40 protein-coding genes and 1 pseudogene (2 of these 41 cut by a window edge) are annotated in these 57671 nt (G+C 40.4%); 28 read left to right on the forward strand and 13 right to left on the reverse strand.

What is annotated here, in order from left to right:
• Window positions 1-488, forward strand: partial view of a bifunctional glycosyl transferase/transpeptidase gene (gene mrcB, locus M998_RS15570; protein ID WP_068909704.1) — the end only. Its footprint begins 2050 nt before the window's first position; 488 of the gene's 2538 nt are visible here — the last part of the coding sequence; its start codon lies beyond the left edge, outside the window; it ends in the stop codon at window positions 486-488.
• Window positions 489-812: 324 nt separating this feature from the next.
• On the opposite strand, the gene hemL is transcribed toward mrcB, so the two are convergent.
• Entirely contained in the window at window positions 813-2102 is a 1290-nt protein-coding gene (gene hemL / locus M998_RS15575) for a glutamate-1-semialdehyde 2,1-aminomutase (protein ID WP_068909706.1), read from the reverse strand.
• Between the two features lie 213 nt (window positions 2103-2315).
• Between hemL and erpA the strand changes: the two genes are divergently transcribed.
• Window positions 2316-2660, forward strand: a complete 345-nt coding sequence (gene erpA / locus M998_RS15580; protein ID WP_068446205.1) for an iron-sulfur cluster insertion protein ErpA — start codon at window positions 2316-2318, stop codon at window positions 2658-2660.
• A gap of 414 nt (window positions 2661-3074) precedes the next feature.
• Here erpA and btuF read toward each other — a convergent pair whose 3' ends face one another.
• Together btuF and mtnN are read right to left on the reverse strand one after the other, a co-directional pair.
• A complete protein-coding gene (btuF, locus tag M998_RS15585) occupies window positions 3075-3905 on the reverse strand; it encodes a vitamin B12 ABC transporter substrate-binding protein BtuF (protein WP_068909707.1) in 831 nt (276 codons plus the stop codon).
• Between the two features lie 151 nt (window positions 3906-4056).
• On the reverse strand, window positions 4057-4749 hold the full coding sequence (mtnN, locus tag M998_RS15590) for a 5'-methylthioadenosine/S-adenosylhomocysteine nucleosidase (protein ID WP_068909709.1): 693 nt from the start codon (window positions 4747-4749) through the stop codon (window positions 4057-4059).
• Between the two features lie 234 nt (window positions 4750-4983).
• Between mtnN and dgt the strand changes: the two genes are divergently transcribed.
• The 9 genes and pseudogenes from dgt (at window position 4984) to M998_RS15630 (ending at window position 23327) form a co-directional block, all read left to right on the forward strand.
• Entirely contained in the window at window positions 4984-6507 is a 1524-nt protein-coding gene (gene dgt, locus M998_RS15595) for a dGTPase (protein WP_068446199.1), read from the forward strand.
• A gap of 148 nt (window positions 6508-6655) precedes the next feature.
• Window positions 6656-7987: a 23S rRNA (uracil(1939)-C(5))-methyltransferase RlmD gene (gene rlmD / locus M998_RS15600; protein WP_068909711.1), complete on the forward strand. Its 1332-nt coding sequence runs from the start codon at window positions 6656-6658 to the stop codon at window positions 7985-7987.
• 16 nt (window positions 7988-8003) lie between these two features.
• On the forward strand, window positions 8004-10235 hold the full coding sequence (gene relA, locus M998_RS15605; protein WP_068446195.1) for a GTP diphosphokinase: 2232 nt from the start codon (window positions 8004-8006) through the stop codon (window positions 10233-10235).
• 348 nt (window positions 10236-10583) lie between these two features.
• Window positions 10584-11378 (forward strand): nucleoside triphosphate pyrophosphohydrolase, encoded by a 795-nt coding sequence (gene mazG, locus M998_RS15610; protein ID WP_068446192.1) that lies wholly within the window; start codon window positions 10584-10586, stop codon window positions 11376-11378.
• A 606-nt stretch (window positions 11379-11984) separates the two neighbouring features.
• Complete coding sequence (gene pyrG / locus M998_RS15615; protein ID WP_068446191.1) at window positions 11985-13622, forward strand: glutamine hydrolyzing CTP synthase; 1638 nt, start codon at window positions 11985-11987, stop codon at window positions 13620-13622.
• A 64-nt stretch (window positions 13623-13686) separates the two neighbouring features.
• Entirely contained in the window at window positions 13687-14988 is a 1302-nt protein-coding gene (gene eno, locus M998_RS15620) for a phosphopyruvate hydratase (RefSeq protein ID WP_068446189.1), read from the forward strand.
• A gap of 64 nt (window positions 14989-15052) precedes the next feature.
• Window positions 15053-15187: pseudogene (locus M998_RS19350) on the forward strand (transposase); the annotation flags it as partial.
• A 255-nt stretch (window positions 15188-15442) separates the two neighbouring features.
• Entirely contained in the window at window positions 15443-16828 is a 1386-nt protein-coding gene (locus M998_RS15625) for an SLC13 family permease (protein ID WP_068446187.1), read from the forward strand.
• A gap of 253 nt (window positions 16829-17081) precedes the next feature.
• Entirely contained in the window at window positions 17082-23327 is a 6246-nt protein-coding gene (locus M998_RS15630; RefSeq protein ID WP_232007537.1) for a TcdA/TcdB pore-forming domain-containing protein, read from the forward strand.
• A gap of 146 nt (window positions 23328-23473) precedes the next feature.
• Here M998_RS15630 and M998_RS15635 read toward each other — a convergent pair whose 3' ends face one another.
• From M998_RS15635 to M998_RS15645, 3 genes are all read right to left on the reverse strand, one after another.
• Window positions 23474-24433, reverse strand: coding sequence for a two-partner secretion domain-containing protein (locus M998_RS15635; RefSeq protein WP_082787573.1), 960 nt, complete (start codon window positions 24431-24433; stop codon window positions 23474-23476).
• A gap of 177 nt (window positions 24434-24610) precedes the next feature.
• Window positions 24611-27769 carry an efflux RND transporter permease subunit gene (locus tag M998_RS15640; protein ID WP_068446185.1) on the reverse strand — a complete coding sequence of 1053 codons (3159 nt, stop codon included), beginning with the start codon at window positions 27767-27769 and terminating at the stop codon, window positions 24611-24613.
• A 15-nt stretch (window positions 27770-27784) separates the two neighbouring features.
• On the reverse strand, window positions 27785-28972 hold the full coding sequence (locus tag M998_RS15645) for an efflux RND transporter periplasmic adaptor subunit (protein WP_068446183.1): 1188 nt from the start codon (window positions 28970-28972) through the stop codon (window positions 27785-27787).
• Between the two features lie 134 nt (window positions 28973-29106).
• Here M998_RS15645 and acrR point away from each other — a divergent pair, with 134 nt between their 5' ends.
• The 3 genes from acrR to mscK all read left to right on the forward strand — a co-directional run bounded on the left by acrR (window position 29107) and on the right by mscK (window position 33622).
• Complete coding sequence (gene acrR / locus M998_RS15650; protein WP_068909713.1) at window positions 29107-29739, forward strand: multidrug efflux transporter transcriptional repressor AcrR; 633 nt, start codon at window positions 29107-29109, stop codon at window positions 29737-29739.
• Window positions 29740-29770: 31 nt separating this feature from the next.
• Window positions 29771-30124 carry a DsrE/DsrF/TusD sulfur relay family protein gene (locus M998_RS15655; protein WP_068446179.1) on the forward strand — a complete coding sequence of 118 codons (354 nt, stop codon included), beginning with the start codon at window positions 29771-29773 and terminating at the stop codon, window positions 30122-30124.
• A 117-nt stretch (window positions 30125-30241) separates the two neighbouring features.
• Entirely contained in the window at window positions 30242-33622 is a 3381-nt protein-coding gene (gene mscK / locus M998_RS15660; protein WP_068909715.1) for a mechanosensitive channel MscK, read from the forward strand.
• Between the two features lie 23 nt (window positions 33623-33645).
• Here mscK and M998_RS19355 read toward each other — a convergent pair whose 3' ends face one another.
• Window positions 33646-33807, reverse strand: coding sequence for a YbaM family protein (locus M998_RS19355; protein WP_073890292.1), 162 nt, complete (start codon window positions 33805-33807; stop codon window positions 33646-33648).
• Window positions 33808-33839: 32 nt separating this feature from the next.
• The gene (gene priC / locus M998_RS15665; protein WP_068446175.1) at window positions 33840-34388 is read right to left on the reverse strand and encodes a primosomal replication protein PriC; all 549 of its coding nucleotides are present in this window, start codon (window positions 34386-34388) and stop codon (window positions 33840-33842) included.
• 142 nt (window positions 34389-34530) lie between these two features.
• Here priC and apt point away from each other — a divergent pair, with 142 nt between their 5' ends.
• The 9 genes from apt to M998_RS15710 all read left to right on the forward strand — a co-directional run bounded on the left by apt (window position 34531) and on the right by M998_RS15710 (window position 44918).
• Complete coding sequence (gene apt / locus M998_RS15670; RefSeq protein WP_068446173.1) at window positions 34531-35082, forward strand: adenine phosphoribosyltransferase; 552 nt, start codon at window positions 34531-34533, stop codon at window positions 35080-35082.
• 118 nt (window positions 35083-35200) lie between these two features.
• Complete coding sequence (dnaX, locus tag M998_RS15675; RefSeq protein WP_068909716.1) at window positions 35201-37144, forward strand: DNA polymerase III subunit gamma/tau; 1944 nt, start codon at window positions 35201-35203, stop codon at window positions 37142-37144.
• A 49-nt stretch (window positions 37145-37193) separates the two neighbouring features.
• Window positions 37194-37523 (forward strand): YbaB/EbfC family nucleoid-associated protein, encoded by a 330-nt coding sequence (locus M998_RS15680; protein ID WP_068446168.1) that lies wholly within the window; start codon window positions 37194-37196, stop codon window positions 37521-37523.
• Window positions 37523-38122 carry a recombination mediator RecR gene (recR, locus tag M998_RS15685; protein ID WP_068909718.1) on the forward strand — a complete coding sequence of 200 codons (600 nt, stop codon included), beginning with the start codon at window positions 37523-37525 and terminating at the stop codon, window positions 38120-38122. Before M998_RS15680 ends, recR begins: the two co-directional genes overlap by 1 nt.
• A 328-nt stretch (window positions 38123-38450) precedes the next feature.
• Entirely contained in the window at window positions 38451-40325 is a 1875-nt protein-coding gene (htpG, locus tag M998_RS15690; RefSeq protein WP_074379446.1) for a molecular chaperone HtpG, read from the forward strand.
• Window positions 40326-40517: 192 nt separating this feature from the next.
• On the forward strand, window positions 40518-41162 hold the full coding sequence (gene adk, locus M998_RS15695) for an adenylate kinase (RefSeq protein ID WP_068909722.1): 645 nt from the start codon (window positions 40518-40520) through the stop codon (window positions 41160-41162).
• Window positions 41163-41288: 126 nt separating this feature from the next.
• Window positions 41289-42272 carry a ferrochelatase gene (gene hemH, locus M998_RS15700; protein WP_068446159.1) on the forward strand — a complete coding sequence of 328 codons (984 nt, stop codon included), beginning with the start codon at window positions 41289-41291 and terminating at the stop codon, window positions 42270-42272.
• Between the two features lie 103 nt (window positions 42273-42375).
• On the forward strand, window positions 42376-43506 hold the full coding sequence (wzz(fepE), locus tag M998_RS15705) for an LPS O-antigen length regulator Wzz(fepE) (protein ID WP_068909724.1): 1131 nt from the start codon (window positions 42376-42378) through the stop codon (window positions 43504-43506).
• Window positions 43507-43604: 98 nt separating this feature from the next.
• On the forward strand, window positions 43605-44918 hold the full coding sequence (locus tag M998_RS15710) for an inosine/guanosine kinase (protein ID WP_068446155.1): 1314 nt from the start codon (window positions 43605-43607) through the stop codon (window positions 44916-44918).
• Window positions 44919-45225: 307 nt separating this feature from the next.
• Here M998_RS15710 and eutH read toward each other — a convergent pair whose 3' ends face one another.
• Window positions 45226-46476, reverse strand: a complete 1251-nt coding sequence (gene eutH / locus M998_RS15715; protein WP_068909725.1) for an ethanolamine utilization protein EutH — start codon at window positions 46474-46476, stop codon at window positions 45226-45228.
• 35 nt (window positions 46477-46511) lie between these two features.
• A complete protein-coding gene (locus tag M998_RS15720) occupies window positions 46512-47951 on the reverse strand; it encodes an FGGY family carbohydrate kinase (RefSeq protein WP_068446151.1) in 1440 nt (479 codons plus the stop codon).
• Between the two features lie 242 nt (window positions 47952-48193).
• Between M998_RS15720 and M998_RS15725 the strand changes: the two genes are divergently transcribed.
• From M998_RS15725 to M998_RS15740, 4 genes are all read left to right on the forward strand, one after another.
• Window positions 48194-49594, forward strand: coding sequence for an NAD(P)/FAD-dependent oxidoreductase (locus M998_RS15725; RefSeq protein ID WP_068909727.1), 1401 nt, complete (start codon window positions 48194-48196; stop codon window positions 49592-49594).
• A complete protein-coding gene (locus M998_RS15730; RefSeq protein WP_068909729.1) occupies window positions 49591-50820 on the forward strand; it encodes an NAD(P)/FAD-dependent oxidoreductase in 1230 nt (409 codons plus the stop codon). The genes M998_RS15725 and M998_RS15730 overlap by 4 nt, the downstream gene beginning before the upstream one ends.
• Window positions 50821-50855: 35 nt before the next feature.
• A complete protein-coding gene (locus tag M998_RS15735; RefSeq protein WP_068909731.1) occupies window positions 50856-51632 on the forward strand; it encodes a DeoR/GlpR family DNA-binding transcription regulator in 777 nt (258 codons plus the stop codon).
• 105 nt (window positions 51633-51737) lie between these two features.
• Window positions 51738-52082, forward strand: a complete 345-nt coding sequence (locus tag M998_RS15740) for a DUF1937 family protein (protein ID WP_068446143.1) — start codon at window positions 51738-51740, stop codon at window positions 52080-52082.
• Between the two features lie 170 nt (window positions 52083-52252).
• Here M998_RS15740 and M998_RS15745 read toward each other — a convergent pair whose 3' ends face one another.
• The 3 genes from M998_RS15745 to M998_RS15755 form a co-directional block, all read right to left on the reverse strand.
• On the reverse strand, window positions 52253-53149 hold the full coding sequence (locus tag M998_RS15745) for an EamA family transporter (RefSeq protein ID WP_145980640.1): 897 nt from the start codon (window positions 53147-53149) through the stop codon (window positions 52253-52255).
• Window positions 53150-53260: 111 nt separating this feature from the next.
• Window positions 53261-55012, reverse strand: a complete 1752-nt coding sequence (gene ybaL, locus M998_RS15750) for a YbaL family putative K(+) efflux transporter (protein ID WP_068909734.1) — start codon at window positions 55010-55012, stop codon at window positions 53261-53263.
• Window positions 55013-55307: 295 nt separating this feature from the next.
• A complete protein-coding gene (locus M998_RS15755; protein ID WP_068909736.1) occupies window positions 55308-56531 on the reverse strand; it encodes an MFS transporter in 1224 nt (407 codons plus the stop codon).
• A 279-nt stretch (window positions 56532-56810) separates the two neighbouring features.
• Between M998_RS15755 and ushA the strand changes: the two genes are divergently transcribed.
• Window positions 56811-57671, forward strand: the 5' portion of a protein-coding gene (gene ushA / locus M998_RS15760; protein WP_068446135.1) for a bifunctional UDP-sugar hydrolase/5'-nucleotidase UshA. It continues 810 nt past the right edge of the window; only the first 861 of its 1671 coding nucleotides appear in the window; the start codon lies at window positions 56811-56813; its stop codon lies off the right edge, out of view.

Genomic DNA, 57671 nt, shown 5'->3' on the forward strand with positions numbered 1-57671 from the left:
GTATGCAGCAAGTAGTTCAGCAAGGAACTGGCCGAGTTTTATTATCCAAATACAGTAAATACAATTTGGCGGGTAAAACCGGAACCACCAACGATTTACGTGATAGCTGGTATGCGGGTATCGACGGAAAGGAAGTGGCGATTGTTTGGGTTGGTCGAGATAATAATGGCCCAACCCAATTAACCGGGGCGACAGGCGCATTAAAACTGTATCAACGTTATCTTGATAACCAAGCCCCATTAGCACTGATAAATCGTCCACCAGAAGGCATTGTGGGCATGAGAGTGATGATGGATGGTCAGTTTAGTTGCTCGAACTTAGGCGGTGGTAGAATGTTACCGGTCTGGACTGATAATCCAGAAAGCCTATGCCAAAGTTCTGAAGAACAAGCGCCAGTGTGGAATTTGAATGGCTCGAATGAGAATTCACAAGACAGTGATGCGCCGGATTGGGTGAAGGATATGTTTGGCGATACGCCTAGCCAGTAGTCCTCGTCATACTTCAAGCTGTCGCGTTGTTGGCTTCATTTGGCTACTCGGGTCACATACTTGTGTATGTTGCCCGAGATATCCGCATTCGCTGCCTAGCCGAATCCTCGTCATACTTCAAGCTGTCGCGTTGTTGGCTTCATTTGGCTACTCGGGTCACATACTTGTGTATGTTCCTCGAGATATCCTCATTTGCCGCCTAGCGACAGTTTGAATTATTTAGAGGATTGTTTGGTGTTCTAAAGAACACAGAACACAGAACACAGAACAAAAAAGAGGCGCTACCATTGATTTGATAGCGCCTCTTTTGTCTCTAAAGAAAAATTATTTCTCGTTCATTTTTCTGAAGGCGTTTTCTGCCGCTTTAACCGTTTTCTCAATGTCAGCATCACTATGGGCGATGGACATAAAGCCTGCTTCAAATGCAGAAGGGGCGAGATAGATGCCTTGTTCTAACATCAGGTGGAAGAACTTTTTGAAGCGCTCAACATCGCAATCCATCACGTCTTGGTAGCAAGTCACCGTTTTTGCATCCGTGAAGAAAAGACCAAACATTCCACCGACATGATTGATAACCATTGGAATACCTTGCTCTTGTGAGACACGTTTTAGTCCACGAGCCAGGTTTTCTGTTAATTCATTGAGACGTGAATGAACACCAGTTTGCGAAACTTCTTTTAAACATGCAAGACCCGCAGCCATCGCGACAGGGTTGCCGGATAATGTTCCTGCTTGATAAACAGGGCCAATAGGAGCGAGTTTTTCCATCACCTTAATGCTTCCACCAAAAGCACCGACAGGCATGCCGCCACCGATAATTTTACCTAAGCAGGTTAGGTCGGGGCTAACATCATAATAATCTTGTGCGCCACCTAATGCGACACGAAAACCGGTCATCACTTCATCAATGATTAGTAGTGCATTGAATTCATCACACAAGGCACGTAAACCGGGTAAAAACTCTGCAGTTGGCGGAACACAGTTCATGTTGCCTGCAACGGGTTCAACAATCACACAGGCTACTTCTTCTGGATATTTTTCAAAAACTTTGCGTACTGATGTAAGGTCGTTATAGGTACAGGTTAACGTGTGTTTAACAAAGTCCTCAGGCACACCCGGAGAATTTGGCTCACCCATGGTCAGTGCACCTGAACCTGCTTTAACTAATAAACAGTCAGCATGTCCATGGTAACAACCTTCAAATTTAATGATTTTATCGCGACCTGTGTAACCACGAGCAAGACGAATGGCGCTCATTGTGGCTTCAGTGCCTGAGTTGACCATGCGAACCATATCTATTGAAGGAACAAGTTCGCAGACTAATTTTGCCATATCCACTTCAGCCGCGGTGGGTGCGCCAAAGCTTAAACCTTTGTGAACGGCTTTAATCACTGCATCGCGTATAGCGGGGTGATTGTGTCCCAGAACCATCGGGCCCCAAGAGCCAACATAATCAACGTAGGCTTTACCGTCTACATCATAAATATACGCGCCGTCAGCACGATCGATAAATATCGGGGTGCCGCCAACTCCATTAAAAGCACGCACGGGGGAGTTAACACCGCCGGGGATTGACCGCTGTGCTTCTTCGTATAATTCTATTGATTGGCGCATAACAAGGCTCCTAAAAGAGGCTAAACAAAAAAGTTTCCTGTATTCTAAAGCACTGTACCAATTAAACCAAATGTTGAACCCGAGTTATGTAGAATGTGCGAATTAGATAACAACACTTGAACGATTTAATCAGGTGACGGATAATTAGCATAATTGATCTGAGTAAGTTTCGGCTTACACATGAATTTACCGGTCACCGGTCTGGAGTTAAATATGAATAATGATGCAGCTTTGCCACTACAGTTTACTGATGCGGCAGCAATTAAAGTTAAAGACTTAGTTTCTGATGAAGACAACCCAAACCTGCGTCTACGTGTTTATATCACCGGTGGCGGTTGTAGTGGTTTCCAATATGGTTTTACCTTTGACGACCAAATCAACGACGGTGACATGACCATCGAAAAACAAGGTGTAGCGCTGGTAGTCGACCCAATGAGCCTGCAATATCTCGTGGGTGGAAGTGTTGACTATACTGAAGGTTTAGAAGGGTCGCGTTTTATTGTGACGAATCCAAATGCTAAGTCTACGTGTGGTTGTGGGTCTTCATTTAGCGTCTAATTCGTCATATTTCGATTTTTCGTCATATTTCGCGCTGTGGCGTTGTTGGCTTCATTCGGCTATTCGGGTCACATACTTATGTATGCTCCCCGAGATATCCTCACTTGCCGCCTAGCCACAACATGAACTATTTAGAAAAATAAATCTTCGTTATATACTCAAAATATTACATTCTCTGGCGTTGTTGGCTTCATTCGGCTACTCGGGTCACATACTTACGTATGCTCCTATTTTTCGTCATATTTCAAGTTGTGACTGCATTGGCTTCATTCGTCAATCCTAGTCACATACTTGTGTATGCTCCCAGGGTTTTCCTCATTTTGCCGCCTTGCCACAACTCGAACTATTTAGAAAAATACAATCTATAATTCTTAATTCTTAATTCTTAATTCTTAATTCTTAATTCTTAATTTTTCAATTCGGCAGAGCGTTTAGCTGTTCGCACAGTTGCTCGGTAGCGTTGATGATGCGTGGGCCAGCGCGGTGAAACCAGTCTTCATTTAAGCGAATGATCGGAACATCCAATTGACCGTACCAAAAAGATTTTACTGCCTTTTCTTGGGCTTCATTTCCGGTGATTAAAATAACTTCTGGTTTACGGGTAAGCACTTGCTCTCGGCTGACCTGTGGCCATTGAACAGCGCTATTTTCAAAAATATTTTCTCCCCCACAAAGCTTAACTACATCATTTTGAATGGTGTGATTTCCCGCGCTAAATAAAGGCTGCGTACCAAGTTGAATAAATACCCGCTTGCGAGGATTAGCGATGGAGTATTGTTGCTTTTGCTTTGCCAAAATTGCTTGCATAGCGGCAACATTTTGATGAGCAACATCAGGATGTTCACTGTATTGCGCCAGTTCGCCAATGGCAGCAATCACTTCATCAATATTTTGTGGATCAAAATAGATGATAGGGATACCTAATGAAGCAAGCTGATCCAGTGGACGCTGTGGATTACCACCACGCCAAGCAAGGATCAAATCGGGTTTAAGCGCAATAATACGTTCGACATTTAAGCCTTGCCAGTCTGAAACTTGTTCGAGCTTTTTGGCTTGTTCTGGGTAATCGGAGTAAGCACTCACGGCGATTAAGTGGCTACCTAAGCCAGCTTCATAAGCTAGCTCGGTATTGGCTGGAGACAAACTAATAATGCGTTGTTTAGGCTCGGCAAATACAGAAGAAGAAAAAATAGATATCAAAAATAGAGCCGTAATTAGGCGTAACCGGGCGTGAATATTTTTCATCGTCATTATTTTAATATTAAAAGTTATTTAATAAAAAGGCATAACAGAATATGCGTTATACCAATAAGTTTGACGTATATACTCATCATTCTTCAAGTTGCTTGAGCGTTACATTAACTCAAGCAACTTAAACTATTTTGGGTATAACGATTTAAGCGAGTTCGGCGAGGATCGCGTTAATCATTAACGATGACTGACGAGCCGCAACAGGAAGAAACTCATCAAAACTGGTGTGAGATTCTTTATCTGCCACATCCGAAATTGCACGTACCACAACAAAAGGCACCCCAAATTGATGGCAAACTTGGCCGATAGCAGTGGCTTCCATTTCAACGGCAGCAACCTGTGGGAACATCGATTTAATCCGCGCTAAAGGCTCTGCGCCATTAATAAAAGCATCCCCACTACAAATTAAACCGCGAACGGCATTCATATCCAGTAGGGAAATACATTTCTCAGCAGCTTCAATTAATTTTTGGTCAGCAACAAAAGCTGGTGGGCACTGCGCCATTTGACCAGGCTCATAACCAAATGCGGTCACATCAGCATCGTGATAGCGTACTTCTGTGGAAACAACAATATCCCCAACATTTAAACGAGGATCTAATCCGCCGGCAGAACCGGTATTGATAACCACATCGGGCTGAAAATGTTCTAAAAGTAGTGTTGTACCGATAGCGGCGGCAACTTTACCAATGCCTGATTTAAGCAGGGCGACATCAATACCATTTAGCTTACCGGTATAAATTTCACAACCTGCACGGTTGAGCGTTTTGCAATTTTCAATTTGGGCACGGAGGATGGCGATCTCTTGTTCCATTGCACCTATGATACCGATTTTCATTGTGTAATACTCTCTATTGGGTATGCCCGTCATTCTTGGTGCGGTAGAGTTGTTGGCTAACTACAATACACCTTATTTAAGGTATATTGATTGAGCCGAAAATTGCGCTAAAAAATCGTGAGCAGGATATTAAAAAAAGATGGGTAAAGTGTAGCATTGAAATACAATTTGCAGGGAGTTTTTCTGTGTTTGGAGCCTGTGAATAAACGTTAAGTAAAAGGGCAAGGAGTGAGCGTGGGTGAGATTAACTTTTTTAAAAAACTGAGTTTTCAACGCAATTATAAAAGTTCGATCAGTCAAAAAGTCTCTGCAGATGATGAAGATGCGGTTAATCGCTTATTTGAAAGTGACCGTGGGCGTATTATTAATTCTGCCGCTATTCGCCGGTTACAACAAAAAACACAAGTTTTTCCATTAGAGCAAAATTCCGCAGTTCGCAGCCGATTAACACATTCCCTTGAAGTACAACAAGTTGGACGCTATATCAGTAAAACCGTCTTGGGCGATTTAAAAAAGAAAAAATTGCTTGAAAAATACGGGTTAGAACACAGAACAGATGCCTTTGAAAGCCTAGTCGAAATGGCTTGTTTAATGCATGATATTGGCAACCCGCCTTTTGGTCACTTTGGTGAAGCGGCTATTCAACGCTGGTTTAATAAGTTGTTAGCACCGGATTATATTTTTACTCCTGAGTTCACAGACCCATGCCAAATTAAAGCATTACAGCTTACCGGTAATGAAAAACAAGATTTATTCCGTCGACAATTAAAACAAGACCTTTGCGCATTTGAAGGAAATGCTCAAGGCCTACGCATGGCGCATCGTTTGCTAAAATTAAACCTAACCTATGCTCAGATTGGCGCTATTTTAAAATATACTCGTGGCGCATACGATCTCGCCCCGATCCCCGATGAGTTCGATTATTTAATGAAAAAACCGGGCTATTATTGGTCCGAAGCTGACTTTGTCAGTGAATTAACTAAAAAATTGGACATGGAAAAATATTGCCGTTTTCCGCTGTCATATATTATGGAAGCGGCTGATGATATTTCATATTGCATTGCTGATTTGGATGACGCCGCAGAAAAAGGCATCTTCACCGTAGAGCAATTGATTGAGTATTTGAAAGTAGAGTGGGGGGAAGTTAAGCAAGGTGATTTGTTCGATCAGACCATCATGCGGGCTTATAATAATATCAGTGACAACCATACTAGACGTATTCAACAAGACCAATTTTTTATGTATTTGCGGGTTAATATTACCGGAAAACTAGCCTATTACAGTGCACAACAATTTATACAAAATCTCCCCGAAATTTATCATGGGCGCTTCAATAGTGCACTATTAGAGGATAAAAGCCCGGAGCATCGGTTATTAAAAGTCTTAAAAACGATCGCATTTAAGTACGTATTTAACCACCCTGAAGTGGAACAATTGGAATTACAAGGTTACCGTATTATTAGCGGGTTGCTTGATGTCTATAGCCCATTATTAATGATGAATAGATCTGATTTTGCTTCTTTGGTCGACAATAATTTTCATAAACATTTTTTTATTGAGACTCGGTTATTTCATAAACTCTCAAATAAACACCGTTTATCTTACTCGGAAGCATTAGAAAAAATTTCTGCGACCAATGAAGCCGATAAATCGATTCTTGAATTTTATTACCGAGCTCGATTAATTCAAGATTATATCAGTGGCATGACAGACCACTATGCCTATGAAGAGTATCGTAAATTTATGGTGACTAACTAACCTCAATCAAAAATTAGTAAGGGGTTAGTTAATAAAACGCAAAAGGGGTAAATAATATTGCTTAAAAAACTGATATTATATGCCTTATGATCCGTATAGCAGCATGAATATGCTACAACTTAACATCGATACCCCTTAGTGACTACTTATGGCCCAATTTTACTCGCCGAATCGCCGCACCACCCAACGCCGTCAAATTACGGTTATTGCTGATAGCCTTGATGCAGCAGGGCAAGGCGTCGCCCGCATTGAGGGTAAAGCTATCTTTGTTGCTGGTTTATTGCCGGGGGAAGAAGCTCAAATTGAACTCACCGAAGAAAAACGGCATTTTGCGAAAGCAAAAGTGATTAAACGTTTTAATGATAGTCCTCAAAGGGTTAAACCGCGCTGTCGTTATTTCAATCAATGTGGTGGCTGCCAGCAGCAGCATGTTGATATCGCATTACAGCGAGCAAGCAAAGCACAAGTCTTACAGCATTTAATGGCGAGAGAAACGGGTGTTAATCAAACAGCGGCACCTGTTATCAGTGGTGAAGCTTATGGTTACCGACGTAGAGCGCGCCTTGGATTGCAATATCAATCAAAAACTAAGCACCTTGCGATGGGGTTTCGTCAAACACAATCGAATACATTGGTTGATATAAAATCTTGTCCTGTTTTGCATCCTGACCTTGATACATTGATTAAGCCACTTTCTGCATGTCTCAATCAACTTAGCATAGCGCCTAAATTAGGGCATGTGGAGTTGATTAAAGCTGATAATAGCATCATTGTTCTTATTCGATATCTGACACCTTTTAATAATTCAGATAGAAAGAAACTACTCGATTTTGAACAACATCATCAGCTTGCTGTATGGTTAGCGGGTAATGAAGGGGTTTTACAACCGCTGAACGCATTAGCGCCAATACCGGAGTACCAAGTCGCTGGTGAACGGTTACAGTTCAATCCACTTAATTTTATTCAGGTTAACGCCGAGATAAACCAACATATGGTGGCGCAAGCGTTAGCGTGGTTAGATATAAACAGTGACGATAGAATATTAGATCTTTTTTGTGGAATGGGTAACTTTACACTGCCTATGGCAAGAGTTGCTAAATATGTTGTGGGTGTGGAAGGTGTCGAAAATTTAGTCGAACAAGCCAGAAATAACGCTGAGCTCAATTCTATTTCTAATGTGGCATTCTATAATGAGAACTTGGAAGAACAGATCCACACGCAGCCTTGGGCAGTTGAAGGGTTTAATAAAGTTTTATTAGATCCTGCTAGAGCAGGGGCTGCTGGCGTAATGGAACATTTAATTAAACTGATGCCAGAAAAAATTGTCTATGTTTCTTGTAATCCGACAACATTAGCAAGAGACAGTAAAGTTTTGCTTGAGTCTGGCTATCAATTACGACATTTGCGGATGTTAGATATGTTTCCGCACACCAGTCATCTGGAATCAATGGCGCTATTTACTTGTAGTCCAGAGGGTTAACAGGTAGGGAGAAATTATGGTTGCAGTAAGAAGTGCACATCTTACCCCAGCAGGTGAGTTTGCCCCTGAAAAATGGGTTAATGGTCTTGGGCTGAATAATAAACAATCAGAAGAAAAGCTCATCCATACCTGGCAATATTGTCATGATAAGTTATCAGGACAAGACATAGGCCCTCTGCTGCTATGGCGCGGCATTGAAATGACTGAAATTTTATCCACACTGAGTATGGATATTGGCAGTCTTCAAGCCGCTTTGTTGTTCCCTTTAGTGGAAGAAGGGAAACTGGATGAGCAAGCGGTTATTGATGAGTTTGGCCAGTCTATTCACGAATTAGTGAAAGGCGTGCTTGAAATGGACGCAATTCGTCAACTAAAAGCCACGCAATCCAGTGAAACTAGCTCGGTACAAGTTGATAACATCCGTCGCATGTTATTGTCGATGGTTGAAGACTTCCGCTGCGTTGTCATCAAACTTGCCGAACGAATTGCTCACCTACGTGAAGTCAAAGATGCCAGCGAGGAAGAACGCGTACTGGCGGCAAAAGAGTGTTCTAATATTTATGCGCCTCTGGCAAACCGTTTAGGCATTGGACAGTTAAAATGGGAATTAGAAGACTTCTGTTTCCGTTATTTACACCCAGACGAATACAAAAAAATTGCTAAATTACTTCATGAGCGCCGTCTTGATCGTGAAGATTATATCGATAACTTTGTCGGTACTTTACGTAAATACATGCTTAAAGAACAAATTCATGCAGATATCTACGGTCGCCCTAAGCATATTTATAGCATCTGGCGCAAAATGCAGAAAAAATCATTAGCCTTTGATGAGCTATTTGATGTGCGAGCAGTGCGTATTGTGGTTGAACGCTTGCAAGATTGCTATGCGGCTTTAGGTATTGTTCATACCCATTTTCGCCATCTTCCTGATGAATTTGATGATTACGTGGCAAACCCAAAACCGAATGGTTATCAGTCTATTCACACTGTGGTGCTTGGGCCTAGTGGTAAAACCCTCGAAATACAAATTCGAACTCGGCAGATGCACGAAGATGCTGAACTTGGCGTTGCCGCGCACTGGAAATATAAAGAAGGTGCTACCGGGCTTGGCAAGGGCAGTAGCTATGAAAACCGTATTGCATGGTTACGTAAGCTGATTGCATGGCAAGAAGAGATGTCAGACTCTGGCGAGATGCTCGATGAAGTTCGTAGCCAGGTTTTTGATGATAGAGTCTACGTGTTTACCCCTAAAGGCGATGTGGTTGATTTGCCCGCAGGGTCGACACCACTTGATTTTGCCTATCATATCCACAGTGATGTTGGACACCGTTGTATTGGTGCAAAAATAGGCGGCCGGATCGTCCCATTTAGCTACCAATTGCAAATGGGCGATCAAATAGAAATTATCACGCAGAAACACCCGAATCCAAGTCGTGACTGGCTTAACCCGAATCTGGGATATGTCACTACCAGTCGTGGTCGAGCTAAAATCCAAAACTGGTTCCGTAAGCAAGACAAAGATAAAAATATTCTGGCAGGGCGACAAATACTCGATACCGAATTAGCCACACTCGAACTTAGCATCAAGGATGTTGAGAAACTCCTTATTGGCCGCTATAACGTTCATTCATTGGATGAAGTATTAGCCGGTATTGGTGGTGGTGACATTCGCATCAACCAATTGGTTAATTTCCTGCAAGGTAAATTTAATAAAACAACTGCAGAAGAAGCTGACCGTGCAGCAATGAAAACGCTGGAAAGCAAATCTGTCGTACCAAGAGCGCCATCCCATGATAGTGGGCGCGTAGTTGTCGAAGGTGTTGGCAATTTAATGCACCATATTGCTCGTTGCTGCCAACCAATACCTGGCGATGAAATTGCAGGCTTTATTACAAAGGGCCGTGGAATTTCAATTCACAGTATCGATTGTGAACAGCTGGCAGAATTGCAAAGTCATGCGCCAGAACGCGTTATAGATGCCGTTTGGGGCGAGAACTACTCAAGTGGTTACTCGTTAGTGGTTAGAGTCGTTGCCAATGACAGAAGTGGACTACTGCGTGATATCACCACCGTGTTAGCCAATGAAAAAGTCAACGTATTGGGAGTCAGCAGCCGCAGTGATGTCAAACAGCAGCTAGCCACAATTGATATGACGATTGAGCTCCATAATTTGCAAGTGCTAGCTCGGGTTCTTACTAAGCTCAATCAGTTGGCAGATGTTATTGAGGCGAAGCGTCACTCCCAATAAATATCCTGCATATTTCAAGTCGCAGCGTTGTTAGCTGCGCGCTCTCGCCCTAGTCACGTAGTTATCTACGTTCCCAGGGTCTCGCTTGCTTGCTGCCTAGCTGCAACTCGAACTATTTTGGATATTGCTATTCGTTATATTTCGAGCTGTGGCGTTGTTGGCTTCATTCGGTTACTCAGGTTATATACAAAAGTATGTAACCTGAGTAACCTCCTATCGCCGCCTAACCACAACTTGTTCGTTAATTTACGGGGTTTTATCATTCTTAAAAATCGCATTTGTTGATGATTTTACTGGTTTGCGATACAAAGTAAGCTTATTTCTTAAAGTAAATCCTAAAGGTTAAAAATGAATCAGGGCAAACAACACATCGAACGCTTGTTATCCATCATGGCACAATTGCGTGATCCGCAAACAGGTTGTCCGTGGGATAAAGTGCAAACCTTCAAAACTATCGCCCCTTATACCCTTGAAGAAACTTATGAAGTGCTTGATGCAATAGAGCGTGAAGATTTTGCTGACCTAAAAGGTGAACTAGGTGACTTATTGTTTCAGGTGGTGTTTTATGCACAAATGGCAAAAGAGCAATCTTTGTTTGATTTTGATGATATTTGCCAAGCGGTGAGCGACAAACTAGAGCGTCGCCATCCGCATATTTTTGATGCGAATAATCAACTCAGTAGTGATGAAGTGATTGAAGGTTGGGAACAGCGTAAATCTCAAGAGCGAGCTGAAAAAGCACAATTTTCCGTGCTTGATGATATCCCTAATTCGCTTCCAGCTTTGATGAAAGCCTATAAAATTCAAAAACGTTGCGCATCAGTTGGGTTTGATTGGGATACGCTAGGCCCCGTTGTTGGCAAAGTGCATGAAGAACTTGAAGAAGTCATGGAAGAAGCAACACAGGTTGTTGTTGATGAGCGGCATCTAGAAGAAGAAATCGGTGATTTACTATTCGCAACCGTAAATTTATCACGCCATTTAGGGTATAAGCCCGAAATGGCACTGCAAAAAGCCTGTCAAAAATTTGAGACACGTTTTCGAAAAATCGAGAAAAGTTTAGCAGAAAGTGGAAAAACGACGGAAAGTGCTACACTTGATGAGATGGAAGCTTTGTGGGTTGCGATTAAGCGTCAAGAATAAGCGCTCGTTATATTTCGCGCTGTAGCGTTGTTGGCTGCTCTTGCTAACCTGAGTCACATACTGATGTATGCTCCCCGAGATTAGCGTCGTTTGCATTGTTAAGGCTCGTCATATTTCGTGCCGTAGCGTTGTTGGCTGCTCTTGCTAACCTGAGTCACATACTGATGTATGCTCCCCAGGATTAGCGTCGCTTGCCGCCTAGCTACAACGCGAACTATTTAGAGCGAATGACGATGTATATTTTTAAGGCTCGTCATATTTTGTGCATAGAATATCATTATAAATTTTAAGCAGTTGTGGATAAAGTTGTCATCAAATAGTTATTCAAGATCAAGGTTAGTTCAAAATCGCGTTTTTAAGCTATATAACGAGCTGAAAGGATTTAGCTTTTGCTTTTGAACTGTGTTAATCTATGAAAATAGAGTCAGATGTATATTTATCAAACGATAAAATATTTTCGTTTTTAACTTGCTGATATTATTAAGGTATTGATGAAACTTGGCCTTATTATGCTTAGAACATTTGTAGCGAATTTAAGGTTCGGGTATACTGTTTTCCCGTCCTGTTATATCCATCATCTTTTAAACCTAAACTTTCAGGTTCAGCATGAAAACTAACTATATTTTTGTGACCGGCGGGGTCGTATCCTCTCTGGGTAAAGGCATTGCCGCAGCCTCATTGGCGGCTATACTCGAAGCCCGTGGACTTAATGTAACAATGATGAAACTGGATCCCTACATCAACGTAGATCCAGGAACAATGAGTCCAACCCAACACGGGGAAGTATTCGTAACAGAAGACGGCGCTGAAACTGACTTAGATTTAGGTCATTATGAGCGTTTTATTCGTACCAAAATGACGCGTCGTAATAACTTTACGACTGGGCGCGTCTACTCAGAAGTCTTGCGCAAAGAGCGTCGTGGTGATTACCTCGGTGCGACGATTCAAGTTATCCCTCATATCACTAATGAAATCAAAGACCGCATCATTCGTGGTGGCGAAGGTCATGATGTTGTACTAGTCGAAATCGGCGGTACAGTCGGTGATATTGAATCACTACCATTCCTTGAAGCTATTCGTCAAATGGCGGCTGAAGTTGGCCGTGAGCGTACCTTATATATACACTTAACACTCGTGCCATATCTTGCGGCAGCGGGCGAAGTGAAAACTAAACCAACACAACACTCAGTAAAAGAGCTGTTGTCAATTGGTATCCAACCTGACGTTCTAATCTGTCGCTCAGACCGTGTGATCCCTGCTAATGAACGTGCAAAAATTGCGCTATTCTGTAATGTGCCAGAAAAAGCAGTTATCTCACTTAAAGACGTTGATTCCATTTATAAAATTCCAGTATTGTTGAAATCACAAGGTCTGGATGAATATATCTGTAGCCGTTTTCGTCTTGAGTGTCCAGAAGCAAATCTGTCTGAGTGGGAACAAGTCATTTACGAAGAAGCAAATCCAGCCGGTGAAGTGACTATTGGCATGGTCGGTAAATATACTGAGTTACCTGATGCTTATAAATCAGTGATTGAAGCGCTAAAACATGGTGGCTTAAAAAACCGTTTAACGGTAAATATTAAACTGATTGATTCACAAGATATCGAAAATCGTGGTGTCGAATTGCTTAAAGGACTAGATGCAATTTTAGTCCCAGGTGGGTTCGGCGAACGTGGTGTGGAAGGTAAAATTCTTACGGCACAGTATGCACGTGAGAATAAAATTCCTTATTTAGGTATTTGTTTAGGGATGCAGGTTGCGCTAATTGAATTTGCTCGAAATGTTGCCAATATGGCAGATGCAAACTCAACAGAATTTAAGCCAGACTGTAAATTCCCTGTTGTTGCGCTGATTACAGAATGGCGTGATGAGGACGGTAACGTCGAAGTGCGTTCTGAAGAGAGCGATCTTGGTGGAACAATGCGTGTTGGTGGTCAAGCATGTCATTTAGTGAACGGCAGTTTAGTTCGTGATATGTATGGTGAAAATACCATTATTGAGCGTCATCGCCACCGTTATGAAGTGAACAACATGTTACTTAAGCGTATTGAAGATGCGGGTCTTAAGGTAGCTGGACGTTCTGTGGATAATAAACTGGTTGAGATTATTGAAAATCCAAACCACCCATGGTTTGTGGCTTGCCAGTTCCACCCTGAGTTCACTTCAACCCCAAGAGATGGTCATCCGTTGTTTGCAGGTTTTGTTAAAGCCGCTGGTAAGTACCAGAAAGGTGAGTTGAAATAAAATATGGGGAAGTCGGTCATTGAGGCCAACTTCCCGAAATTTAACTTGTACTGAGGAAAACCTAATGTCTAAAATTGTTAAAGTGATCGGTCGTGAAATCATTGACTCTCGTGGCAACCCAACTGTAGAAGCTGAAGTTCATTTAGAAGGTGGTTTCGTTGGTTTAGCTGCTGCGCCATCAGGTGCATCTACTGGTTCTCGTGAAGCACTAGAACTGCGTGATGGTGATAAAGCGCGTTACTTAGGCAAAGGCGTTTTAAAAGCAGTTGGCGCAGTAAATGGTCCAATCGCACAAGCGCTTCTCGGTCAAAATGCAAAAGATCAAGCAAACATCGATAAAATCATGATTGATCTTGATGGCACTGAAAATAAAGCTAAATTTGGTGCAAACGCAATTTTGGCGGTTTCGTTAGCGAACGCAAAAGCAGCAGCTGCGGCAAAAGGTATGCCTCTGTATGAGCATATTTCTGACCTCAATGGTACTCACGGTCAATACTCAATGCCTCTGCCAATGATGAATATCATCAACGGTGGCGAGCACGCAGATAACAACGTTGATATTCAAGAATTCATGATCCAGCCTGTTGGCGCGCCAACGCTGAAAGAAGCCATTCGCATGGGTTCTGAAATTTTCCATCATTTAGCGAAAGTTCTGAAATCGAAAGGTATGGGAACCGCCGTTGGTGATGAAGGTGGTTATGCACCAAACTTAGAATCAAACGCTGCGGCATTAGCTGCGATTAAAGAAGCGGTTGAACAAGCGGGCTATGTTCTAGGTAAAGATGTTACTTTGGCGATGGACTGTGCAGCTTCTGAGTTCTACAACAAAGAAACAGGTAACTATGAGCTGAAAGGCGAAGGTAAAACTTTCACTTCACAAGAGTTTACTCATTACTTAGAAGAGCTAACTAAACAATACCCAATCGTTTCAATCGAAGATGGTTTGAATGAATCTGACTGGGATGGTTTCGCATACCAGACTAAAGTTCTTGGCGATAAAATCCAATTGGTTGGTGACGATCTATTCGTAACGAATACTAAGATCCTGAAAGAAGGTATCGATAAAGGCATTGCTAACTCAATCCTGATCAAATTCAATCAAATCGGTACACTGACTGAAACTTTAGCTGCGATTAAAATGGCGAAAGATGCTGGCTACACTGCCGTTATCTCTCACCGTTCAGGCGAAACTGAAGATGCAACCATTGCTGATTTAGCAGTTGGTACAGCAGCAGGCCAAATCAAAACAGGTTCAATGAGCCGTTCTGACCGTGTTGCTAAATACAACCAACTGATCCGTATTGAAGAAGCACTGGGTAACAGCGCGCCATTCAACGGTCTGAAAGAAGTTAAAGGCCAAGCATAATCTAGCTTGAACTTAATTTAGTGATCAAACGGGGAGCTTAGGCTCCCCGTTTTTTTTATAGTTTTATGTTTATATGTTAGTGAGTATCTCACCGAAGATAAGTGTTTCAAGTTTTATGGAGTACTTAAAGGGTAAAAGCTCGTTGATGATATTCGATAAGCATGCCAATTTAAAATACAAACTTGGCAATAGAAAGTTTTAGGCAGAAGGTTATAGTCATATCAACTGTTCTGGATCTACGTTTAAATGACTTGATCCCCATCTATTTTTTATCGAAAAAATAGATTATTTATTGCTGATTAAATAGAAAAACAGTGAAATTGCGCGGCATAGATCGCATTTTTGGCGTTTCCACATTTCCAACTCATTAAATTAACTCTATATTCGACAACTTGTAAAAAAATATTAACAATAAAACTCGAAATTAACTTACTTTCCGAGCTATGGAGTTTACATGGACGCTTCTGAATCTTTGACACCAGCAGTAGGGCCAACCCCATCAAATAAAAGAGGTTGGGTTATCTTAGCTGTTGATATCGTTATACTAATATTGCTTTTGAAATATTTACCTTTTGACGACAAAGCTAACGCAGGCCTTGCGTTGATGGTTTTTGTTGGGATACTTTGGTTGACTGAAGCAATCCACGTCACTATTACGGCATTGTGTATTCCGATCCTTGCTGTGGGTTTAGGGTTAATGAATACAGGGGACGCTTTAAAATCCTTTGCTAACCCAATAATCTTTCTTTTCTTTGGTGGTTTTGCATTAGCCACTGCCTTACATATTCAAGGCCTTGATAGACTGATTGCTAACCGCTTATTAATGGTAGCACGTGGTCGTCTTTCTGTTGCGGTATTACTGCTATTTGGTGTTACTGCGGGCTTATCCATGTGGATAAGTAACACGGCAACAGCGGCAATGATGCTTCCACTGGTATTAGGTATTTTATCAAATCTTGATATTCGCCAAGAACGTAATACTTTTGTCTTCGTATTATTAGGTGTTGCATATAGCGCCAGTATCGGTGGTCTAGGGACCATCGTGGGAAGTCCACCGAATGCCATTGCTGCTGCTGCATTAGGTTTAGATTTCCTCTCATGGATGAAATACGGCATTCCGATTATGCTTGTTTTATTGCCGATGATGTTTGTTCTAATGTATATGATGCTGCGCCCAAATCTCAAACACCGCTTTGAAATAGCGCTAGAGCATGTTGAGTGGAATGGTAAACGTATCACTGCGATGATCATTTTCTTCTTAGCGGTGATTTGTTGGATCACCAGTACCTTCATTAGTGATGCTTTTGGTGGCGTAAAAGATTTAGATACTATTATTGCAATGAGTGCGGCTATTTTAATTGGTATTACTGGGGTTGCTAGTTGGTCTCAAATTCAAAAAAATACCGAGTGGGGCGTACTGATGCTGTTCGGTGGTGGTTTGACCTTGAGTGCAATTTTAAGCTCATCAGGTGCAAGTAAAATTATGGCCGACTGGATGCAATTAACTTTTGGTGAAAGTCATTGGTTTGTCATTATCTTAGCCGTCACGACGTTTATCATCATTTTGACCGAATTTACCAGTAATACAGCAAGTGCTGCTTTATTAGTTCCTATCTTTGCGACTGTAGCAGAAGCATTGGGTATGCCGGTTATCGTTCTGACGATGATTATCGGTATTGGTGCATCTTGTGCCTTTATGCTACCTGTTGCCACACCACCGAATGCAATCGTATTTGGTTCTGGTTATATAAGGCAGATTGAAATGGTACGAGTGGGTGCGGTATTAAACGTGGCCTGTATTATTGTTATCTCATTATTTGCTTGGTTCTTCTGGATGTAATCAACGCAAATATAATCATGATAAAAAAAACGGCCTCAAAAGTATTGAGGCCGTTTTTTATTTAGTTCGCTATTTTAATATGAGTGTTATTTCAATTTATATATTAATTTTTATTTTTCATAGCTAAAGTGAATTTGATTATTTTAATTAACTAAATTTTAATTTAATGTTTTTATTTTATGTGAAACAATCCTAGTGACGTTTTTTATAATTGTTAATTGTATTTTTATTTAAAATCAAAGGAATGATAAGTATGCTGAATAATAAAGTAAAATCAAAGATAATTGTCCAAGCATTGCGAGATAGTCATTTAAAAATACCGATATTTGGAAATGCAGCAACAAAGAATGGTTCTGCAAATTATGATATTAAAACGTTTATTGCTGATCCATTGTCATTCTCTAAATTATTTGCAATCAGTGGTGATAACATGACTAAAATGGGAAAGTTACCTCCACGTGGTCGAGCTCAATTTACAAAAGTATCACCACATACTTTTGCGGTAGAAATGGTATATGAATCGTCAAAGCTTACTTCAGAATTAACCGTTGATGCTTATTTTTTAGGTTACAATGGCGCTAATCAATCAACTAAAACACCTTCATTCGTTGATATCCCTATACAAGCAACAGAAAATGATTTTCTATTTACCGGATCTTTAACTGGATGCTCAGTCATTGTGACAAAACATAATGAACTCGTATATCGTGTTTATCATGATGGGCGTGTCAATAGTTCAGTGTTATATGACAATGTAGTCATGGCATTTGATTTTCGAGATTATCAAGTTTCTGGGGCGGACGAAGGCCTAGCAATGGCTTATATGAGATTTAAAGAAGGTAGGTGGGCATTAATTCTACAACGGCAAGAATATGAAGTTATTGATGGAATCCCAATACCGAAGCTACGAACGCACGGAATTATCGTTAATAGCCTATCTCCTGATGAAGCGTTCTCTCGATTAAATTTAGAAAGGTTTAATCAATATCGTAATGATGTTCATCAAAAATTAGTCGATATTGCAAAATACTTTAATATTGATACGACTAATATTGAAGATGGAGTTTACTTAGAAGGCGAGTTCTCATCGCAGCATCCCGCTATTATTCCTTGGGTAAAGTTACAGAATGAAATAAAACAACATCTCAATATTGAAAAAAGAAAAATAAAGATAAAAATAGAGAATGCAAGAGCGGAAATTGTTGATTTGAAAAATAAAAAATCAACATTAAATAAAACAGTAACATCAGATGAGGATAGTGTAAGAATTGATGAGTTAGAAAAAATATTAGAAATGAATAAAGAATTAAATGAATATTACAAACAAAAATACGATTCCATTTTATCTGAACTGTTATCTGTTGAACGTAGTTGGTTATGGTTAAAAATTAAAAAACATTATGGAGAGGGAGCGGTTGTTAAAATAGAAGAGCCGAGGATTAAAACAGGTTTTCTATCGAATGAAACAAGAATTAAAAATCAATATGAAGCTATATTAAGTAATGATATATGGATGGGAGAGATTGAGTTCAATACCGGTATTAAAAATTATCATGAATTGAGCATTAATGGGTTTAATGATGAAATGTCTTCATCAAAAATGAAAGAATTTTATATTCATGGCGGCTTAAATATTAAAGATAGAGGTGCTTTATCTCAACAGATTAAAATAAAAGAAAAATCCGAATATATAAAAAACGTTTTAGATTTTACATTAAGAATGAATACCTTATTTCAAAAAGGTGGAAGTATTTATCAACGAGTAGCGCCCCAAGATTTATATTTATCGTTGATGGGGGATGATTCGGGGCGCTGTTACCCTTTAGTTAGAGCAATGTCAGTTGCACTCGCTTTAGACGGTAACAGCGGTGCGGATGAGCTGCTTAATAAAATGTTTATTGCAGCAGCCTCACCGGAAGAAAAAAACTCGGTGATATTGAAAATGTCATTGATCAACTTACATTCAAATCTAGAAGCCATAGAGGCATCAACGTCTCTTGATTTACTTGATTTAAAGGGAATCAAAAAGATATTAATTGAGACTGACGGGACGAAAATGTATGCCTTAAATACCCAAAGTCATTCTATGTTAATAGGAAAAAAGAGCCAGAATGGCGGAGTTAGTTACTATTTTTATGATCCTAACTTTGGCCTTTACACATTCGATAGCCCTAAAAAACTATTTTCTACGTTAAATGATTTTTTAGTTAAAAATAAGATGGCGTATCAATATGATGCACTAGGAAAAATATCAGAACCTATCTTTGAACTAATTTCCATTGATGTACAAAAAATGGCTGATGTCGAGGTCGGCTCGGGAGTGAGCGTTGAAGATTTAGTCTATTCAACTGATTTAGAAGAAGTCACTCAGCGATACAAGAAGACTAAATTTTTTATAGAAAAACAAAATTCATTAGTGAAAGACCGGCAAATACAGTCTTCTTTTAGCATTTTAAAAGCGGAGCAATGGGGAGCACGTCTTGAATTATCGGTCGATAAAATCACCCAGCTTCACCAATTAAATGAAAATTGGTTACCCGTTTTTGCGAGTACAGATGCATTAGATGATGGGCGATATCGAATACAGTTTATTCATAAAGGCGATGAGAGTCTTCCTCGTTGGATTGAAACGGATGATAAAACGTTTTTTGAATTTAAAGAATATTTTAATCAATCAATCGATACTTTTAGCAAGCACTACTCTTTTAATGATTTAGCGTTACAACATGAAGATGTCCATGGTGGTGTATATGATGCTGAACATGTTGATGGGCTTAATTCTGCGATAGGTATTCGGGCATTGATTGAATGGTCTGCCAATCGAAATCGCCAGTCAGTTGCTTCAGGGGAGCCTTCTAATCTAGATACAGCATTGAAAATCCATGCCTATGTAAGTTATACAATGATGGCTCATGGAACATTGAGCGATGTGTCTAGAGTCACTCGGTTGGTGAATACACTTTGGAAGGAAGGCTCTGAAGTAGGAAAAACAGTGATGAATAATTTTTCATCATCATTTTTACGGACAGCGAATGAGGGGATTGGGGCTGTTTTTCAAGGTACGATGGTTGGGCTCGATATTTATGAATTAGCGAATGCAGAAAATGAGCAGCAGCGAGCGGTATTTGGAACTCAATTAGCGTTTGACTCAGCAGCACTAACGACAACGATCGTGGGATATGGCGCATCTCTGTTAGGGGCTGAAACCATTGCGGGTGTTGCCATGCCATTAGCTGTACCGCTAGCAGGCATTGGCATTGGCGTCACAGAGTTAGTTAAAATTAATGAGCGGCATGCATTAAAGGCAGCGGAAGTTGGCGCCATTTTTATGCATTATAAAGAAAATTATCAGAATGCAGCGATAACTTATGACGCCGAAAAAAGTTTATTAATACCAACAAATGGCATTGTAATCGATGAGATTGATTTTTCAGAGAGAACTTTCAAGCTAGGCAGCCAATATATCTACCGCGGAGAAGAAAGGTCATGGACGCTTGGATATAGTGCCTTGAGTGATTTTCAATCATCTCCACGTGCGGAGATTAATAAGGATAACGCCATTAATGTGAGAGAAGCGGTTGGGGTTTCACCAGAGTGGGTTAATTTTGATACAACTAAGTCGAATGCTATCGTGCTACCGGTTGTGCCTAAGTCTTATATTAATTATAAATACAGCACCCTTTTTGGCGCAACAAGTCGTGGAGATAGTGGGTTTTCAGTTCTGAGAAATATGGAAGAAAGCTATCAGTTTTATTTTGACTATTTTTATTGTGGTATGGAGTATGTCATATCACAATTAAGCCATGAATATGTTTTTACATCGATTAATATCATTTTAGATCCTCAAAATAGACATTTAATTGTCCCTACACTTCCAGAGTCCTGGCATGGTCATATAGAACATGTTGCTATAGGGCGTGATGGCGAATATCAAATTACGCTGAATCATGGCGCTTCTTTAAGGTTGAAACAATCATCAATTGGCAGTGGTGAGCCCACGTGGATTATTGATACCAGCTTTATTGATAATAATAATGATCTCGTTATTCAAATTACGGATGATCATATTAAAATAGGTAACACAGTTGTTTATGTTGACGATACTGCGAAGTCTAATCAATTTCGTCTTGTTAATAGTCGACATGAAACTCGTGAAATTAATTTTAAGCATAAAACGGTAGACATTATCAGCTTGAATGGAAAGCATTGGCGTTCAAAAGAACTGTCTATTGAGTCTTTTCTCGAAGGTTTAGCAAAAAAAGGTGAATTGCATCGGCAATATGTAATTATTAATCATTATCAGCATAATGATGTGGATGTCGGACGTGCTTTTTATGATGTTACCGCGAAGCGTATGCTCTATACCAATTCCTCGAATATAGAAAACCAATCTGCATTATTAGCGGGTATCATTAGTGATACAGCATATTTTTATTCGGAAGAAGAGGGCGTTTTTTGGACGATAGATATCAATACGGGAATTTTGAAAACACGCTTTAATTTTTTAGCGTTATTAGGCAATAACACAAGAATTGACCGAATTACGTTAAAAAATGATTTAGTGAGTATTGAATTAACTAACATAAATAGAAATAGCAAAGTAAATATCACTTATCACATGGAGAATAATCAATTAGCGTTAGTCAGCATTTCTAATGATCGAGCTTTAATGGACAAATTACATCAGACGACGACTACAATTCCATTGAAACAATGTAAGGAACTCTTAAAACATGATTATTTGGTCAGCGCTAACTATATTAGAAGTCAGGAACATGGAACTGAAATATCACAAGTATCATCATCACCAACGTTAGCAAAAATCATGATGGTCAAAGGTACTGATTACTTAGGTTTCACTCGATTTTATTGGTTACGTCGTGATGATGGTTCATTAATTAAACCCAATTTAGAAAAGCCTGAAAATTATGATCAGCAGTTAATATCCGATTTATCTCCGTCATTACGATGGTTTTCGAGTAACGCTAACGAATTAGCTTATATGGATAGGCAACTCGCCAATAGAGTCCCTTTTGAGGCGGTGATGGGAAATACCTATGCTGGCTTTATGACCAAAGCAGAACTATTACAAATGGAATATCAATTTGAAGTTAGCGGAACAATACCGACGTTATTAAAAATTGTGGGTGCGCGTTTTAAATCATTTGATCCCATGACGGATACATGGAATTGGCAACCACCAAAGGATCTAACATTAGTTTGTAGCCTCTTTGATGATAATGGAGTAGAAGTCTTTTTCTTTTATAGCCAACAGGAAGACACAATTTTTCGCCAAGAAGGGCTAGGACAAGATATTATTGATCTTCATAATCCAACCGCGAAACGATTGAATTTCAATCAAATAGAAACGGTTTTTAATTGGCAAGGGAATGCATTAGTTATTTTCAAAAATGGCGTTGTGAAGCAGCTTAATGTTGATGGCAGTGCAAATATCGTTGCCCTTAATAAAGAATGGTTTGAAAACAAATTATTTAATTGGGAGAGCTTAAACCAATTTACTAATGAAGAGCATCCAATCGCATTATTAGGATTAAAAAGAGATGATGGGAAACAGTTATTACCTGCATGGTATTTCAAAGATAAAGTAATTATTACTCAGTATTTATCATCTGAAAATGACTTACAGTTTTTAGGTTTTGACCAAAATACGCAAAGTGGGATTATTTTTGATTCACAGACTAAAAAACTGTATCAGCAAAAAGCGATTACTAACACTGAGCTGTCTGATCTGTTTAATGAAAATGCAGTTCTAAAACACCCAAAAAGTTTACCTGAACAAGTTGAATTATATCCTACCGCGCCTCTTAAAAGTGTAAAAAAAATGGGAGGAGGATTAATGGTATTCACCTTTGAGGGACAAATTATTTTTCATTCATTATCAAGTCAAGGGCAATTAGGTTCATCATTAATTATTAAAGGAACAAAAAGTGATGATATTCTTACTCCAACACAATTAAAAGATGTCCAGACATTGATATTAAGTGGGGGAGAAGGGAAAGATACTTACCAATTAAGAATGGATGATTGGCAACGTTACCAAGTGATTATCGTTGATAATCACTCAATGGATGAAGCGATAGATCGTCTTATTCTGCCTATCAAAAATAATCAAAATGATCTTTTTATTAATAGACATCATGATGATTTAATTATCACCGATTCAATAAACCAGACATCACTAATATTACGTGATATTTACGGCGCGAATGCTGGAGCTAAACGTCATTTGATGATTCAATTGGATAAGCACAGTTTTCACGTAAATGACCTTGCTGACACGCTTGAAATCCATCGTGGTGCCATGTATTTATCGAGTTACTTTGAAGATAAACATTCATTTAATCGGGAGCTGGTTTTGTTGGCAGATAATTGTTGTCAAATTGAACCTATTGATAGTTTAAGTAACTTGAAGGATCCAGCTTATTCATTTAGCAAACTAAACTCAGGGATATTGCCATTAAACAGGGTTCAGTATTAATTGTATAAGTTAAATAAAAAACGTGATGCATGACCTGAGCCTATATATAAACGTGGAAAGCTTGGTTAAGCAGTAGGTAAGGACTGATTTTTGTACTTTACAGAACTCAGTCCTTTTAATTTATACACCTTGATTACGTTTTATGACTACTCGGTCTTAGTCACTTGGGCCACAAGAGGTTGTAGATTTTTGCCAATTTTAATCGTTCCCGTATCTGAAATGGAAAATTCACCATCCCCGCGTAATGAAAAATTCATAGTTTGTATCAGTCCTTTAATATCGATTTTATTTTGTGGGCAAAGAAAGCTGTCTTTACATTGATATTGGTGGCTCTCAAGAGTGATTAAACGGCCTGAAAGCTTAGCATTTTCACTCATATCTAAATGATTACTTTGGCTATAAGGAATGTCGGTTTTAAATTTGGCACCATAACGCATTGTCCCTTCCCTCGGTGAAATAGAGGCAGTACCTGATGCACTGATATAATTTTGTATAGCGGAATGAATGTTGACAGCATTTTGTAATTTTATGCGGTCGGCAAAGACATTTATTTTGGATAATTGAATAGGATTGGCTTGTTGTTGATTGATACTGACTTGGCTTCCCGGATGGACTGAGAATTTAAGCTGGCTGTAATCTTCTAATTTCTTAGGTTCGAGTTTATTTTCATTTTCTTTATTTTTAACATACTGCTTTTCAAGGCTGCCTGCGATCAGGGATAGGCTGCTGATGTTACTTGCTGAACCATCGACCCAAGAAATACCATTTGGATTGGCTATCACCAAATTTGCTGCTTGCCCTTTTATCCCTAATATTCCCTGAATTTTACTTTCTTCCGTACCCGTGACCTCGGCTAATATGAGTTTAGCTGCCTTGTCACCAAGGTTACTATTGGTATTGATATCATTATTAAAAATAAGACCATGCTCATTGGAAGATAAGGTATCAAACGAATTAAACGAGATATGGTTTTTAAGTGGGGCGCTAATATCAATATTTTTCGCTTTAGTGATATCAATATCAGAGGCTGAAGAGGTAAGTGGGATAAGCGTAAATAAAAGTGGGGTTAACCTTATGATGACGGACTGTAAGTGTATTTTTTTCATTAATGCATTCCTTTTATTAAAAACATCCTTTCGCTGTTTGTGAGTATAAAGGCAAATTTGTCCACATAAACAATCAAAAAATAATAAGGAAGGAATAAAAAACATGAGGAAGAAACGAGGATCTAGCGTAATAAAAAAGGCCACCAAGTGGTGACCTTTTGATAATCAAAGTAATGATTACTGAGCTGCTGGTGGATGGTTATGTTCAACATCTTCAGACTTCTTCGAGAAACGGCGACGGATCACCACAAAGAAGACGGGAACGAAGAAGATAGCCAGTGATGTTGCAGCAAACATACCACCAAGAACACCTGTACCAACAGAGTTCTGTGATGCTGAGCCTGCACCATTACTAAACACCAGAGGGATAACCCCTAACATAAAGGCTAAGGATGTCATCAGAATTGGTCTTAAACGCATTTTAACTGCATTCAATGTTGCTTCAACCAACCCTTTGCCTTCTTTTTCCATTAAGTCTTTAGCGAATTCAACAATCAAAATTGCGTTCTTCGCCGATAGCCCAATGGTTGTCAGGAGCCCTACCTTAAAGTAAACGTCATTATCGAGACCACGAATAGAGGTAAAGAGTAATGCACCGATAATACCCAAAGGAACCACTAACATGACCGAGAACGGAACTGACCAGCTCTCATACAGTGCAGCAAGACAGAGGAATACCACTATCAAGGAAATTGCGTACAGAGCAGGGGCTTGGTTACCCGCCAGACGTTCTTGATATGACATACCTGTCCACTCATAACCAATACCCGTAGGTAAGTTTTCTGTGGTCAGTTTCTCCATCATCAGCATTGCATCACCGGTACTTTTACCCGGAGCCGCTTGACCTTGAATGTTCATTGCCGGTACACCGTTATAACGCTCTAAACGTGGTGAACCAAATTTCCATGGGTCTTGAGATTCGTCCATAAATGCAGAGAACGGAACCATTTTACCTAGGTTATTACGAACATATAAGTTGCTGATGTCGGATGGTAACATGCGGCTTTCCGCATCACCTTGTACGTAAACTTTCTTCACACGACCACGGTCGATAAAGTCGTTAACGTAGCTTCCACCAAAGACAGAGCTGAGTGTTGCGTTGATATCACTTATGGCAACGCCTTGAGCCTGTGCTTTTTGTTGGTCAATATAAATACGATATTGCGATGTATCATCTTGACCATTAGGGCGGACACCTTGCAATATTTCTGGGTGCTGAGCGGCTAATCCAAGTAACTGATTACGGGCTTGCATCAATTGCTCATGCCCTAAGCCACCTTTATCAACTAACTCGAAGTCAAACCCGTCAGCAGTACCTAACTCAACAATAGCAGGAAGGTTAAAGGCATAAATCATCGCCTCTTGCTTTTGAGAAAGTGCAATATTGGCGCGTTGCACAATCGCATCAACGTGGTTTTCATCACCTTTACGTTCGCTCCAATTTTTCAGAACGACGAACGCGAGACCCATGTTTTGCCCTTGACCCGCGAAGCTAAAGCCCCCAACGGTAAAGACAGATTCAACGTTATCTTTTTCTTTTGTATGGTAGTAGTTATTCACTTCATCCAATACAGCTTGCGTTTGTTCTTGCGTAGATCCCGGCGGTAGTTGAACCATCGACAGGAATACCCCTTGGTCTTCTGCAGGTAAGAAAGACGAAGGGAGACGCACGAACATTAACGCCATGCCCGCAACTAACACTAAGTAAATCAATAAATAACGACCAGTGCCGTTAAGCATACGACTTACGCTGTCGGTATAGTGGTGAGCTTGTTTTTCAAATGTTCTATTGAACCATCCAAAGAATCCTTTTTGAGTACCATGGCTGCCTTTTTCAATCGGCTTAAGCATAGTGGCACACAGTGCTGGCGTTAAGATCATTGCAACCAGTACGGATAAGAGCATCGATGATACGATAGTAATTGAGAACTGGCGGTAAATTGCCCCTGTAGCACCCCCGAAGAAGGCCATTGGGATAAATACGGCCGAGAGTACCAATGCGATACCGACTAACGCACCTTGGATTTGACCCATTGATTTTTTGGTCGCTTCTTTTGGTGATAAGCCTTCTTCTTGCATAACACGTTCAACGTTCTCAACAACAACGATGGCGTCATCGACGAGTAGACCGATGGCGAGCACCATCGCAAACATCGTCAAGGTGTTAATTGAGTAACCGAATGCCGACAAGATGGCAAAGGTTCCTAGAAGTACCACGGGTACTGCAATTGTTGGTATCAATGTGGCGCGAATGTTTTGTAGGAACAAATACATGACGACAACAACCAACATAATTGCTTCGACTAACGTTTTTACAACTTCGTTAATTGAGATTTTAACGAATGGTGTTGTATCGTATGGATAAACAATTTCTAAGCCTTGAGGGAAGAACGGTTTCATCTCTTCAAGTGCTGCACGAACGTTGTTAGAGGTATCTAACGCATTCGCGCCTGTTGCTAACTTAATACCGATACCTGCTGCTGGCATGCCATTAAAGCGGGCAATCGTACTGTAGTTTTCTGCACCGAGTTGAACTTCCGCAACATCTTTAATGCGAACTTGCGAACCATCTTGGTTCACTCGTAGCAGGATGTTGGAGAACTCCTCAACGTTATTTAAACGAGTTTGAGCAATAATTGATACGTTTAAACGTTGGTTCTCGATTGATGGCGAACCCCCGAGTTGCCCCGCTGCAACCTGGTTATTTTGGACCTTGATTGCATTGATGACATCGGTTGTTGTCATGTTGTACTTAACGAGCTGCTCTGGTTTCAACCAAATACGCATTGCATATTGGGTACCAAACAGTTGCGTCTCACCGACACCATTGACTCGGCTAAGGGGGTCTTTAATATTCGAACCCACATAGTCGGCAATATCGTACTGACCCATTGAGCCATCGTTTGAGACGAAACCTGCAACCATCAAGAATGAACTGGTTGATTTATCGACACTAATACCTTGTTGCTGAACTTCTTGTGGCAACAGTGGCATCGCCAGTTGCAATTTATTTTGCACCTGAACTTGCGCGATATCTCCATCAGTACCCGCTTCAAAAGTTAGCGTAATACTTGCTGAACCAGATGAATCGCTGCTCGATGACATATATACCAAGTTATCGATACCATTCATGTTCTGTTCGATAACTTGCGTTACTGTATTTTGTACCGTCGAGGCATCCGCTCCCGGGTAGTTAGCTGAGATAGAAACAGCCGGGGGCGCGATAGTCGGGTACTGAGCAACAGGTAACTGGATAATTGCCAACAGACCAGCAAGCATGGTGATAATCGCAATTACCCACGCAAAAATTGGTCTTTCTATAAAAAACTTAGGCATTAATCAGCCGCTCCCTTATTTAGACTTTTCTTCAGGTTTAGCCTGATTGTCTATGGATTGCGTTTCTAAGTTAGCTTCCTTAGGAACAACAACAACGCCAGGTTTGATTTTTTGTAGACCAATGACGACAACGCGATCACCTGCCTGCAACCCATCTGTTACCAGCCATTTGTTGCCAATAGCTTGCGCTGCTTTAACTTGTCTGACTTCAATTTTGTTCTCAGCACCAACCACCATAACTTGTGAAGTACCTTGAGCTGTACGAGACAAGCCTTGCTGTGGAACTAAAATTGCTTGTTCAATCACACCATCTTCGAGAATAGCGCGAACAAACATGCCAGGAAGAAGCTCTTTGTCCGGGTTAGGGAAAACAGCTCTCATAGTGATTGAACCTGTTGTCTCATCAACAGTCACATCAGAGAATTCCAGTGTTCCTTTTTGAGTAAATTCTTGGCCATTGTTACTGATTAAGCTAACAGGGGCTTTACCGGCTTCTTTCTGTACAGCGCCTTTGGCTATCTCATTTTTCAGACGCAAAAAGTCTTCACTTGATTGAGTGACATCTACATAGATAGGGTCGAGCTGCTGAACACGCATTAATTCAGTGGCTTGACCCGTAGAAACTAATGCACCTTCAGTGATATTAGATTTACCCGTACGGCCACTGATTGGTGCTGTTACTTTGGTATAGTTCAAGTTGATACGGGCACTTTCAACTGCGGCTTCAGCTGCTTTAACGGCAGCAAGTGCTTGAGCATAAGTTGAGGTGGCTTGGTCGTATTCTTGCTGACTTATATAGTTAGTCCCTAGCAGTGGTTTATAACGTTTAACGGTTAAACCGGCTAAATTCGCATTCGCTTGTGCTTTTGCTAGTTCTGCTTTCGCACTGTCAAAGGTGGCTTGGAAAGGTGCAGGATCAATCTGATACAAAGATGTCCCCGCCTCTACATCGCTACCTTCTTTATAGTTGCGTTTTAGTACAATCCCACTGACTTGTGGACGGACTTCAGCAACACGAAATGCGGATGTACGGCCTGGTAATTCGGTCTTAATAGTCAGAGGTTCAGCTTTAAGCGTAACAATTCCTACTTCAGGCGCCGGGCGTTCACCGCCACCTTTTTGGTCATCGTTACAACCTGATAAAACTAAGCCACCTGAAAGAACCAACAGAGCCAGAGGTAACACCCCTCTGTTTTTTCGCATAAGTTAACCTCAATTAATCGACATGAGTTCGAAATAAAAATAAGAAAAATGGTAAACAATAAGATTTATCACTATGCTATAGTACAAACATACACTAATGTATGTAAATCAGCTTTCGATAGAAACGGGTCACAATGGCACGAAAAACTAAACAACAGGCTGAAGAAACCCGTCAGGAAATACTAGATGCTGCGATCAAAACATTCTCTGAGCGGGGCGTTTCTGCCACATCACTAGCCGATATAGCAAATGCAGCGGGTGTAACCCGAGGTGCTATATACTGGCATTTCAAAAATAAAGTTGATCTTTTTTACCAAGCTTGTGAATTTGGTGATAATCAAATAGTACAAGCTGAAGAATATTATCGTTCTAAATATACCAACGATCCACTCTCAATACTAAGAGAATTACTAATTTTTATTTTAACGGATTTTATTGAAAATCCTAAAAATCGTGCACTCATGGAGATTTTTTTCCTAAAATGCGAATTAGTGGGCGAAATGGCTGCATTAGTGGATTTCAAAAGAGCAAATTATGTTGCTAGCCAATATCGAATTATTGAGATTTTACGTTCCTGTATTGATGTAGGACAACTTCCTGCAACTCTTAATATTGAATGCGCTGCTATAATGATCCGTTCGCTTATGTCTGGTTTGTTAGAAACATGGTTATTACAATCTGGAAGTTTTAATATAAACCAATATACCGTTACATTGGTTGATACACTGATTGAGACCTTAAAAAATAACGCGGCAATACGAATTTAAGCAATTCAAATAGAATAAACGGGAGAGAAATATGTCATCCATTCTAATTATAGCCAACGGCGCACCTTATGGTAGCGAAACATTATTCAATTCACTACGCTTAGCCATCACCATAAAAGAGCAACATCCTGAGACTGACTTAAAGGTTTTCTTAATGTCTGATGCGGTGAGTGCCGGAATTACGGCTCAAAAGCCAAAAGAAGGTTACAATTTGCAGCAGATGCTAGAGATTCTGACTGCTCAACAAGTGCCTGTTAAATTATGTAAAACCTGTACCGATGCGAGAGGGATAAGTGATTTACCTCTTGTTGATGGTGTCGAAATCGGCACACTTGTTGAACTTGCAAATTGGACTCTTGAGGTTGAAAAAGTACTCACTTTCTAATTATTTTACCAAATGGTTGAAAGAGAGATAATAGTAGAGTAAATAATAGCGAAATGAGTGCTGATATTGGATCGTCAGCACTGCTATTAACCATTAAACAGGGTTTAAAGATATCTCATGAGCAAACATAAAAGAACATGGCTATATCCAGTTAGCGTTTTTTGGGCTTTCGTTATTATCCTGTTTTCATTTCACGTAACAGCATTCGGCGCAAATAATCTTCCTAGCAAAAGCGATATTAACAGCGAACTCAATGCACTCAATAAAAAAAGTAATCTAACTGAAGAAGATAAACTTTCTATTGCTGATTTAGAAAAGTCTGTTGGGTTTTATGATGAGCTAGATAAGCTGCAACAAAAATCGGATGAACTGCAAAAAAAAATAAATCACTCCAGTGAAGAGTCACGTGAAGCTATTCAAGGTCTGCAACAAATAAAAAATCATAGTGAAAGTTCAGAGATTAATTTTACTCACCGGATTGAAAACAGTAATCTTCAGCAATTAGAGTCAATATTGGCGTCTTATTTAGATAATTTACAGTCAGAGCAAAATGATCTGGCCACTTATAATAGTCAGCTTATCGGTTTACAAACTCAACCTGAAAGAGCTCAGGCGATGATGCTTGATAATGCAAGACGGTTGCAAGAAATTAGAAATGAATTAAATAGTACGTTAAATGACTCAGTAAAATTACGAGCAACCCAAATTAATATGTTGCAAATAGAGCAATATTTATTACAACAACAAAATGAATTTCAAAAACGAATATTGCAAGCAAATACACAATTGCAAGATGTATTACAAAAGCAACGAGATTATACCGCAGCATATATTGCGCAACTCGAAAATCAGATTCAGGCCATTCAAGAAGCTATCAGCAATAAGCGTCTTAACGATTCACAATCGACAGTTCGAGAAGCTCAAAGCACCTCCACAACCGATATCGCAGTTCAACAAAACCCGATCATTCAAAAAGAAATAGAAATAAATAATCAACTCAGTAATCGGTTAATTGAAGCCACGCAAGGTGGTAACAAAATGGTGCAAAATGGTATTCGGGTTAAAGCCTGGTTGGAGAGAGCAACACAATCAGAGCGTAATCTTAAAGAACAAATTAATGTATTACGTGGCAGCTTGCTATTATCTCGAATTTTATTTCAGCAACAAATAGACTTGCCGCCGGATATTCTAACCAAAAATCTTCCTGTGGTTATTGCCGATCTGCGACTAGAACAATTCGATATAAATCAACAGCGTGATGCGCTGTACCAAACTAATGATTATATAACTAATTTAGAAAAACAGCAGGCCGTTAAAGTTGGTGGAGAGCAAGATGGGGCGATGCAATTTTCGCCAGAAGATAAAGCCGCATTAGTTAAGTTATTAGATGTTCGTCGTGAACTGCTGGATGAGTTAAATTTTCAGTTAGGTGGGCAAATATCGCAAGCCATTAACTTGCAATTAGACCAAAACCAATTATTAAGCGTAGTCAGTTCTCTTGAAAATACCTTAGCGCAGCAAATATTTTGGGTAAACAGTAACAAGCCAATGGACATCGAATGGTTGAAAGCTTTTCCAGAAGCGGCAACCTATCAGCTTAGTCATATGGATTTTGATTTTTCAGTGGCGAGCCTAAAAAAAGGGTTTTTAAATTCACTGTTAGTGACGATTCCACTACTTTTGGCTGCCTTAGTTTTTGTGTGGCTCAGTCGAAAAATTACGTTACGGTTACAAGATATTGACCAAAAATTATCCAGCTTGCGACAAGACAGCGTATTAAATACGCCTTTTGCATTATTACTGACTCTGTTGCAAACGATCCCAATATCGCTGGTGGTTATTGCTATTGGTTATTGGTTCTTAAAAACGGGTAATACACAAGGTAGTTTTGTGTGGGATTATTGTATTCAGCTAGCAATTTTTTGGACGTTATTTGAGCTGAGTTTCAGAGTGCTTAAGCCGCAAGGGATCGCAGAAAAACATTTTGGAATTGAGAAAGAAGCGGCGGCAAGAATGCGCCGTAGAATGTTGCGCTTGTCTGTGCCTTTGTTACCCCTCATTTATTTTTCAACTTATGGGATGATTAACCCACTTAAAGTGTCTGAAGATGTCATCGGGCAATTAATTGTCTCTATTTCATTATTATTGTTGTGTATTTTTACACTTCCTTTTTGTAAGCAGGTTTGGCAAGAAAAGGGCAGTCATTTAACACGTTCAATTTTGATTACGTTACTGACTTTTTCACCATTAATACTGATTGGTTTGATGATCGCGGGTTACTATTATACGACATTACGTCTTGCTAACCGCTGGCTAGACAGCTTGTATCTTCTGGTACTTTGGTATCTTGTTTATAACGTTTGTCTAAGAGGTTTAAGTCTTGGTGCAAGAAAATTAGCTTATAAACGAGCCCTTGAACGCCGTGCAATGTTAAAACAAGAAGATGTTGAAAATGAGCCAATCACTGAGCCTCCGATGACGATTGAGTTAATTAGTCAGCAGTCGTTACGGCTCACAACTATGGTCTTGTTCATTGTTTTTGCACTAGCATTTTATGCGATTTGGTCTGATTTCATTACTATTTTTTCTTTCTTAGACAGCGTCAATCTGTGGGGATATACCGCGACTTCAGCTGAGGGGGGCAATATCCTTCAGTACGTGACGTTAGCGAACTTAATTTTGGCGATGGTGATTATTATCGTCGCTTGGGTGATGACTCGAAATCTCCCTGGTTTATTGGAAGTCTTGGTATTATCACGCTTGAAATTGAGACAAGGTTCCACTTATGCCATTACGACCATGCTGACCTATATTATTGTGGGTATTGGCGCGATAGCTTCACTTGGTATGATCGGGGTCACGTGGAATAAACTGCAGTGGTTAGCTGCGGCATTGACAGTGGGGCTAGGTTTTGGTTTACAAGAAATCTTTGCTAACTTTGTTTCCGGGATTATTTTACTGTTCGAAAGGCCGATCCGCATCGGGGATACTGTCACAATCGGTACTTATTCAGGTACAGTAAGTAAAATTCGTATTCGTGCAACCACGATTGTGGATTTTGATCGCAAAGAAGTGATCATTCCGAATAAGGCTTTTGTCACGGAGCGGCTGATCAACTGGTCACTTTCCGATACGGTAACAAGGATCACCGTTGCGCTGGGTGTGGCGTATGGTTCTGATCTGGAAAAGGTTAAACAGGTGCTACTCACTGCGGCAACATCCAATAGCAAAGTGATGACAGAGCCTGCGCCAGGCGCTTATTTTACAGGTTTTGGCGCCAGTACCTTAGATCATGAACTGCGTTTTTATGTTCGCCAGATAGGGGATCGCGGTACAACTAGTGATGAAGTGAATAGAGCGATTGATAAACTATGTCGAGAAAACGATATTAATATTGCCTTTAATCAGCTAGAAGTCCATTTGCATAATAGCAAAGGGGATGAGCTTCAGGAGGTTAAGCGTTCTCCTAATGAAAATGATGATAAAACGGCTAATTAGTCGGTTAGATTAATCTTCGCAACTCATTGCGTTGAGCCTTGGGTTGCTTGTTTGCTCAAGTAATCGCTTTTTACAATATCAAGTGCTTTAAGTACGACGTCTGTTTCGATATTTGATGATTCTAATAGGTAGATGAGATCAACCGCTAATTGCGTTTCTTTAGGTGCATCCTTTAGTAAGTCCATGCGTTTTCCTTTTTGCAGGTCGCTAACATTATTTATTCTAAAAATTGGTTTTCCTGATGTTCAATGGCTTTTTCGATACGTAAAAGTGCTTGTCTGCAACGATATAAACGCCCCGCTAAAATCGCAAGATCTTTTTGACATTGATGACGCTGAGTGTGGTCGGCGAGTTGATTTAGGTGTAATTCTTTTTCATCAATCATACCTTGTAAGCGACGTTCAAAGTCTTGATGTTGTGATAAACGTTCATATAAATCAATCTGTTCCTTTTTCTTGCTGAATGAGGTTTCTTTTTCACGTAATGATTGGGTTGATATTTCGCGTGAAATTGCCTGTATTTGATGCACAATTTTTTCGGTTAAAAAATTGACTTGCTGAGGGTGATTTAATGAAACACTATGACAAAGTTGTTGATAAAGTTTGTTTAATTCATTTTGGCAATCGCCAAGGCGAGCAGATTTACGGCTAAACAGTTGCACATCAAAACGAGAATGTGAAAATTCTTGGTCTTTAATTGGCTCAATCCGTGTTTCTAGGGAGTCAATTTGCGTTTTTAACGCATCCAAAAGCGCTTGTGTTTTCATTTTTGTTCTCAATAAGTAGGAAAAAGAGCGGAATATTGACATCCAACAAGAAAACTCACTGGAAATAGACGGCTTCTTATTGCAATTTTATGGTACTTTACATAGATTCTAACCTTTCGTGTTTACTATATTGGCTTTTATTATGACCGCTAAAGAGCAACAACTGCAATTGATTAAAGAAAGTATCGCAGCTATTCCTGATTATCCGAAGGAAGGTGTGCTATTTCGTGATATTACGACTTTGTTAAACAATCCTGCCGCATACAAAGCAACGATTGATCTGTTAGTTGAGCATTACCAAAACAAAGGGATCACTAAGATTGTAGGGACTGAAGCCCGAGGTTTTCTATTCGGTGCGCCAGTGGCATTACGTTTAGATGTGGGTTTTGTGCCTGTTCGTAAAAAAGGGAAACTCCCACGTGAAGTTCTCAGCATGACTTACGATCTTGAGTACGGTACGGATACGCTCGAGATCCACAAAGACAGCATCACCGCAGAAGATAACGTTTTGGTTGTCGATGATCTACTGGCAACTGGTGGGACTGTTGAAGCGACAGTAAAAATGATCAAACAATTAGGTGCAAATGTTGTGGAAGCCGCATTTATCATTAGCTTGCCTGACTTAGGTGGCGTTGAACGCTTGCAAAAAGAAGGCATCTCATCCTATAGCCTAATTGAATTTCCTGGTCATTGATTTTTAAAAACTCCCCACAATTTTCCTGACTATTTTTATCACAGTCTCGCCGTAGAGGTTGAGGCTGTGGTAGCATGGTACTATTATTAATGCACCCTGTTTAATTACTGTGGAATCCATGAGCTATCAGGTACTTGCCCGTAAATGGCGCCCCCAAAAATTTTCAGACGTTGTTGGCCAGCAGCATGTCTTGACCGCACTTGCGAATGGGCTGGAGCATCAGCGGCTTCATCACGCCTATCTTTTCTCGGGTACTCGCGGTGTAGGTAAAACCACAATTGCCCGTTTATTTGCGAAGGGTCTCAACTGCGAAGCCGGTATTACCGCCACCCCTTGCGGTAAATGTGCTAACTGCCTAGAAATCGAACAAGGTCGCTTTGTTGATTTAATCGAAATTGATGCAGCGTCTCGAACGAAAGTTGAAGACACGCGTGAATTACTTGATAACGTACAATACGCACCTGCGAGAGGGCGGTTTAAAGTCTATTTGATTGATGAAGTGCATATGCTTTCTCGTCATAGCTTTAATGCGTTATTGAAAACCCTTGAAGAACCACCAGAGCATGTGAAATTCTTACTTGCGACGACGGACCCACAAAAACTGCCTGTGACGATACTGTCTCGCTGCCTGCAATTTCATCTTAAAGCTTTGGATGTGACGCAAATCAGCGAGCAACTTGAGCTTATTCTCAATGCTGAAAATATTGAACATGATCAACGTGCGCGCCAGCTTATTGCTCGGGCTGCCGATGGCAGCTTACGTGATGCATTAAGTTTAACTGACCAAGCTATTGCGATGGGTGAAGGTAAAGTCACTGCGGATATCGTGAGCCAAATGCTGGGAACGCTAGATGATGAGCAGCCTTTAGCCATTATCGAAGCATTAGTTCGTGCCGATGGTGCTGGAGTGATGACGCAAGTTCAACAAGCTGCATCTCGGGGAGCTGACTGGGAAAATTTATTAGTTGAGATTTTATCTTTACTCCATCGCATTGCGATGATCCAGCTTTTGCCCGCAGAACAAGAAACGGACCCGTCATCGACTGAAGGTCGTTTAAGGCAAGTTGCGAGGGTTATCTCTCCCGCAGATTTACAACTTTTTTATCAAACCTTACTGGTGGGAAGAAAAGAGCTACCATTCGCGCCAGAAAGGCGCATGGGAATTGAAATGGCATTGCTACGCGCATTGGCCTTCCATCCTAAAAGTGTGATAGCTGAAATTGAAGTACCACCAAAATTGGTTCAAAGCGTACCAAATCAAGTAATACAGCCAGAAATACCCGCTGTAACCAACCGGCCTGTAACTCAGCGAATCAGTCCTGAAAACCTGCCGGAAAATAGCCCGACCTTGCAATTGTTAAAAGCGCGGCAGGCGCTACAAGTTCCTCAAAATGAGGATCCTGACTCAAAAAAGAATAAACCGGCGATGCCTGAAAAGGCTAAGCCGGCGGCATCAGCACTAGAAAGGCTGGCCGCGGTGACCAGCAAGCATCAACAAAATATTGCGAATAAAGCCTCGGGAACAGTAAAGCCAGAAAAACCAAAGCAGTATCAGTGGCGATCGCAAAATGAAGAAGTCATTGAACCCAAAAATACGATAACGACACCAACAGAAATTAAAGAAGCGTTAGAGTATGAAAAAACCCCGGAGCTGGCAGTTAAAATTATTGAAGAATCCCGAGAGCGAGATAGTTGGTCTGGCGAAATTGCGCAATTAAATATTCCTAAGCTGGTTGAACAATTGGCTTTGAATTCATATAAAGAAGAAATAGACGAGTCGCAAATTGTTTTACATCTGCGATCTGTTCAGCGCCATCTTGATAAGCCAAGCGCTCATCAAGCACTGCAAGAGGCATTAAGCCAGCATTATGGTCGCACTCTTGAACTGAAAATCGTTCAAGATGATAATATAGCGGTCAAAACACCGCTTGAATGGCGACAGGCAATTTATGAAGAAAAGCTGGCGCAAGCTCGTCAGTCCATTATTGCGGATAAAACAATTCAGAAGCTGCGCACCATGTTTGATGCTCAGCTTGATGAAGAAAGTATTCGCCCCGTTTAACGCGACAGTCGATAGATTTAAGCTGTGGCCTCAGTTGTGAGAGAAAATTATGTTTGGTAAAGGTGGATTGGGTAACCTGATGAAACAGGCCCAACAAATGCAAGATAAAATGCAGAAAGTTCAGGAAGAAATCGCTCAACTAGAAGCGACGGGTGAATCCGGCGCGGGTATGGTTAAAGTGACCATCAATGGTTCACATAACTGCCGTCGTGTTGAAATCGATCCTAGCTTGCTAGAAGATGACAAAGAAATGCTGGAAGACCTGATTGCTGCGGCATTCAATGATGCGGCTCGCCGTATTGAAGAAACGCAAAAAGAAAAAATGGCTGGCGTTTCAAGTGGTATGCAACTACCACCAGGCTTTAAGATGCCATTCTAATGCAAACAAGTCCGCTTCTTGAATCATTAATGGAAGCACTGCGCTGCCTCCCCGGAGTGGGGCCTAAGTCAGCGCAGCGCATGGCTTTTCACCTATTGCAGCGTGATCGTAGTGGTGGCATGCGTTTAGCGCAGTCATTGACTCGGGCAATGTCTGAAATAGGGCATTGTCGTGATTGCCGAACGTTTACGGAACAAGATGTCTGTAATATTTGTGACAATCCACGTCGCCAGCAACAGGGGTTAATCTGTGTGGTGGAAAGCCCTGCGGATATTTATGCCATCGAACAAACAGGTCAGTTCTCAGGGCGTTATTTTGTTTTGATGGGGCATTTATCCCCTTTAGATGGTATAGGGCCGATGGATATTGGTCTGGATAGATTAGAAGAGCGTTTATCTTCGGAATCGATTACCGAGGTGATTCTGGCAACTAATCCGACAGTGGAAGGGGAAGCAACAGCAAACTATATTGCACAGATATGTGGGCAGTATGGGGTGATGGCGAGCCGTATAGCCCATGGGGTTCCAGTCGGTGGGGAGTTGGAGTTAGTTGATAGTACGACGCTTTCGCACTCGCTCTCCGGCCGTCTTAAACTTTGATATCCTCGTCATACTTTGCGCCGCAGGTGTGTTGGCTTCACAAAGCTACCCGAATCACATACTTATGTATGCTCATCGGGATAGCTTTGTTTGCCGCCTTCCTGCAACACAAATTATTTAGAGGATGTTCTAAAACATCTAAAACATCTAAAATCTGAATTTTTCAAATAACGTAAGTGGCTGTCGGAATATTTTCTAATTCTCTGCTTTTATTCGTGATTTGTGGAATTTTTTGTTCTCTTCGCTTGAATTTTTGTTTTTCGCCCCCAGTTCTTCTGCATCGGTAAGTCAAACCTATCCAGTTAGATTGATGAAATAGAGGCGATTAATGAGCATGAAAGGACAGGAAACGCGTGGTTTCCAATCAGAAGTTAAACAACTACTGCAGTTGATGATCCACTCTCTTTATTCAAATAAAGAAATCTTCTTGCGCGAGCTTATTTCGAATGCATCCGATGCGGCAGATAAACTCCGTTTCCGTGCGCTGTCCCAGCCAGAACTGTATGAGAATGATGGCGAATTACGCGTTCGAATCAGCGCTGATACAGATAAAGGTACACTGACGATCAGTGATAACGGCATTGGTATGAGCCGTGATGAAGTTATTGATAATTTAGGTACTATTGCGAAATCAGGCACAAAATCTTTTCTCGAATCTCTCGGAAGCGACCAAGCAAAAGATAGCCAAATGATTGGCCAGTTTGGTGTGGGTTTCTATTCTGCATTTATTGTGGCAGATAAAGTGACTGTACGCAGCCGTGCAGCGGGCGCTCCAGCAGACCAAGGGGTTTTCTGGGAATCTGTGGGTGAAGGCGATTATACCATCGCTGATATTGAGAAAGCAGAACGTGGAACTGAAATCACATTGCATCTGCGTGATGATGAAAAAGAGTATTTAGATAATTGGCGTTTACGCTCAGTCATTAGTAAATATTCTGACCATATTGCCTTACCGGTTGAAATAGAAACTAAAAATGAAGAAGACGGTACGGTTACTTGGGAAAAAATAAACCAAGCTAAAGCGCTGTGGACTCGCAGTAAATCTGAAATTTCAGATGAAGAATATGTTGAATTCTATAAACATATTTCCCATGACTATGCAGATCCTCTCACTTGGACTCATAACCGTGTTGAAGGAAAGCAAGAGTACACAAGTTTGTTGTATGTGCCGTCACAAGCCCCATTCGATTTATGGAATCGTGACCAACAGCACGGACTAAAGCTATATGTACAGCGCGTCTTTATTATGGACGATGCTGAACAGTTTATGCCTAACTATCTTCGTTTTATCCGTGGGGTGCTAGATTCAAACGACTTACCGTTGAACGTGTCTCGTGAAATTTTGCAAGATAGCGCATTGACTCGTAATCTTCGCAGCGCATTGACTAAGCGTGTACTGCAATTGCTTGAAAAATTAGCTAAAAATGATGCTGAGAAATATCAATCATTTTGGCAACAATTTGGCTTAGTGATGAAAGAAGGCCCAGCAGAAGATATGGGCAATGGGGAAACCATTGCCAAACTTCTGCGCTTTGCGACAACATATACCGATAGCAGCGAACAAAATGTCTCTTTAGAAGACTATGTTAGTCGTATGGTCGAAGGGCAGGATAAAATTTATTATATTACGGCTGATAGCTATGCGGCAGCAAAAGGCAGCCCGCATCTAGAGCTATTCCGTAAGAAAGGAATTGAAGTTCTTCTGTTGTCCGACCGCATTGATGAATGGATGATGAACTATTTATCTGAGTTTGATGGTAAACAGTTCCAATCTGTCAGCAAAGCCGATGAGTCATTGGATAAATTAGCGGATGAAAATCAAGCTGAGCAGGAAGAGGCAGATAAACAGCTCGCACCATTTGTTGAACGTGTAAAAAGCCGCCTAGGCGAACGTGTTAAAGAGGTTAAGTTAACACATCGTTTGACCGATACGCCTGCGATTGTAACAACGAATGTGGATGAAATGAGCACGCAAATGGCGAAGTTGTTTGCAGCTGCAGGGCAAGCTGCGCCAGAGGTTAAATATAACTTCGAGCTAAATCCAGCACATCCATTGGTTAAAAAAGCATCTGAAGTATCCGATGACGCTATTTTTGCAGATTGGGTTGATGTTTTGTTGGATCAAGCCTTACTTGCTGAGCGCGGCACATTAGAAGATCCAAACTTATTTATACGAAAAATCAATGAATTACTTTTGAAGTAATTTAGTGATTCATTTTCGTTTTTGAGCATAAACCACGCTTTAGTCGATACTTTAGCGTGGTTTTTTTCTTTTGCGAAGAAAGTTAAATGCGAAATCGTTTACGTGTCTTCTTGAGTAAAGCGCTATGCTAGTGGTATGGTAGCTTGTTTTCTTTTCAAATTATAAAAAACTAAATAGCAAGGGGTTTACGCAATGCGTATCATTCTGCTCGGCGCTCCGGGCGCAGGTAAGGGCACTCAAGCTCAATTTATTATGGAGAAATTTGGGATTCCGCAAATTTCAACAGGTGACATGTTACGTGCCGCTGTCAAATCGGGAAGCGAATTAGGTATACAAGCTAAAGAGCTGATGGATAACGGCAAATTAGTTACTGATGAATTAGTTATTGCGTTGGTTAATGAGCGCATAAAACAAGAAGATTGCCGTAATGGCTTCTTGTTAGATGGCTTTCCACGCACTATTCCTCAAGCAGATGCAATGAAAGAAGCGGGTATTACCGTTGATAGCGTTCTGGAGTTTGCTGTTCCAGATGAAATCATTGTTGAACGCATTATTGGTCGCCGTGTACATGCACCATCAGGTCGTGTTTACCATGTTAATTTCAACCCGCCAAAAGTTGAAAATAAAGATGACGTCACAGGCGAAGAGTTAACTATTCGTAAAGATGACCAAGAAGATACCGTACGTAAGCGTTTGGTTGAATATCACGCATTGACTGCACCATTGATTGCTTATTATCAAAATGAAGCAAAAGCAGGCAATACAAAATATTTCAAATTAGACGGAACTCGCAAAGTTGCAGAAGTTAGTGCAGAACTTGCAAAAATTCTTGGCTAACAGTTAGAATATATGATTAATAAAGGCAGCGATAACCGCTGCCTTTATTTTTGTGCCACTTGCGGGCAAAAATAGTTATTAGGCTGTGATAAAGTTGGGAATTATTATCAAATAGGAACAATTGTCATGTCAGAAAAAAAATATGGAATTCTACTCGCCAATTTAGGCACACCCGATGCCCCAACAACATCCGCAGTGAAACGCTATCTAGCCGAGTTTTTAAGTGATTCGCGTGTTATTGACGTACCTCGTATTATTTGGAAGCCTATTTTACATGGTGCTATTTTGCCGCTTAGATCATCTAAAGTTGCCAAACTATATCAATCTATTTGGCTAGATGGCGGCTCACCACTTTTAGTCTATTCCCTCCGTCAGAAAGAAAAGCTCGCACAATGCTTTCCAAGCATTCCGGTTGAAATAGGTATGAGTTATGGTTCCCCATCCATAAAAAGTGCTGTAGATAGCTTAATTGGGCAGAATGTGACTGATTTAGTGGTGCTACCGTTATATCCTCAATATTCCTGCACGACTACCGCTGCAGTTTATGATGCCGTAACCCGTGTTTTTCAGGGAATGCGTACGATCCCATCGCTACATTTTATTCGCAGTTATGCGACACACCCGGCTTATATTCAAGCACTTGTCGCATCAATTGAAGAGAGTTTTGCTCAGCATGGTGAACCCGATAGACTGGTTTTATCTTTCCATGGTATTCCCCAGCGTTATTGCAATACCGGTGATATTTACCAACAAGAGTGTGAAAAGACGGCTGAAAGACTTAGAGCGGCATTAAACTTTCCCAGTGAGAGAGTGCTATTAACTTATCAATCTCGTTTTGGCCGAGAGCCATGGTTGATGCCATACATGGATAAAACAATGCACGAATTACCCGCTCAGGGTGTTAAGTCCGTTCAAGTTATCTGCCCAGGCTTTTCAGTCGATTGCTTAGAAACATTAGAAGAAATAAGTGAGCAAAATAAAGAATTCTTTATTGGCAGCGGCGGGGAGAGTTATCACTATATACCTGCATTAAATGATAGTCAGAAAAGTATTGACATGCTTAAAACTATTATTAATGACGAAAATATAAACATTGATGGCTTAAATTAATACAATAAACTGCGGTTATCTATATATCAAAAATTTCAAAGTTGACTATAATACTTATCTAAAACTTAACGATACTATATAAAATATGTCATTTGGAATTAATATGAGCAATGATCAAGAGTCACAACGTGGTCTAAAAAAGACGTTAATGCAGAGCCCACAATTTAATATACAACCAAGTGATGAAATTGACCTAATGGCTTTATTTGCAGTATTACTGAGAAACAAATGGCTAATAATTTCATTTACGGTTGTGATGACGGTTATTAGCATTGGTGTTGTAAGTTATTTGCCTCAAAAGTGGATCAGTACAGCGATTGTTATTCCACCAAGTTCTGAGGAAATTCAGGAAGTGAACGCGCTGAGTGCGCAATTAAGTGTTTTAGAAGTCTCACTTGATTTAAGCGCTCAGCGTATTTTTAGTTCTTTTATTGATCAATATCGTTCAAAAGTGAATCAGGAATCATATGTAAGAAGCACTGAGTATTATAACAAATTATCAGAACGTGTTGATTCAGAAGACAATACTCTTGCAAAGCAAAGACTGGTTAACCAGATCATCTCTGATAGCATTCAGCTTAAAGATCAATCAAAAGAAAAAAACAGTACCTCGAATGATATTATTTTAAGCTTTAGTGCATCTAAGCCGACAGAAGCCCAAGACTTACTTGAAGGGTATGTACGCTATGCGGCATCGAAGGTGAGACAACAAATTAAAGTGGAAGTTGAGAATGCGATTGCCCAGCAACTGGTATTTGCGACAGAATCTTATAAACAAGAAGTATCTAAAATTCGTACTGAATACGATGTTAAAGTTGAAAGATTAAAGCGTGCAGTTGATATTGCAAAAGCCGCTGGGATTGAAAAACCGATTGCCAGTGATTCGGTTTCAATTAATGACGATCCTGATTATCCAATTGCCCTAGGAACAGAGGCGTTAGAAAAGAAATTACTGATCGAGTCACAAAATCGTGATTTAGCTTTAATGAGTGAAAGCTTACAAAATCGTAAAAATTATATTAATAATTTAAATGAGCTAACGAGTAAAGAATTGGATTTCACACCAGTAAAATTTATTCTTGCGCCGGATTTGCCATTGCGAAAAGAGTCTCCTAAATCTTCGTTGATTGTTGCATTAAGCGGAATATTAGCATTAATTATAAGCTGTGCGTTTGTGTTAAGTCGCGAGCTATATCGAGACTACCGAAAAGAAAATAGCCATATTCACGAGTAAACTCTTATTAATGATCAAACCAGCACCTTGAGACAAGGGTGTTGGTTTGATTTTATCGTGCTAGAATAGGGGATGTTCCTTTTCTGATTTTTCTCAATATGAAATTCCCCGGCCAACGTAAGTCAAAGCATTACTTCCCTGTTAGTCTCAGAGATCCTCTTTTGCAACCACTTAAAGAAAGGATGACTGACGATGAAAATTGTAAATCATACATTGTAGGTATTGATCAAACATTAGTTGATATCGAAGCTAAGGTTAATGATGAATTTATTCAGCGTTATCAATTAAGCCAAGGCCATTCGTTAGTTATTGAAGATGATGTAGCAGAGCGGCTATATGATGAATTAACGAGTAATTCATTGATTAGTCATGAGTTTGCCGGCGGTACCATTGGCAATACGCTACACAATTACTCGGTATTAGCGGATGATCGATCTGTTTTGTTAGGTACAATGTGTAATAACATTCAAATCGGTAGTTACTCATACCGTTACTTGTGCCATACCTCAAGTCGTATGGATCTCAATTATTTACAAGGTGTTGATGGGCCTATTGGCCGTTGCTTTACGCTGATCACCGAAAATGGTGAACGTACATTTGCTATCAGCCCTGGACATATGAACCGTCTTCATCCTGATAGTATCCCCGAAGAAATAATTGCAGGGGCATCAGCGCTGGTTTTAACTGCCTATCTAGTGCGTTGCAAGCCGGGTGAAACGATGCCTGAAGCAACGATGCAAGCTATTGCGTACGCTAAAAAATATAATGTGCCAGTTGTATTAACCCTTGGCACTAAGTTTGTAATTGCACAAGACCCTCAGTTTTGGCGTGATTTCTTAGCAGAACACGTTTCTGTTGTGGCGATGAATGAAGATGAAGCATTGGAATTAACCGGTTTTAGCGACCCGTTATTGGCTTCGAATATGGCGCTAGATTGGGTAGATTTAGTGCTGTGTACCGCAGGGCCATCAGGTTTGTATATGGCAGGTTTTACTGAAGACGATAATAAACGTATCACCCAGCACCCTTTGCTACCGGGTGCTATTGCTGAGTTTAATTTATATGAATTTAGCCGAGCGATGCGCCATCAAGATTGTACCGCGCCACTACGTATTTTTTCGCATATCGAACCTTATATGGGAGGCCCCGAAAAAATCATGAATACAAATGGTGCCGGCGATGGTGCTTTATCTGCGTTACTTCATGATATTACGGCAAATTCTTACCATCGTTCAAACGTACCAAATTCAAGTAAACATGAACGCCAATACCTGACTTATTCCTCTCTAGCTCAAGTGTGCAAGTATGCAAATCGTGTTAGTTATCAAGTTCTTACTCAGCACTCACCCCGTCTAACTCGCGGTCTTCCAGAAAAAGAAGATAGTTTAGAAGAATCTTATTGGGAAAGGTAATCTCATTATTACCTAATTTGAGTGTAATAAGATAAGGCCCCTGTATAAATTATATTATAAGGGGCCTTATTGTTAATAATGGTTACCATTTTTATTTAAAACTAAAGGTAAATAATTATTGCTGATATAAGTATTGAAATTAATTTCATCGATTAAATATTATTTAATTATAATAAGAGTAATTAATTGCACTTAAATTAAATTTCGGTGAGGTTAATATATAATCTGTGACTCACTCTTGGCTAAACCACGCCTTGATTTAGCGATTAGGGTATTCAGGCGTGGTTTAGTCAATACTAATATTTAATTAAGCTTCTTTAGCTTCACCTAATTTACCATCAACTTTGACGGATTCAATTTCTTTGACATCTTCAGCTTCGTAACGCATTGCTTGCGGAACAGAGATTTTAATTGCAATAAAGACAGCTAAGGATCCACCAACGAGTTTACCAAGCAAAATAGGGAGAACCAGCGTTGGTTGGAAGTTTGCCGTAAAGGCTAAGTGATCGCCAATGGTTGCTTGAGCACAAACACCGAATGCAACACAGAGCACTTTATCTCTTGCACGCATATCTTTGAATAAGTGATAAGTCGCAATAATGTTTGCCATCACCATAATAAAGCCTAGAGAACCCGTATCGCTTAATTTTAAACGGTTACTGAGTGCACGAACTAAAGGCTTACAATAGCGTTGGAACAGATAACAAATTGGGAATGTACCTGCTAGCATGATACCAATGTAGCCGGCTATCTCAATGGCTCGAAATAATTCGTCCTGGTCTGCAAATAGCGGGTCGAATCCCCATGCCCCAAATACTTTGGTAAATACCCCTGTAAAATGTTCAACAATAGAGAAGGCTAACACTAATTTGACGAAGGCATCCATAATTTTACCAAAAATTAAAAAGCCTGCGACCATCCACATTGGGCGATATTTTAAACCCGCAGCTAATAAGAAACAGAATACAAATAACGGCATCAAATATTGCAACATGGTCAAAAAATCTAACGTTAATTGATGGGTTGCAGGTGAATTAGTGGAGATAATATCTCGAACCGGAATATTGTTGAATGTTATCAATAGCAGTGAAGCGAGCACACCAAATGGGATCGAAATAAGCCCTGCCATTGCACCTAATGCAAGATATTTATGATCTTTTCGATTTAACATGGTTAGGCCAACTGGGATCAGGTAAACAATGGTTGCCCCTGATGTGTAGCCGATCAACATCGCAGTGATCCACATATCACGATTGGTTGTCAGTGCATCTGCAAGTTGGTAACCGCCCATATCAACCGCAATAATCGATAGAGCAGCGATAGAGACATCTGATCCTACCGATGAAAATATAGGACCTAATACATATGAGATAAGCTGTGAAAGTAGGGGAACTGCCGCCATGATCCCTGCTTGAGCAAGAAAAACAGGGCCGATTGAAAATATTCCGTTAACAAATTCTTTTCCAAGCGCGCTGGTGGGTCTAACAATAGAGGCTACGGCACCAATAATGGCTCCGCACATGATTAAGTAGATAATATAATTACCGAATTCAGCCATGGTAGGGTTTCCTTTTTTATTTTATTTTGGAAAATTTAATTTCTTAGTTGGCGAGAACGCGCAATGATGTCGCGATATTGTTCCATCACACCTTGCATATTCGTTCCATCTGGCGTTGTCACGATGGCATTGCGTCTGACAGCCATTTCGTGGGTGATCCCAAGTCCTTTACGAGCAAGTAAGGCTGCACCGAGTGCGGTGACTTCACGGTTTGCTGGTGTTTCAATATTTTTTTGTAATAAATTTGCTAAAAATTGCTTAAAGTACTGATTTGACGACAACCCTCCATCGACAGAAATAGATGGGCCTAACGGTGAAATTTTTTCCATAGCGAAAATAACTTCTGCTGAACGCGCTGCGATTCCTTCTAATACCGATTGCATCATGTCTTTTTTGTCGGTATCTAGGGAAAGCCCTGCCCACAGTCCCGCAGCACTTCTATCCCAATATGGACAGCCTAAACCGGATAAAGCGGGAACAAATGCCAGTCCTCTTTTAATTGCGGACTCGCTTCTAAAATCAGTAAGTTCATCGAATTGATCAAATAAACCTATTTTTCGGGCCCAATTAATGGCTGAAGCCGCATTGTAGACCCCGCCATCAAGGCCAAATACAGGAGCTTCGCCCGGAAATTTCCAGCAAAGCGTTGGCAGTAAGCCAGATTCATGGGTTTGTGGGATATCTGTACCGGTAAGCGCTTGCAAGAAAGCACCTGTACCAAAAGTTATTTTGGCATCGCCTTTTTCTCGGCAACCATGGCCAAACGTACCGGCAAATTGGTCAACAATAATTGATGTCACTGGGGTTAAGTGCCCATCAAGATTAATTGCACCGAAATCACCAATATTATCTTTCAGTGGTGGTAAACAGTGAATTGGTACACCGAATATTTCGCAGAGCTCTTCGTCCCATTCTAAGGTATGGATATTGAGTAATGAGGTGCGTGATGCTGAGTTGTAATCAGTCACAAAGACATCACAGAGCCTGTCAAGAAAGAAGGCATCCATGGTACCAATACGTAGCTTATTTTTATCTGCTAAGGTTTTTGCACCAACCACATTCTCAATAATCCAGCCCATTTTGCTGGCGGAAAAATAAGGGTCGAGCGGTAAACCAGACTTTGACTGTACAATGGGTTCATAGCCGCTATCTTTGAGCTGTTGAATGTGTTTCTCTGTGCGTAAGTCCTGCCAAATAATTGCATTATAGAGTGGGCGCTTACTGTCAGCATCCCAAGCCACAATACTTTCACCTTGATGACAAATACCGATAGCATCCACAACCTCACAGCTATTTAAGCATTTAACAATATTGGCCAATATTTCTTCAGGATCGTGTTCAACCCAGCCACTATTGAGCGTGATCTGCTTATGAGGAATGCTCATAGGGGAGTGGTAATGACCACTTTCATCAAAGACGACGACCCGGGTTCCCGTTGTTCCCTGATCGATAGCGGCATAACGTTGATTGAGCATCGCTTTTCTTCCTAGTGTTATAAATGTTGTAATATGGTCTGTTTTTTTGCTTACTATCGTTCAATCGGAAATAAAATCCACAAAAAACTCACAATAAGTTTCATGAATGTGATAAATATCACAATAAAGTAACAATGTGAGTAGTTCTTGGTTTTGGTTTGATTTTTTTGTTGCTTTGGTTGTTGAGTTTGTGGGAATTATGTGGTTTTATGTGTCTAAGTTATATGTTAAGGATTTCAGCCATGGATATTAATAATAAAAAAAGTTGGGATGTCATTGTTATCGGCGGTGGTGTCATTGGCTGTGCAGTGACCCGAAAATTCACTTTGATGGGTGCTAAAACACTGTTGCTTGAGCGTGGTGGCGATATTTTATCGGGTGCCAGTAAAGCAAACAGTGCATTATTACATACGGGATTTGACGCCACACCAGGGAGTCTCGAGCTCGAATGTATGCAAGATGGATATCGTGAATTCATTGAAATTAAAGATAAAATGAATTTACCGATATTAGAAACCGGTGCATTAGTGGTTGCTTGGAATGATGAGCAGCTTAGTAAACTCCAAGGTATTGTGGAGCAAGCACACACTAACAACGTACTCGATGTCACTATCATTGATAAAGAAGAGCTATATCGTCGAGAGCCTCATTTAGCACAAGGCGCACTTGCTGCTGTTTCCGTTCCCGGAGAAGCGGTAATTGATCCTTGGAGTACGCCGTTGTCTTATTTAACCCAAGCGGTCAAGCACGGCGCTGAATATCGTTTTCATTGTGAAGTGAAAAATGGTGTACTGACAGATGAAATGTGGTGTTTATCCACATCTAAAGGTGCGTTTTCTGCCCGTTTAGTGATTAACTGTGCAGGTATCAATGGTGATATCGTTGAATCCATTTGCCATCCATCACCATTTCAAATAAAACCGCGCAAAGGGCAGTTTTTAGTTTATGACAAAGCGGCGGCGGCAGACATTAATGCAATTATTTTGCCTGTACCAACCGCCATTACCAAAGGCGTGCTGCTCTCAAAAACTATATTTGGTAATTTGCTTTTAGGGCCAACAGCAGAAGAACAAGAAGACCGTTGGAAAGCGGAAGTAAAACAAGAGGTGCTGCAAGATTTAATTGATCAAGGCTCTCGCATGCTACCTTCTTTGCATAATTACAGCGTGACGGCGACTTACGCTGGACTTCGCCCTGCAACGGAAGAGAAATATTACCGGATAAATGATTATCCTGAAAAACAGTGGCTATGTGCTGGGGGTATTCGCTCTACAGGCTTAACATCTGCACTGGGTGTTGCTAATTATTTAGGTAAACTTTATTCGGAAAACTTCACGCCACTATTTGAATTATCGCCACCACAAGCGCTGATATGGCCAACAATGCCAATTATTTCGGAATATCATCAACGTGATTATCAATGCAAAAGTAATGGCGGTATTGTGTGTCATTGTGAGTTAGTCACACAAAGAGAAATTGAAGCCACATTTGATTCAGATATTCCTCCTGAATGTTTAGGCGCATTACGACGTAGAACGCGAGTGATGATGGGGCGTTGTAATGGGTTTTATTGTAGTAGTCAGGTGGCTGAGATTATCAATGGCCGTTTTGACCATACATTAGCGGTGGAGGCACTAAAATGAGTTTCAATTATGATGTAGTTATCATTGGTGCGGGGCCGACAGGTATCGCAGCTGCGCATACATTGCGTCGTAGAGGTATTCATAATATCGCGATTTTAGAGCGAGAAGCTCATGCTGGTGGGGTTCCTCGTCACTGTCAGCATCCAACGTTTGGTTTATTGGCTTTTAAGCGACCAATGAAAGGTAATCAATTTGCCGAGAAAATGCTTAAAAGTCTTGGTGATACGCAAATTTTTACCCGTAGTAGTGTGATTAATGTACAACCGAATGGTGTGCTTTTAGTTTCAATGCCTGAAGGGGTTGTTGAAATGACGGCGAAACGAGTATTAATCGCAACAGGGGTAAGAGAAACACCACGTCATCCGCGACTCGTTTCAGGATTGCGTCCTCAAGGGGTTTTGACGGCGGGGGCATTACAGCAATTTATTTATCTTAATGGTAAAAAACCGTGTCGTAATCCGGTAATTGTTGGTAGTGAATTAGTGAGTTTCTCGGCGTTATGGACACTCAAAAATGCCGGAGTAAAAGCGCAAGCGATGATTGAAAGCGGCGAACGCATTTTAGCATTCAAACCAGCGACTTTATTTGCAAAGGCAATGGGTACACCCGTTTATTTAAACAGTAAAATCACTGAAATCGGCGGTTTAGAGCGTGTCGAGTATGTCGTTATTGAAACCGCAGGGAAATCCCACAAAATTGTGTGTGATTCTGTTATTTTTACGGGTGGTTTTGTGGGTGAAAATACGTTAATACGTAAAAGCCATCTTGATTTCGAGGCCAGTACGGGGAAGCCTGTTACCGATCAATATGGGCGCTGTTCTGATATGAGCTATTATGCTGCGGGTAATATGTTGCACCCTGCGGATATGGGCGATCAGTGTTATCAAGAAGGGTTGTTAATAGGGGGAAACATGGCGGATGATTTACTTGAAAATCACCATCAACCAACCCTAAGTAATAAACCCAGATTACCAATCAATATTGATAATCCGATTAGCTTTAGCGTGCCTGCCTGTATTGATTTATCAGGTATTTCTGCGGATAAAATCGTCTTTAACATTAAAGTGAATAAAGCAGTGACAGGCACCATTAAAGTGATGGCTGGTGATACTGTGTTATATGAGAAAAATCATCGATGTTTACCAACAAGACGTATCTTACTGAAAGGTATCGATTTAACAAAAGTACAACAGGATGCTACTGAAATTCGCATCACTGTTGTATAGTGCTGGAAATGTTAAATGGTCATAAGGGTAAAACTATGAATGAGGGGCGTTCCTCAAAAGTGCGGCATCAGACGATTATTGAGCTGCTATCGACTCAAGGTCAGGTGTATGTCCAAGAGCTTGCAACGCATTTTAATGTGGCGCAAGAAACTATCCGCCGTGACCTAAGTAAACTCGAAACACAAAAATTATTGAAAAAAGTCCACGGTGGTGCGGTAAATATTCAGTCTAAATTTGAGCGTAATTTTACTGAAAGGGCACAAGCCGCCGTTGAGGAAAAGAAAGCCATCGCCACAAAAGCTGCAGAATTAATTAAATCGGGTGACACACTATTTATTGATTTTGGTACAACCACTTTTGAATTTAGCCAGCGTATTAAGTTAATCGATAATTTAACGGTGATTACTAATTCACCTTTGCTAGCCAATACTTTGCAGGAAAATCCAACAATTGAAACAATTCTAATTGGTGGTCAATTTAATGCGGCACAAAATGCTTGCTTAGGTGCGATTGCACTAAAAAATATCACGGAATTTTTTGCAGATTATGCCGTGATTGGTGCAGGAGCAATCCATTCACAGCATGGTGTGATGGATCAGCACGTTGATGAGGCGGCTATTGCACAAAAAATGATGGAAAACAGTGATAAGTTGATTGTGTTAGCGGATGGCACAAAAGCAAATAAGCATGCCGTTAATTTTGTCACTGGGTGGGATAATATTGATTTCTTAGTAACAACCAGCAAAGAATTTAAATTATCAGAAAATAAAAAACGTCCTAAGACAAAAATTATTCTTGCGGATATTGAATAAGTTTTAATTTAAATAAGCCAATTTAAACCGACCCTATGAATATTAATTAATTTTTCATAGGGTTACTATACTCAAAATTTGAATGCACCAATATTAGGAATTAATATGACTCTCTATTTTATCGCCTGCCCTTATTCTGATCCAGACAGTAATATTGTTGAAATGCGCTTTCAAGAAAGTACGAAAGTTGCGGCTGAATTAGCGCTAAAAGGTATCGCTACTTATAGCCAAATTACGATGACACACCCAATTAACCAATACTTGGCAGCAGAGGGCAAAAAAGTCGCTTGGTCATCCATTGATATGGAATTTTTAAAACGCTGCGATGGCTTGATTGTGCTGACAGTACCAGGCTGGGAGAAAAGCGGTGGTGTTGCTGCGGAGATTCAGTTTTTTAAAGATAAAAATTTACCGGTATGGACGTACGATGAATTTCTTCTTGAAATTTAACTCTTCGTCATATTTTGAATGTAGGAATGTAGCTTGTACAAGATCGCCTTAATTGCATATTTTTGTATGCACCTAGGAATGATTTTATTTTTGACCAACCTACAATTTGAATTATTTAGGAAAAGATAGGGAAGTACTTTATTGATAACTTCCCCTTTAATTATCTGCACTTAAGATCGAATTTTTTTATTACGCTTTTTTTGTATTAGTGAAATTAGGTTAGGATATATAATAGAAGATACAATAATAAAAATACCCAAAATTTGTATCAGCGTTATTTTTTCATTTAATAGGATGTAAGCAAAAATAATCGCAGAGGGTAATTCAATCGAAGAGAGTATCCCACCCAAGCCTGGACTTAATAATGGCATTCCTTTACTAAAGCAAATTAAAGGGAATACGACTGAAAAAATGGCAATAATAGGTGCCCATTTAAAGACAATCAGTTGGTCATTAAAATCGATATTGTATCCACAAAAAAGCACAAGGAAAAAACTAGCACCGATAGAGATATACATCGCTCGTTGAATCGGATCTGCATTTTTAACCACAGTGTTAGTCACGATTAATGTACAAGCATATGCACAAGCGGAGCCGAATGCCAACATTATACCTATCCAAGATAATGTTATTTGACGGGTGAAAATTTGTGTCGCTAGGATAGTACCAACCATGATAAAAATAACCGCTATGAATTGATGTTTAGTTGGAATGTTTTTTTTGAAAATAATACCAAAGATCATCGCTATCCATACTGACTGCATTAAAAGTACAGCAGCGACGGTCACTGAAATATACTGCAGTGATGTGAAATATAAAATATTTGTGCTTGCCATTGCTAAACCTGATAACAGTAGTTTTGCTCGGCTTATACTATTTAATTTAAATGCGTATTTTTTACGCTGAGTAAAATTAATACTGATTAAAATCAGGGCTGCGCAAAATATTTGAGAAATTAATAAATTCGTCGGTGATGCCCCCTCATTGGTTGCTATCTTAAATATGGAAGCCGGTATTCCATAGCTGATTGCACCGAAAAGAACAATGACACTGGCATTTGCTTTCATTAGTTTATCTTTCTGAACAACGTATGAGTTAAATGAAACAAGCCAGTAGCTAAGGCTACTGGCTTGATACACAATTGACGACTCTTTTGGTACGACAAATTTAAAAGTAGGTTAGAGGACGGGTTTTAGATATTCATCTAAATTTTTCCCTTCACCTTTTTTATCGTTATCAGTGTCAATAAAATCATCGATGGAACAACCAAATTCTTCGACATCATTACACATTAATGTCGCCATTGATTTGGCGATTTCATGTTCACCGATAATAATGTGGTCAGCGCCACGCTCTTTAATGAAGCTGACTTCATCGTCATAGTGAGCACGGACAATCACAGTAACATCCGGGTTAATTTCTTTTGCGGTAGCAACAATTTCACCGGCTTCATAACCATTTGGAATGGTCAGAAGTAACGTTTTAGCGCATTCAATGCGGGCTAGACTAATAATATCTTTATTAGCACCGTTACCTAAAATTGCACTGAACCCATTTTCAGCCAGCTCTTCAAATCGCGCCCGGGTGTCTTCAACAACAACCAGCGGAATACCCCTTCTGCGCAGTTTGTCTGCTAGCATACCACCGACTCGGCCATAACCGACAATGATGGCATGACCACAAATATCGACAGGAATTTGTGTTTCATCTTCCAGCGTTTCTTCAAGTAGCTGCTCTTCGATGGTTTCTGTTCTTTCTAAGTATTTATCAAGTAAGGTGAAGAGAACAGGGTTTAGCATAATTGACACAATCGCACCGGCTAAAACAAGGTTTTGAGCGTCTTTATCCATTACGCCTAGTGCTAAGCCCATACCGGCTAAGATAAAGGCAAATTCACCAATTTGTGCAAGACTGACAGAAATGGTTAACGCAGTTCGCCGTGAATGACCAAATAAGCGAACCAGCACTAAAGCCGCAGCAGACTTACCGATGATGATAATCGCCAATACCGCTAAAATACCGAGAGGTTGCTCAATCAGTACCATCGGGTCAAATAACATCCCGACAGAAACAAAGAACAGAACCGCGAATGCATCACGCAGTGGCAGCGTGTCTTGAGCGGCACGATGGCTAAGTTCTGACTCATTTAACACCATGCCCGCAAAGAATGCACCGAGAGCAAATGAGGCGTCAAATATGGCAACCGCAGCGTAGGCAATTCCTAGGGCAAGGACAAGAACGGCTAATGTAAAAAGCTCACGAGAACCTGTAGAGGCGGTACGCGATAAAATCCATGGGATTACTTTGCGGCCGATAACAATCATAATGAGGATGAATGCAACGACTTTACCAATTGTCCATGCAAGCCCAATCAAGAGCTCGCTAACGCTGGCTTGGTCGGTATTCATAATTTCAGCAGCAGCGGGTAACAGCACCAGTGCTAACACCATTGCCAAGTCTTCGACAATCAACCAGCCAATGGCTATTTGCCCGCGTTGACTCTCAATTAGCTGCCGTTCTTCGAGTGCTCGAAGCAATACGACGGTACTGGCAGTGGATAAACATAGACCAAAGACGATCCCAGTAAAAACACTCCAACCAAACAGCATGGAAAGACCAAGACCTAATAAAGTAGCAACTGCTATTTGTGCTATTGCGCCCGGAATTGCAATCGCTTTTACAGCAAGCAAATCTTTAAGCGAAAAGTGAAGGCCAACCCCAAACATCAATAGGATTACACCAATTTCAGCCAGTTCTGGAGCAAGCGCTCCATCAGCAACAAATCCGGGGGTAAAAGGACCTGCAAGAACACCGGCTGCAAGGTAACCAACTAAAGGGGAAATTTTTAATCGCTGCGCGATCATTCCTAACAGATATGCAAGGGCGAGACCACCAACAATGGTTGTAATTAAGGGCGTTGAATGCTCCATTTAGTCTCCTCTGGGTTATTATAAAAAAATAGGTGGGTACATGCCTTTGACTTTTAAAATGACGGTGATGCGTACTATCATTTTGAAATACAAATATCATGTTTTTATATTTTATCTTTTTTTGAGATAAATTTCCTTAAAAAAATGAAATGTTTTTAAAATAAATGCGGATTATAGGTGCTAAATCGTTACAAGGTTTGAGTTTTCATGATAATTGACTAAGATTCTCATCAAATCTAGCGGTAACAACCCATACTTATATTTAGATAAGTATGGGTAAAATAAGGAAATAAATCTATTTGTTGCCTATATTTGGTAACAATACTGTAAAAATCCCAAGTAATGGGAGAAAAGCACAATATTGATAAACTTGTTCGATACTGGTTTGGTCTGCAACATATCCGAGCACCGCAGCACCAACTCCACCCATCCCAAAGGCTAGGCCGAAAAATAGCCCCGAAACCATCCCTGTTTTACCCGGAATAAGGTCTTGTGCATAAACGAGGATTGCAGAAAAGGCGGAAGCGAGTATTAAACCAATAATTACGGTAAGGATACCTGTCCAATAGAGTGATGCGTGAGGCAAAATTAAGGTGAATGGTGCAACCCCTAGGATAGAAAACCAAATCACATATTTGCGCCCAATTTTATCGCCAATAGGCCCACCAATCATCGTGCCCGCAGCAACTGCAAATAAGAATACAAATAAATGGATTTGGGCATTTTGCACCGAAACACCAAATTTATCGATCAGATAAAAGGTGTAATAGCTGCTAATGCTGGCTAAATAAAAGTATTTAGAAAAAATTAGGATGAGCAAAATCGCTAATGAGCCAATAACTGCTTTACGTGGTAGTACCTTAATATTGTCAATACTGACAGGTTTTTTACTGGCAGCGCGATGCTGTTGCTTATACCAGCTACTGACTTGCAGCAAAATAACAATTGCGAGCAGAGCTGCAAGAGAGAACCAACCAATATTACCTTTTCCATAAGGCTCAATAATTAGTGCGGCAAGTAATGGACCTAAAGATGCACCTAAATTCCCGCCCACTTGGAAAAAAGATTGTGCAAGGCCATGGCGTCCACCGGATGCCATACGAGCAACACGGGATGATTCAGGATGGAATACCGATGACCCAGTTCCGACTAATGCTGCCGCCATTAAAATGACCGGGAAGGTCTCTGCCATCGCCAGTAAGATTAAGCCTGAAAGCGTAAAGGTCATTCCAATGGGTAACGAATAAGGCTGAGGGTGTTTATCCGTATAGTAACCGATTACAGGTTGCAATAATGAGGCTGTAATTTGATAAGTCAGGGTAATCATCCCTATTTGGGCAAAACTCAATGAGAAATCAGATTGTAGCAGTGGGTAAATCGCTAATATTAACGATTGGATCATGTCATTAAGTAGATGGGAAAAACTAATTGCCGTCAGAATACTAAAAACCGTTTTCCCTGTTTTATTTAATGGTTTTGACGGGTTGGTGTTATTGGGTGTTGTGGTTTGCTCACTCATAATTATCCACTTTTGGGGTTAAATGTGGTGTCACATCATCTTGTTAAATAATTGTTATCAATATAACCGAAATACAATTTATTTAAATCAATAAATCATTTATATGAAAAATCACCTCAAGCAATTATTTGAAGTAGATCTCATTTTTATGAAACGAATTTCTTATTCTGCAAGGGCTATCAAATCTTGATCTAATTTTTATGCTATAAAACGTTATTAACAGACCAACTATAATCTACACATACTGTAGAAAATTCCTATATTAGCAGGGAGAAATGTATGAAGTTTACATTTAAGGCGTCGGCATGTGCGCTAACGGTATCTTTAGCGCTATTACCGGCGATGATGGCAAATGCATGGGAAAAAGATAAAACCTATAATATCACTATCTTGCACACCAATGACCATCATGGGCATTTTTGGCACAACGATCACGGTGAGTACGGTTTAGCCGCACAAAAAACCGTTGTTGATGAAATTCGTAATGAAGTGGCAAAACAGGGCGGCAGTGTTTTGTTGCTCTCGGGCGGTGATATTAATACCGGTGTCCCAGAGTCTGACCTGCAAGATGCAGAACCTGACTTTAAAGGAATGAACTTAGTGGGTTACGATGCAATGGCATTAGGTAATCACGAGTTTGATAACCCATTAGAGACTTTACGCCAGCAAGAAAAATGGGCAACGTTCCCATTCCTTTCCGCCAATATTTATCAATCAAGTACAGGGAAACGTTTATTTAAGCCTTATCAAGTTTTTGACAAACAAGGTGTTAAAATAGCGGTGATGGGACTGACTACCGATGATACGGTGAGAATTGGTAACCCGGCTAATTTCCCAGATGTTGAGTTCCGAGTACCTGCAGATGAAGCGAAAAAAGTAGTTGAAGAACTTCGCGAAACCGAAAAACCGGATATCATTATTGCCGCGACTCATATGGGCCACTATGACGATGGTAAGCATGGTTCAAATGCCCCTGGCGATGTTGAAATGGCGCGAAGCTTACCCGCTGGCTATTTAGATATGATTGTGGGCGGTCACTCACAAGACCCTGTTTGTATGTCTCAAGAAAATAAAGATTACAAACAAGCAGATTACGTGCCGGGCACACCTTGTGCACCAGATAACCAAAATGGAACTTGG

Source organism: Providencia heimbachae ATCC 35613 (genome assembly GCF_001655055.1).
GTDB lineage: Bacteria > Pseudomonadota > Gammaproteobacteria > Enterobacterales > Enterobacteriaceae > Providencia > Providencia heimbachae.

Coding starts and splice junctions, on each gene's coding strand:
- hemL (WP_068909706.1), bottom strand. CDS start 2,102: ATGCGCCAATCAATAGAATTATACGAAGAAGCACAGCGGTCAATCCCC.
- erpA (WP_068446205.1), top strand. CDS start 2,316: ATGAATAATGATGCAGCTTTGCCACTACAGTTTACTGATGCGGCAGCA.
- btuF (WP_068909707.1), bottom strand. CDS start 3,905: ATGAAAAATATTCACGCCCGGTTACGCCTAATTACGGCTCTATTTTTG.
- mtnN (WP_068909709.1), bottom strand. CDS start 4,749: ATGAAAATCGGTATCATAGGTGCAATGGAACAAGAGATCGCCATCCTC.
- rlmD (WP_068909711.1), top strand. CDS start 6,656: ATGGCCCAATTTTACTCGCCGAATCGCCGCACCACCCAACGCCGTCAA.
- relA (WP_068446195.1), top strand. CDS start 8,004: ATGGTTGCAGTAAGAAGTGCACATCTTACCCCAGCAGGTGAGTTTGCC.
- mazG (WP_068446192.1), top strand. CDS start 10,584: ATGAATCAGGGCAAACAACACATCGAACGCTTGTTATCCATCATGGCA.
- pyrG (WP_068446191.1), top strand. CDS start 11,985: ATGAAAACTAACTATATTTTTGTGACCGGCGGGGTCGTATCCTCTCTG.
- eno (WP_068446189.1), top strand. CDS start 13,687: ATGTCTAAAATTGTTAAAGTGATCGGTCGTGAAATCATTGACTCTCGT.
- M998_RS15625 (WP_068446187.1), top strand. CDS start 15,443: ATGGACGCTTCTGAATCTTTGACACCAGCAGTAGGGCCAACCCCATCA.
- M998_RS15630 (WP_232007537.1), top strand. CDS start 17,082: ATGCTGAATAATAAAGTAAAATCAAAGATAATTGTCCAAGCATTGCGA.
- M998_RS15635 (WP_082787573.1), bottom strand. CDS start 24,433: ATGAAAAAAATACACTTACAGTCCGTCATCATAAGGTTAACCCCACTT.
- M998_RS15640 (WP_068446185.1), bottom strand. CDS start 27,769: ATGCCTAAGTTTTTTATAGAAAGACCAATTTTTGCGTGGGTAATTGCG.
- M998_RS15645 (WP_068446183.1), bottom strand. CDS start 28,972: ATGCGAAAAAACAGAGGGGTGTTACCTCTGGCTCTGTTGGTTCTTTCA.
- acrR (WP_068909713.1), top strand. CDS start 29,107: ATGGCACGAAAAACTAAACAACAGGCTGAAGAAACCCGTCAGGAAATA.
- M998_RS15655 (WP_068446179.1), top strand. CDS start 29,771: ATGTCATCCATTCTAATTATAGCCAACGGCGCACCTTATGGTAGCGAA.
- mscK (WP_068909715.1), top strand. CDS start 30,242: ATGAGCAAACATAAAAGAACATGGCTATATCCAGTTAGCGTTTTTTGG.
- M998_RS19355 (WP_073890292.1), bottom strand. CDS start 33,807: ATGGACTTACTAAAGGATGCACCTAAAGAAACGCAATTAGCGGTTGAT.
- priC (WP_068446175.1), bottom strand. CDS start 34,388: ATGAAAACACAAGCGCTTTTGGATGCGTTAAAAACGCAAATTGACTCC.
- apt (WP_068446173.1), top strand. CDS start 34,531: ATGACCGCTAAAGAGCAACAACTGCAATTGATTAAAGAAAGTATCGCA.
- dnaX (WP_068909716.1), top strand. CDS start 35,201: ATGAGCTATCAGGTACTTGCCCGTAAATGGCGCCCCCAAAAATTTTCA.
- M998_RS15680 (WP_068446168.1), top strand. CDS start 37,194: ATGTTTGGTAAAGGTGGATTGGGTAACCTGATGAAACAGGCCCAACAA.
- recR (WP_068909718.1), top strand. CDS start 37,523: ATGCAAACAAGTCCGCTTCTTGAATCATTAATGGAAGCACTGCGCTGC.
- htpG (WP_074379446.1), top strand. CDS start 38,451: ATGAGCATGAAAGGACAGGAAACGCGTGGTTTCCAATCAGAAGTTAAA.
- adk (WP_068909722.1), top strand. CDS start 40,518: ATGCGTATCATTCTGCTCGGCGCTCCGGGCGCAGGTAAGGGCACTCAA.
- hemH (WP_068446159.1), top strand. CDS start 41,289: ATGTCAGAAAAAAAATATGGAATTCTACTCGCCAATTTAGGCACACCC.
- M998_RS15710 (WP_068446155.1), top strand. CDS start 43,605: ATGAAATTCCCCGGCCAACGTAAGTCAAAGCATTACTTCCCTGTTAGT.
- eutH (WP_068909725.1), bottom strand. CDS start 46,476: ATGGCTGAATTCGGTAATTATATTATCTACTTAATCATGTGCGGAGCC.
- M998_RS15720 (WP_068446151.1), bottom strand. CDS start 47,951: ATGCTCAATCAACGTTATGCCGCTATCGATCAGGGAACAACGGGAACC.
- M998_RS15725 (WP_068909727.1), top strand. CDS start 48,194: ATGGATATTAATAATAAAAAAAGTTGGGATGTCATTGTTATCGGCGGT.
- M998_RS15730 (WP_068909729.1), top strand. CDS start 49,591: ATGAGTTTCAATTATGATGTAGTTATCATTGGTGCGGGGCCGACAGGT.
- M998_RS15735 (WP_068909731.1), top strand. CDS start 50,856: ATGAATGAGGGGCGTTCCTCAAAAGTGCGGCATCAGACGATTATTGAG.
- M998_RS15740 (WP_068446143.1), top strand. CDS start 51,738: ATGACTCTCTATTTTATCGCCTGCCCTTATTCTGATCCAGACAGTAAT.
- M998_RS15745 (WP_145980640.1), bottom strand. CDS start 53,149: ATGAAAGCAAATGCCAGTGTCATTGTTCTTTTCGGTGCAATCAGCTAT.
- ybaL (WP_068909734.1), bottom strand. CDS start 55,012: ATGGAGCATTCAACGCCCTTAATTACAACCATTGTTGGTGGTCTCGCC.
- M998_RS15755 (WP_068909736.1), bottom strand. CDS start 56,531: ATGAGTGAGCAAACCACAACACCCAATAACACCAACCCGTCAAAACCA.